This window comes from Mobilicoccus caccae (assembly GCF_030161635.1).
GTDB lineage: Bacteria > Actinomycetota > Actinomycetes > Actinomycetales > Dermatophilaceae > Mobilicoccus > Mobilicoccus caccae.
Window position 1 is genome coordinate 1,941,184 of sequence record NZ_BSUO01000001.1, and the last position, 57,049, is coordinate 1,998,232.

54 protein-coding genes and 3 pseudogenes (2 of these 57 running past the window's edge) are annotated in these 57,049 nt (G+C 71.3%); 24 read left to right on the forward strand and 33 right to left on the reverse strand.

The window, feature by feature from the left end:
* The 6 genes from QQK49_RS09430 to QQK49_RS23245 all read right to left on the reverse strand — a co-directional run.
* Positions 1-621, reverse strand: the start of a protein-coding gene (locus QQK49_RS09430; RefSeq protein WP_284303689.1) for a methyl-accepting chemotaxis protein. The gene continues 942 nt to the left of window position 1, outside the view; only the first 621 of its 1,563 coding nucleotides appear in the window; the start codon lies at positions 619-621; the stop codon falls past the left edge of the window.
* 116 nt (positions 622-737) lie between these two features.
* On the reverse strand, positions 738-2,375 hold the full coding sequence (locus QQK49_RS09435) for an RsmB/NOP family class I SAM-dependent RNA methyltransferase (protein ID WP_284303690.1): 1,638 nt from the start codon (positions 2,373-2,375) through the stop codon (positions 738-740).
* Positions 2,368-3,300: a methionyl-tRNA formyltransferase gene (gene fmt, locus QQK49_RS09440; protein WP_284303691.1), complete on the reverse strand. Its 933-nt coding sequence runs from the start codon at positions 3,298-3,300 to the stop codon at positions 2,368-2,370. Before fmt ends, QQK49_RS09435 begins: the two co-directional genes overlap by 8 nt.
* Complete coding sequence (def, locus tag QQK49_RS09445; protein WP_284303692.1) at positions 3,300-3,830, reverse strand: peptide deformylase; 531 nt, start codon at positions 3,828-3,830, stop codon at positions 3,300-3,302. The genes fmt and def overlap by 1 nt, the downstream gene beginning before the upstream one ends.
* A gap of 152 nt (positions 3,831-3,982) precedes the next feature.
* Positions 3,983-5,383: a primosome assembly protein PriA gene (locus QQK49_RS09450; protein ID WP_431310524.1), complete on the reverse strand. Its 1,401-nt coding sequence runs from the start codon at positions 5,381-5,383 to the stop codon at positions 3,983-3,985.
* Entirely contained in the window at positions 5,296-6,150 is an 855-nt protein-coding gene (locus tag QQK49_RS23245) for a primosomal protein N' family DNA-binding protein (RefSeq protein ID WP_431310525.1), read from the reverse strand. Before QQK49_RS23245 ends, QQK49_RS09450 begins: the two co-directional genes overlap by 88 nt.
* Before the next feature lie 157 nt (positions 6,151-6,307).
* On the opposite strand from QQK49_RS23245, the gene QQK49_RS09455 reads away from it, so the two are divergent.
* Both QQK49_RS09455 and QQK49_RS09460 read left to right on the forward strand, forming a co-directional pair.
* Positions 6,308-7,345 (forward strand): glucose-1-phosphate adenylyltransferase family protein, encoded by a 1,038-nt coding sequence (locus QQK49_RS09455; RefSeq protein ID WP_284303693.1) that lies wholly within the window; start codon positions 6,308-6,310, stop codon positions 7,343-7,345.
* On the forward strand, positions 7,291-7,545 hold the full coding sequence (locus tag QQK49_RS09460) for a GlgC family sugar phosphate nucleotidyltransferase (RefSeq protein ID WP_488803210.1): 255 nt from the start codon (positions 7,291-7,293) through the stop codon (positions 7,543-7,545). The genes QQK49_RS09455 and QQK49_RS09460 overlap by 55 nt, the downstream gene beginning before the upstream one ends.
* Before the next feature lie 84 nt (positions 7,546-7,629).
* Here QQK49_RS09460 and metK read toward each other — a convergent pair whose 3' ends face one another.
* The 7 genes from metK to pyrF form a co-directional block, all read right to left on the reverse strand.
* A complete protein-coding gene (metK, locus tag QQK49_RS09465) occupies positions 7,630-8,847 on the reverse strand; it encodes a methionine adenosyltransferase (protein WP_284303695.1) in 1,218 nt (405 codons plus the stop codon).
* 42 nt (positions 8,848-8,889) lie between these two features.
* Positions 8,890-10,248 carry a bifunctional phosphopantothenoylcysteine decarboxylase/phosphopantothenate synthase gene (locus QQK49_RS09470; protein ID WP_284305866.1) on the reverse strand — a complete coding sequence of 453 codons (1,359 nt, stop codon included), beginning with the start codon at positions 10,246-10,248 and terminating at the stop codon, positions 8,890-8,892.
* A gap of 92 nt (positions 10,249-10,340) precedes the next feature.
* Positions 10,341-10,604, reverse strand: a complete 264-nt coding sequence (rpoZ, locus tag QQK49_RS09475; RefSeq protein ID WP_284303696.1) for a DNA-directed RNA polymerase subunit omega — start codon at positions 10,602-10,604, stop codon at positions 10,341-10,343.
* 41 nt (positions 10,605-10,645) lie between these two features.
* Positions 10,646-11,305: a guanylate kinase gene (gmk, locus tag QQK49_RS09480; protein WP_284303697.1), complete on the reverse strand. Its 660-nt coding sequence runs from the start codon at positions 11,303-11,305 to the stop codon at positions 10,646-10,648.
* Entirely contained in the window at positions 11,302-11,619 is a 318-nt protein-coding gene (mihF, locus tag QQK49_RS09485) for an integration host factor, actinobacterial type (protein WP_284303698.1), read from the reverse strand. Before mihF ends, gmk begins: the two co-directional genes overlap by 4 nt.
* Positions 11,620-11,781: 162 nt before the next feature.
* Positions 11,782-12,177 (reverse strand): chorismate mutase, encoded by a 396-nt coding sequence (locus QQK49_RS09490; RefSeq protein ID WP_431310526.1) that lies wholly within the window; start codon positions 12,175-12,177, stop codon positions 11,782-11,784.
* A complete protein-coding gene (gene pyrF / locus QQK49_RS09495) occupies positions 12,174-13,073 on the reverse strand; it encodes an orotidine-5'-phosphate decarboxylase (protein ID WP_284303699.1) in 900 nt (299 codons plus the stop codon). The genes QQK49_RS09490 and pyrF overlap by 4 nt, the downstream gene beginning before the upstream one ends.
* A gap of 173 nt (positions 13,074-13,246) precedes the next feature.
* Between pyrF and QQK49_RS09500 the strand changes: the two are divergent.
* The 4 genes and pseudogenes from QQK49_RS09500 to QQK49_RS09515 form a co-directional block, all read left to right on the forward strand.
* Positions 13,247-13,807, forward strand: a pseudogene (locus QQK49_RS09500) (hypothetical protein); the annotation flags it as partial.
* Between the two features lie 1,079 nt (positions 13,808-14,886).
* Positions 14,887-15,381, forward strand: coding sequence for an MMPL family transporter (locus QQK49_RS09505; protein WP_284305868.1), 495 nt, complete (start codon positions 14,887-14,889; stop codon positions 15,379-15,381).
* A gap of 340 nt (positions 15,382-15,721) precedes the next feature.
* Positions 15,722-16,639, forward strand: a complete 918-nt coding sequence (locus QQK49_RS09510) for a sensor histidine kinase (protein ID WP_284305869.1) — start codon at positions 15,722-15,724, stop codon at positions 16,637-16,639.
* Positions 16,636-17,262 carry a response regulator gene (locus QQK49_RS09515; RefSeq protein ID WP_284303700.1) on the forward strand — a complete coding sequence of 209 codons (627 nt, stop codon included), beginning with the start codon at positions 16,636-16,638 and terminating at the stop codon, positions 17,260-17,262. Before QQK49_RS09510 ends, QQK49_RS09515 begins: the two co-directional genes overlap by 4 nt.
* A 26-nt stretch (positions 17,263-17,288) precedes the next feature.
* On the opposite strand, the gene QQK49_RS09520 is transcribed toward QQK49_RS09515, so the two are convergent.
* From QQK49_RS09520 to pyrR, 7 genes are all read right to left on the reverse strand, one after another.
* Positions 17,289-18,386: a dihydroorotate dehydrogenase gene (locus QQK49_RS09520; RefSeq protein ID WP_284303701.1), complete on the reverse strand. Its 1,098-nt coding sequence runs from the start codon at positions 18,384-18,386 to the stop codon at positions 17,289-17,291.
* Positions 18,386-19,465: a dihydroorotate dehydrogenase electron transfer subunit gene (locus tag QQK49_RS09525; protein ID WP_284303702.1), complete on the reverse strand. Its 1,080-nt coding sequence runs from the start codon at positions 19,463-19,465 to the stop codon at positions 18,386-18,388. Before QQK49_RS09525 ends, QQK49_RS09520 begins: the two co-directional genes overlap by 1 nt.
* Positions 19,462-22,827, reverse strand: a complete 3,366-nt coding sequence (carB, locus tag QQK49_RS09530) for a carbamoyl-phosphate synthase large subunit (protein ID WP_284303703.1) — start codon at positions 22,825-22,827, stop codon at positions 19,462-19,464. Before carB ends, QQK49_RS09525 begins: the two co-directional genes overlap by 4 nt.
* Positions 22,827-23,993, reverse strand: a complete 1,167-nt coding sequence (carA, locus tag QQK49_RS09535) for a glutamine-hydrolyzing carbamoyl-phosphate synthase small subunit (RefSeq protein WP_284303704.1) — start codon at positions 23,991-23,993, stop codon at positions 22,827-22,829. The genes carB and carA overlap by 1 nt, the downstream gene beginning before the upstream one ends.
* Before the next feature lie 4 nt (positions 23,994-23,997).
* On the reverse strand, positions 23,998-25,317 hold the full coding sequence (locus QQK49_RS09540; RefSeq protein ID WP_284303705.1) for a dihydroorotase: 1,320 nt from the start codon (positions 25,315-25,317) through the stop codon (positions 23,998-24,000).
* A 79-nt stretch (positions 25,318-25,396) separates the two neighbouring features.
* The gene (locus QQK49_RS09545) at positions 25,397-26,335 is read right to left on the reverse strand and encodes an aspartate carbamoyltransferase catalytic subunit (RefSeq protein WP_284303706.1); all 939 of its coding nucleotides are present in this window, start codon (positions 26,333-26,335) and stop codon (positions 25,397-25,399) included.
* Positions 26,335-27,030: a bifunctional pyr operon transcriptional regulator/uracil phosphoribosyltransferase PyrR gene (pyrR, locus tag QQK49_RS09550; protein WP_284303707.1), complete on the reverse strand. Its 696-nt coding sequence runs from the start codon at positions 27,028-27,030 to the stop codon at positions 26,335-26,337. Before pyrR ends, QQK49_RS09545 begins: the two co-directional genes overlap by 1 nt.
* 215 nt (positions 27,031-27,245) lie before the next feature.
* On the opposite strand from pyrR, the gene QQK49_RS09555 reads away from it, so the two are divergent.
* Entirely contained in the window at positions 27,246-28,544 is a 1,299-nt protein-coding gene (locus QQK49_RS09555) for an NAD(P)/FAD-dependent oxidoreductase (protein WP_284303708.1), read from the forward strand.
* A 63-nt stretch (positions 28,545-28,607) separates the two neighbouring features.
* Here QQK49_RS09555 and QQK49_RS09560 read toward each other — a convergent pair.
* From QQK49_RS09560 to QQK49_RS09570, 3 genes and pseudogenes are all read right to left on the reverse strand, one after another.
* A pseudogene (locus QQK49_RS09560) lies at positions 28,608-30,294 on the reverse strand (phospho-sugar mutase).
* A 104-nt stretch (positions 30,295-30,398) separates the two neighbouring features.
* The gene (gene deoC, locus QQK49_RS09565) at positions 30,399-31,073 is read right to left on the reverse strand and encodes a deoxyribose-phosphate aldolase (protein WP_284303709.1); all 675 of its coding nucleotides are present in this window, start codon (positions 31,071-31,073) and stop codon (positions 30,399-30,401) included.
* A 90-nt stretch (positions 31,074-31,163) separates the two neighbouring features.
* Positions 31,164-32,465 carry a thymidine phosphorylase gene (locus tag QQK49_RS09570; protein ID WP_284303710.1) on the reverse strand — a complete coding sequence of 434 codons (1,302 nt, stop codon included), beginning with the start codon at positions 32,463-32,465 and terminating at the stop codon, positions 31,164-31,166.
* A 221-nt stretch (positions 32,466-32,686) separates the two neighbouring features.
* Between QQK49_RS09570 and QQK49_RS09575 the strand changes: the two genes are divergently transcribed.
* From QQK49_RS09575 to arcC, 7 genes and pseudogenes are all read left to right on the forward strand, one after another.
* A complete protein-coding gene (locus QQK49_RS09575; protein WP_284303711.1) occupies positions 32,687-33,148 on the forward strand; it encodes a cytidine deaminase in 462 nt (153 codons plus the stop codon).
* A gap of 3 nt (positions 33,149-33,151) precedes the next feature.
* Entirely contained in the window at positions 33,152-34,366 is a 1,215-nt protein-coding gene (locus QQK49_RS09580) for a NupC/NupG family nucleoside CNT transporter (RefSeq protein ID WP_284303712.1), read from the forward strand.
* Between the two features lie 94 nt (positions 34,367-34,460).
* A pseudogene (locus QQK49_RS22740) lies at positions 34,461-34,565 on the forward strand (RNA polymerase subunit sigma-70); the annotation flags it as partial.
* A 158-nt stretch (positions 34,566-34,723) separates the two neighbouring features.
* On the forward strand, positions 34,724-35,398 hold the full coding sequence (locus QQK49_RS09585) for a sugar-binding transcriptional regulator (protein ID WP_348536148.1): 675 nt from the start codon (positions 34,724-34,726) through the stop codon (positions 35,396-35,398).
* Positions 35,399-35,725: 327 nt separating this feature from the next.
* Positions 35,726-36,961, forward strand: a complete 1,236-nt coding sequence (locus tag QQK49_RS09590) for an arginine deiminase (RefSeq protein WP_284303713.1) — start codon at positions 35,726-35,728, stop codon at positions 36,959-36,961.
* Positions 36,962-36,964: 3 nt separating this feature from the next.
* A complete protein-coding gene (gene argF, locus QQK49_RS09595) occupies positions 36,965-37,966 on the forward strand; it encodes an ornithine carbamoyltransferase (RefSeq protein WP_284303714.1) in 1,002 nt (333 codons plus the stop codon).
* Positions 37,967-38,104: 138 nt separating this feature from the next.
* Positions 38,105-39,070: a carbamate kinase gene (arcC, locus tag QQK49_RS09600; RefSeq protein ID WP_284303715.1), complete on the forward strand. Its 966-nt coding sequence runs from the start codon at positions 38,105-38,107 to the stop codon at positions 39,068-39,070.
* A gap of 88 nt (positions 39,071-39,158) precedes the next feature.
* On the opposite strand, the gene QQK49_RS09605 is transcribed toward arcC, so the two are convergent.
* Positions 39,159-39,572 (reverse strand): arginine repressor, encoded by a 414-nt coding sequence (locus QQK49_RS09605; protein WP_284303716.1) that lies wholly within the window; start codon positions 39,570-39,572, stop codon positions 39,159-39,161.
* 274 nt (positions 39,573-39,846) lie between these two features.
* Between QQK49_RS09605 and pgi the strand changes: the two genes are divergently transcribed.
* The 5 genes from pgi to QQK49_RS09630 all read left to right on the forward strand — a co-directional run bounded on the left by pgi (position 39,847) and on the right by QQK49_RS09630 (position 45,449).
* Positions 39,847-41,535: a glucose-6-phosphate isomerase gene (pgi, locus tag QQK49_RS09610; protein WP_284303717.1), complete on the forward strand. Its 1,689-nt coding sequence runs from the start codon at positions 39,847-39,849 to the stop codon at positions 41,533-41,535.
* A gap of 49 nt (positions 41,536-41,584) precedes the next feature.
* A complete protein-coding gene (locus QQK49_RS09615) occupies positions 41,585-42,130 on the forward strand; it encodes a DinB family protein (RefSeq protein WP_284305870.1) in 546 nt (181 codons plus the stop codon).
* Positions 42,131-42,339: 209 nt separating this feature from the next.
* Complete coding sequence (locus QQK49_RS09620) at positions 42,340-43,944, forward strand: FMN-binding glutamate synthase family protein (RefSeq protein WP_284303718.1); 1,605 nt, start codon at positions 42,340-42,342, stop codon at positions 43,942-43,944.
* A gap of 146 nt (positions 43,945-44,090) precedes the next feature.
* Positions 44,091-45,164, forward strand: coding sequence for a YeeE/YedE family protein (locus QQK49_RS09625; protein WP_284303719.1), 1,074 nt, complete (start codon positions 44,091-44,093; stop codon positions 45,162-45,164).
* Between the two features lie 57 nt (positions 45,165-45,221).
* Positions 45,222-45,449: a sulfurtransferase TusA family protein gene (locus QQK49_RS09630; RefSeq protein ID WP_284303720.1), complete on the forward strand. Its 228-nt coding sequence runs from the start codon at positions 45,222-45,224 to the stop codon at positions 45,447-45,449.
* A gap of 71 nt (positions 45,450-45,520) precedes the next feature.
* On the opposite strand, the gene QQK49_RS09635 is transcribed toward QQK49_RS09630, so the two are convergent.
* The 4 genes from QQK49_RS09635 to QQK49_RS09650 form a co-directional block, all read right to left on the reverse strand.
* Positions 45,521-46,159, reverse strand: a complete 639-nt coding sequence (locus QQK49_RS09635) for a response regulator (RefSeq protein WP_284303721.1) — start codon at positions 46,157-46,159, stop codon at positions 45,521-45,523.
* Positions 46,156-46,899, reverse strand: coding sequence for a sensor histidine kinase (locus QQK49_RS09640; RefSeq protein WP_284303722.1), 744 nt, complete (start codon positions 46,897-46,899; stop codon positions 46,156-46,158). The genes QQK49_RS09635 and QQK49_RS09640 overlap by 4 nt, the downstream gene beginning before the upstream one ends.
* 32 nt (positions 46,900-46,931) lie before the next feature.
* Positions 46,932-48,086: an IS110 family RNA-guided transposase gene (locus QQK49_RS09645; protein ID WP_348536256.1), complete on the reverse strand. Its 1,155-nt coding sequence runs from the start codon at positions 48,084-48,086 to the stop codon at positions 46,932-46,934.
* A gap of 93 nt (positions 48,087-48,179) precedes the next feature.
* Positions 48,180-48,743 carry a hypothetical protein gene (locus QQK49_RS09650; RefSeq protein WP_284303723.1) on the reverse strand — a complete coding sequence of 188 codons (564 nt, stop codon included), beginning with the start codon at positions 48,741-48,743 and terminating at the stop codon, positions 48,180-48,182.
* Positions 48,744-48,883: 140 nt separating this feature from the next.
* Here QQK49_RS09650 and QQK49_RS09655 point away from each other — a divergent pair, with 140 nt between their 5' ends.
* Entirely contained in the window at positions 48,884-50,356 is a 1,473-nt protein-coding gene (locus QQK49_RS09655) for a DUF418 domain-containing protein (RefSeq protein ID WP_284303724.1), read from the forward strand.
* Between the two features lie 123 nt (positions 50,357-50,479).
* Here the strand turns inward: QQK49_RS09655 and nusB are convergent, their stop codons facing one another.
* Together nusB and efp are read right to left on the reverse strand one after the other, a co-directional pair.
* The gene (nusB, locus tag QQK49_RS22745; protein WP_348536149.1) at positions 50,480-51,127 is read right to left on the reverse strand and encodes a transcription antitermination factor NusB; all 648 of its coding nucleotides are present in this window, start codon (positions 51,125-51,127) and stop codon (positions 50,480-50,482) included.
* On the reverse strand, positions 51,127-51,687 hold the full coding sequence (efp, locus tag QQK49_RS09665; protein WP_284303725.1) for an elongation factor P: 561 nt from the start codon (positions 51,685-51,687) through the stop codon (positions 51,127-51,129). Before efp ends, nusB begins: the two co-directional genes overlap by 1 nt.
* Before the next feature lie 413 nt (positions 51,688-52,100).
* Here efp and QQK49_RS09670 point away from each other — a divergent pair, with 413 nt between their 5' ends.
* The 4 genes from QQK49_RS09670 (at position 52,101) to QQK49_RS09685 (ending at position 55,794) form a co-directional block, all read left to right on the forward strand.
* Complete coding sequence (locus QQK49_RS09670) at positions 52,101-53,696, forward strand: peptide ABC transporter substrate-binding protein (protein WP_284303726.1); 1,596 nt, start codon at positions 52,101-52,103, stop codon at positions 53,694-53,696.
* 108 nt (positions 53,697-53,804) lie between these two features.
* Positions 53,805-54,038: a hypothetical protein gene (locus QQK49_RS09675; RefSeq protein WP_284303727.1), complete on the forward strand. Its 234-nt coding sequence runs from the start codon at positions 53,805-53,807 to the stop codon at positions 54,036-54,038.
* A complete protein-coding gene (locus QQK49_RS09680) occupies positions 54,029-55,105 on the forward strand; it encodes a sensor histidine kinase (protein ID WP_284303728.1) in 1,077 nt (358 codons plus the stop codon). The genes QQK49_RS09675 and QQK49_RS09680 overlap by 10 nt, the downstream gene beginning before the upstream one ends.
* Positions 55,102-55,794 carry a response regulator gene (locus QQK49_RS09685; protein ID WP_284303729.1) on the forward strand — a complete coding sequence of 231 codons (693 nt, stop codon included), beginning with the start codon at positions 55,102-55,104 and terminating at the stop codon, positions 55,792-55,794. The genes QQK49_RS09680 and QQK49_RS09685 overlap by 4 nt, the downstream gene beginning before the upstream one ends.
* Before the next feature lie 40 nt (positions 55,795-55,834).
* On the opposite strand, the gene aroB is transcribed toward QQK49_RS09685, so the two are convergent.
* The 3 genes in view from aroB to QQK49_RS09695 are tightly spaced (each overlapping or abutting the next) and all read right to left on the reverse strand, a layout consistent with a single transcriptional unit that may run on beyond the window.
* A complete protein-coding gene (aroB, locus tag QQK49_RS09690; RefSeq protein ID WP_348536150.1) occupies positions 55,835-56,788 on the reverse strand; it encodes a 3-dehydroquinate synthase in 954 nt (317 codons plus the stop codon).
* Positions 56,737-56,958: a hypothetical protein gene (locus QQK49_RS22750; RefSeq protein WP_348536151.1), complete on the reverse strand. Its 222-nt coding sequence runs from the start codon at positions 56,956-56,958 to the stop codon at positions 56,737-56,739. The genes aroB and QQK49_RS22750 overlap by 52 nt, the downstream gene beginning before the upstream one ends.
* Positions 56,951-57,049, reverse strand: the 3' end of a protein-coding gene (locus tag QQK49_RS09695) for a shikimate kinase (RefSeq protein WP_284303730.1). The gene runs 432 nt beyond the window's last position; only the last 99 of its 531 coding nucleotides appear in the window; the start codon falls outside the window, past its right edge; its stop codon occupies positions 56,951-56,953. Before QQK49_RS09695 ends, QQK49_RS22750 begins: the two co-directional genes overlap by 8 nt.

The following is a 57,049-nucleotide window of genomic DNA, read 5'->3' on the forward strand; positions in this document are numbered from 1 at the left end:
GACCTTGACGACGACCTCGTTGATCGCGTGCATGTCCTTGTCGGTCTCGGCGCGACGTTCGACGGTGAGCACCCGCTCCAGCGACTGCGACACGAGCTTGCCCACGGTGGAGAGCACGGTGATGCGGATCGGGCCCGGCGTGTGCTCGGGGTCGGCCATGAAGTCCATGGTGCCGACGACCTCGCCCTCCTGGAACAGCGGGAAGGAGACGGCGGCGAGGATGCCGCTGCGCGCGGCGACAGGGGCGCGCACACAGTCGGTCACCTGCGACAGATCGGGCGCGAAGACGAGCTTCTTCTCCGCCCAGGAGCGGCCGGCCAGACCGACACCGCGGGGGAAGGACGCCGACATCGTCACGCGGCGGAACTCCTCACCGACGTTGCCCGACTCCGTCCGGAACGTCAGGGCGTTGGATCCTGGTTGGATCCACCACACCGACGCGTAGTTCATGTGGAAGGCGTCGCGAACGACGTCCATCGCGGTCTGGAGGACCTGATCGGGCGTCGTCGCCTTGGACAGACGGTCCGCCACGGTGTCGAGGGCCTCGACGTAGTGGACGAGCTCGTCCTGCGAAGTGGTGGTGGCACTCGCCCCGTTCTCTCGAGGGCGCAAGATTCTCATGGTTTCTCCGATGTCTCAGCCTAAGACCCGCGCATCGCCAGACGCGATCGACAAGGGTCGGCGGATCTACCGCGTCGCCCCCTCATCGGCACCCGTTGTGAACGATCAAGCATTCGTCAGAGGTCGCCTGCCGGGGCCTCTCGACGCCTCATGACCGCGAAGAACATCGCATCGGTGCCCTCGACGTGCGGCCACAACTGAACGAAGGACCCACGACCTGCAGTGACATGACCCGATCGGCTGATCGAGTCGAGCAGCCGCCCGGCGTCGAGGAGTTCGACATCCGCGCGTCCCCGCGTGACGCGGTTCACGACCTGGATCGTCTCGGCCTCGTGCGGACTGCAGGTGGCGTACCCGAGGACGCCGCCGGGCCGGAGCGCGTCCAGACCGGAGGAGAGCAGGTCCTCCTGCAGGGCGGTGAGGTCGCCCACGTCGGCGGGGGTGCGCCGCCAGCGGGCGTCGGGGCGACGGCGCAGGGCCCCCAGGCCGGTGCACGGGGCGTCGATGAGCACGAGGTCGAAGGAGTTCGGCTCCTCCGCCCCGATCCGTCGCCCGTCGCCCACACCGACGAACACCTCGGCGCCGGCGTCCATGGCCGCACCGACCGCGGACTCCACGAGCTCGGCGCGGTGCTCGCTGGTCTCGTTGGCGAACAGCGTCGCCCCGCGCGGGATGGACAGCGCGGCCAGCAGACCGGCCTTGCCGCCGGGGCCGGCGCACAGGTCCAACCAGCGCGGCTCGGAGGCGCCCGGCGCCACGAGCCGGTCGTAGGCCTCCACCAGGGCCAGGACCAGCACCTGCGACCCCTCGTCCTGCACCGCGGCCCGCCCGTCACGCACGGCCGGGAACCCGCCGGGGTCTCCGCCCTCGGTGAGGATCGCCGCGTACGGCGACAGGGTGCCCGGCGACGCCCCCGCCTCCAGCAGGTCCTCGACCTCGAGGAGTCCGGGCCGGGCGATGAGGGTGACGTCGGCCGGCACGTTGTGGGCGTGCAACAGATCGAGCAGGTCGGCGTCGACGGTCTCGGGGGTGCTCGCCCCGTGCGCGAGCAGGGCCGCCCGCAGGGCCCGCACGATCCACCCCGGGTGGCTGTGGGCGACGCCGACGTCCTCCAGGCTCGTCGGTGCCTCGAACGCGCCGTCGTCGGTGCCCTCGGCCCGCCGCCCCGCGCCGGGGGCCACGAGGCCCATCCAGTCCTCGGCGGGTGTCTCGCTGACCCGGCGCAGGACGGCGTTGACGAAGGAGGCGGCACCGGCCCCGATCTCACCCCGGGTCAGGCCCACGGTGGCGTCGACGGCCGCGTGCGCGGGCACCCGCATGCCGAGCAACTGGTGCACGCCGAGCCGGAGCACGTCGAGCACGGGCGGGTCCATGTCGACCGGAGCCCGGTCCGAGCAGCGCGCGAGCACGGCGTCGTAGAAACCGCGCATGCGGGTCACGCCGTAGACGAGTTCGGTGGCGAAGGCCGCATCACGCCCGCCCAGGTGGGCCCGCCGCAGCCGCCCCGGCAGCTCGAGGTTGGCGTAGGCGCCGTCGCTCACGGCCCGCAGGGTCTCGTACGCGACGGATCGGGCCGGGTCCGCGTGCCGGCGACGCTCCGAGGGTCGCTGGGAGGAGCGTTTGCCCGGATCGGTGCGTCGCGCCTGGCCGCCGTACCCGACCCGCCCGGTGCCGGGCCGCTCCCGGCGTTCGGGACGGCCACCGCCGCGACGGTCGTGGCGGCGGTCCGGACGGTCCGGTTCGTTCTCAGACATCGAACGTCTCCTGATCCACCCGGACGCCCCGGGCCCAGTCGGCTGCGGCCATCGGCTTCTTGCCCTGCGGTTGCACCGTCGTCAGCTCGATCGGCCCGTCACCGGTGCCGACGAGCACGTGGGCCCGACCCGCCTCGATCTCTCCGGGCGCGAGGGTCGCGCCCGCGCGCTCCGGCCCGGCCTCCGACGTCGCGAGCACCTTGAGCGGGGCGCCGCGGAACATCGTCCACGCGCCCGGGGCGGGGGTGCATCCGCGCACCCGGTTGCGCACCGCGCGCGCCGGGTCGGCCCAGTGGATGCGGGCGTCCTCCCGGGTGAGCTTGGGGGCGTAGCTGGGCTCGCCCTCCTGCGCCTGCGGCGTCGCCGTCCCGTCCTCGAGGGCGTCCAGGGTGGAGACGAGCAGCCGGGCCCCGGCCACGGCGAGCCGGGAGAGCACCTCGCCCGCGGTCTCGTCCGGGTCGACGTCGACGCGCAGGTGATCGAGGATCGGCCCGGTGTCGAGGCCCTCTTCCAGCAGGAACGTGCACGCCCCGGTCTCGGCCTCGCCGGCGATGAGCGAGTGCTGGACGGGAGCGGCGCCGCGCCACGCGGGCAGCAGCGAGAAGTGCAGGTTGATCCAGCCGTGCGCGGGGATGTCGAGCGCGGCCGGGGGGACGATGTTGCCGTACGCGACGACGGGGGCGGCGTCCGGGGCCAGGTCGGTCAACCGTGCGAGGAACTCCGGGTCACGCACCGTGGTGGGGGTGAGCACCTCGATCCCCGCCTCCTGCGCGCACACCCGCACCGGGCTGGGCCGCAGGCCCCGACCGCGACCGGCCCGGGCGTCCGGGCGGGTGACGACGGCGAGGACCTCGTGGCCCGAGGCGATGAGGGCCTCCAGGGACGGGACGGCCACCTCGGGGGTGCCGGCGAACACGACGCGCATCAGGCCCTCCTGCCGTGCGGGTTCTCCTTGACGACGACCTCGCCCGCCCACGACGCCGACCGGATGACCTTGAGCGCGCGACGTCGCGCCACCGGGTCGAGCCGGTCGATGAACAGCACCCCGTCGAGGTGGTCGGTCTCGTGCTGGAAGCACTGCGCGAGCAGGGCGGTCCCCTCGATCCGGACGGGCTCGCCGTGCTGGTCGAACCCCGTGGCGACGGCCCGGGGGGCACGCGGGGGCATCGCCTGCAGTCCGGGGATGGACAGGCATCCCTCCTCGGTCTCCTCGAGATCGCCCTCGAGGCTGAGCACGGGGTTGACGACGTGGCCGAGGACGCCGTCGACGTGGTAGGTGAACACCCGCAACCCCACCCCGATCTGCGGGGCCGCGAGTCCCGCGCCGGGAGCCTCGAGCATCGAGTCGGTGAGGTCCTGCACGAGGCCGCGCAGTTCGGCGTCGAAGTCGGTGACCTCGCTCGCCCGGGTACGCAGCACCGGATCGCCCAGGCGGCGGATGTCGAGGGTCGTCACGCGGGTCCTTCGCGGGTGGGAACGGGTGGGGTGGTGCCGGGATGGCGATTCGGGCCGCAGGCGAGCCGATTCCCGCATCGATCGTGGCGCGGTCGGCCGGGAGGCCGGGCGGCGCGCACGCGCCAGTCTAGGAGACGGCCGGACGAGCCTGATCATCCGACGTCGGTCACGCCGAGGCGGACGGCGACCTGGTCACGCTCCTTGCGGGCACTGCGCGTGCGTCGGATGGCCGCCAGCGCCGCGGTGGCCGCCGCCGCGTGGGCGAGCGGGACCCGGAGCAGCAGGTGGACCTCCTCCCCCACCGGGATCGGCCCGAGGCGATCGACCTCGACGACGTCGCGCAGGTCGGCCACGAACTCGTCGGCGATGGCGCGCACGCCGGCCTGGCTGCCCGACAGGCGGGCCATCCACACCGTGGGCGGCAGCGACAGCTCCTCGCGTTCGGCCAGCTCCCGGCGGGCGAACCACTCCGGATTCCACCGGATCAGGGCCTCGACCACCGGCAGCGGGGTGTGGGTGGGTGCACCGGCGAGCACGACGACGCCACCGGCCGCCGCGTCGCGTGTGAGGGCCGCGGCCGTCAGCCACCGGCGCAGCGCCTCCTCCCCCGCGTCCAGCCTCGGGCGGTCGATGTTGGCCCAGGCGTCGAGCAGCAGCGTGGCCGCGTAGCCGCCCTCGGCGTAGGGCTCGGCGCCCGGGGTGGCGATGACGAGGGCCGGGCGGTTCTCGACCCGCTCGAGGACCTCGGGCGACCCGGAGGTGCGGATCGGGACTCCCGGAAAGGCCCGACCCAGCTCTTCGGCCGTGCGGTGGGCACCGACGACGCTGCTGCGCCAGCGGTGCGATCCGCAGTGGACACAGGTGAAGGCGACCGGTGATCGCCCGCACCACCGGCATTCGGGGGGCACGTTCGGGCCGGGGAGCGCGAGGGGGCCGTGGCAGTGCGGGCACCGCGCCGGCGTCCGGCACTCCTGGCACGAGAGGGAGGGCAGGTACCCACGCCGCGGCACCTGGACGAGCACCGGCCCCGACTCCAACGCGGCGTGGGCGGCGCGCCACGCGGCCGAGGGCAGGTGGGCGTGCGCCCCCGGACCGTCGCGCTCCTGGTCGTGTCCCTCACCGACGACGTGCACCCGCGCGAGGCGACGACGGTCGGCCGGCTCGGGCACGATCTCGCGGACCAGGCCGGAGACGACCCACTGCTCGACGGCGACCGACCGCGCGAACCCTCCGACGAGCAGGGCGGCCCCGGTCTGCTCGGCGCGGGCGCGCAGGACCTCCCGCATGTGCGCGTACGGGGCGCGGGGCTCGGCGTGCAGGTCGTCGCCGTCGTCCCACCAGGCGACCAGACCGAGGTCGGCCACCGGTGCGTACGCGGCGGCCCGGGTGCCGACCACGCAGGACACGTGGCCACGCAGCACCGACAGCCAGGCGGTGTACCGGGCCTGGGGACCCTGATCCGCGGTCAGACGCACGTGGCGTCCCTTGCCGAGCACGGCGAGCAGGGCCGCGTCCACGCGGGCGACGTCGCGGTGATCCGGCACGACCAGCACCACTCCTCGACCGCCTGCGAGCGTCGCCGCCGCGGCCGCGGCCAGCGCCGCGGGCCAGTCGAGGTCGGGATCGGTCGTCGGCAACGCCGACCACGCCGCCCACGGCCCCTCACCCGCGGTGATGCGCCGCAGAAAGCTCTCCCCAGCGGGATAGCGACCCCACGGGCCCGGCGTCGGCGCGGGGACGACCTCCGCGTCGGGCGGTGAGCCGGCACCCCCGGTCCCGGCGGATCGACCACCGGTCCCGGCGGATCACCCACCGACGGAGCCGCGTCGCCCGCGGGCACCTGCGGATCGACCGGCGCCTGCGGGGGCCGAGCCGTCAGCGCCTTCTCGGCCTGGGCGTGCCGGGGTGGCACCGCCAGGCGCAGGACGTCGGCGAAGGTGCCGGCGTGCCGGTCGGCGACCGTGCGGGCCAGCGTCGCGATCTCGGGGGTGAGCACCGGCTCGGGACTGACGACCCGCCGCAGGTCGGCGAGCCTGCCCGCGTGCTCGGGACGTGCCCGCCGTTCGAGGACGACACCGTCGACCTCCCGCCCGGCGAACCGCACCTTGACCCGGGCACCCGGGACCGCACCGTCGTCGAACTCGGCCGGCACGCGGTACTCGAAACCCCGGTCGAGGTGCGGCAGGGGCACCTGAACCGCCACGAGGGCCACGGGCGACTCGGGTGTCGGTGCCTCCGCTGCCCCCTGCGCGTGTCCGGACCGTTCGGGCGTCGCGGGCACGGCGACCAGGGCCTGCTGCGCGCCTGCGTCCGATGCCATACCCCGTTTCTACCCCTTCCCGCCGACAACCCTTCGTCGCGCCCCGCGCGGCCACGGCGTGTCCACCCGGGCTCCCGTGCCGCCCAGGGGTCCCCGCGCCGCCGAAGTCCGGCCCCCTCGACACGCGGCGGAACTCGGGAGGCGGTAGAAACGACCCATGCGATCTCCCCACGTTCTCGCGATGATCCTCGCCGGCGGCCGCGGTAGCCGGATGGACGTGCTCACCCGAGAGCGGCCCAAACCCGTCCTGCCCTTCGGGGGGACCCACCGCCTCATCGACTTCCCCCTGTCCAACCTGCGGCACAGCGGGATCGACGACATCCTCATGTGCGTCCAGTACCACGCGTCCTCGCTCGAACGTGCCGTCGGCGGCGGCCGGCCGTGGGACCTCGACCGCACCCGCGGTGGGTTGCTCGTCATCGGCCCCGAGGAGGGCCGCGGACCCGAACGCAGCGGGTTCGCCACGGGTAACGCCGATCTCCTGCGCCGGTTCCGGCACGAGATCCGCCACCACGAGCCCGACGTCGTGCTCGTCCTCTCGGCCGATCACGTCTACGCGGCCGACTACGGCGACCTCGTCGACACCCACCTCGAGGCCGGCGCCGACGTCACGATCCTCACCTACGACCTCTCCAAGACCGAGGCCGTCAATCACGCCGTCGTCGAGGTGGACGGCGACCCGAGCGTGCCGGGCACGCGCGTCTCGGGGCTGCAGTACAAGCCCACCCGCCCGGCGTCCTCGATCGTCGCGACCGAGGTCTTCGCCTACGACCCGGACACCCTCATGCGGGCGCTGGGTGAGCTGCACGACCGTGACGACGAGTCCGAGGCCGGCGACACCGGGCTCGGCGACTTCGGCGACAAGCTCCTGCCCCACCTCATCGAGCAGGGCACGGTCGTCGTGCACCCGCACACCGGCTACTGGCGCGACGTCGGCCGTCCGGAGTCGTTCCTGCGCGCCCACCGCGATCTGCTCGCCGGTCGCATCGACGTGTTCGACGACCCGCGACGCCCCCTGCTCGGAGCGACCACCAACCGGCCCGCGGCCCTCGTCAGCGAGGGTGCCGACCTCGTCGACTCGATGGTCTCCCCGGATGCGACGTCGCCGGCCGCGTCGTGCGCAGCGTGCTGGGTCCGGGTGTGGTCGTCGAGGCCGGGGCCGAGGTGGTCGACAGCGTCGTCTTCGAGGACGTGACGATCCGCGCCGGGGCCTTCGTCGGCACAGCGATCGTCGACCACCAGGTCGAGATCGAGCGGGACGCCCGCATCGGCGTGGAGACCGGCGACCGCCTGCCCGCCGAGGAGGACGTCTCCCTCGTGGGCCGGCAGAGCCGTGTCGGCCGCGGCGTCGTCATCGACTCCGGAGCGCGCCTCGAGCCCGGCACCACAGCCTGATTCCACCCGCATCCGCGACGACCCGGTAGGCCAGGCCTACCGGGTCGTCGCGAGTGCGTGAGGGAACCGCGTGGTGGGGAGACCTCAGCCGTTGATCGCGCGCTGCAGCTCCTCGACGCGGTTCGTCTTCTCCCAGGTGAAGGGGTTGACGACACCGTCGGCGGTGGTGCGGCCGAAGTGGCCGTACGCGGCGGTGGCCTTGTAGATCGGACGCAGCAGGTCGAGCTGGTCGACGATGGCGGCCGGGCGCAGGTCGAACACCGTGGTGATGGCCTTCTGGATCTCCTCCAACGGCTTGGTCTCGGTGCCGAAGCACTCGACGTACAGGCCGACCGGCTGGGCCTTGCCGATGGCGTAGGCGGTCTGGACCTCGCAGCGCTTGGCCAGACCGGCGGCGACGACGTTCTTGGCGACCCAGCGGGTGGCGTAGGCGGCCGAGCGGTCGACCTTCGAGGGGTCCTTGCCCGAGAACGCGCCACCACCGTGGCGGGCCATGCCGCCGTAGGTGTCGACGATGATCTTGCGGCCGGTCAGGCCCGCGTCGCCCATCGGGCCACCGACGACGAACTTGCCGGTCGGGTTGACGAGCAGGCGGTAGTCCTCGACGTTCATGCCGACACCGGAGTCGGCGAGCTCCTCCAGGACGGGCTTGATGATGAGCTTCTCGACGTCGGGCTGCAGCAGCGCCTCGAGGCTCACGTCCTCGGCGTGCTGGGTCGACAGGACGAGGGTGTCGAGCGAGACGGCCTGGTCGCCGTTGTAGGCGATCGTGACCTGGGTCTTGCCGTCGGGACGCAGGTAGGCCATCTGGCCCGACTTGCGCACGGCGGTGAGCCGCTCGGCGAGCCGGTGCGCGAGGAAGATCGGCAGCGGCATGTACTCGGGGGTCTCGTCGGTGGCGTACCCGAACATCAGGCCCTGGTCGCCGGCGCCCTGCTTGTCGAGGGGGTCGACGCCACCGGTGCGGTTCTCGTACGCGGTGTCGACACCCTGGGCGATGTCGCGGCTCTGCTCGCCGATGGAGATCTCGACGCCGCAGGTGCGGCCGTCGAATCCCTTGACGGAGCTGTCGTACCCGATACCGATGATGGTCTTGCGCACCAGGCTGGGGATGTCGACGTATCCGGTGGTCGCGACCTCCCCGGCGACGTGGACGAGTCCGGTCGTCACCATCGTCTCGACGGCGACACGCGCGTGGGGGTCCTGCTCGAGCATCGCGTCGAGGATGGAGTCACTGATCTGGTCGCAGATCTTGTCGGGGTGACCCTCGGTGACGGACTCGGAGGTGAACAGTCGGGACACGGGTGGGAACTCCTCACTGGTGGGGACGACCCGGCGGGTGGCTCAGCGGTCGAGGGTCGAGTCTACAAAGCGTCGGGGACGGTCGCGCAGCGCGTCTTCCACGGCGTCCAGCACGGCGGCCGAGGCGGCCGCCTTGGTGGTCGGGCCGGCCTGCGCGAGCAGGGTGCCGCCCGGTCCGAGCACGTGGACGGTGGTGTCGTCCTGGCCGAAGGTGACCCCGACGCCGACCTCGTTGGCCACGAGCAGGTCACAGCCCTTGCGTGCCAGCTTGGCCCGCGCGTGGTGCAGGACGTCGCCCTCGGCGTCACCGGTCTCGGCGGCGAACCCGACGATGAGCGGGCCGGGCTCACCGGAGCGTTCGCGCCGGGAGTCCCGCTCGCGCACGAGGCCGGCGAGGATGTCGGGGTTGCGGACGAGTTCGACGACGGGTGCGTCCTCCGGCTCGGCCTCGCCGGGTGCCGCCTGGGTCTTCTTGATCTTGGCCTCGGCGTAGGTCGCGGGCCGGAAGTCGGCCACGGCCGCGGCCATGACGACGACGTCGGCCGTCCTCGCGGCCTCGCTCATGGCCGCCTCGAGGTCCCGCGCGGTCTCGACCGCGACCAGTCGCACCCCGGCGGGTGTCGGCAGGGAGGCGCTGGAGACGAGGGTGACCTGCGCGCCACGGGCTGCGGCGACGGTCGCGAGGGCGTATCCCTGCTTGCCCGAGCTGCGGTTGCCCAGATAGCGCACGGGGTCCAGCGGTTCGCGGGTGCCGCCTGCGCTGATGACGACGTCGAGTCCGGCCAGCGAGGATCCTTGCGCCCTGGGCGACTCCGGCATCTCGGAGACGCCGGACGGCTCGGCCGTGTCCGACGTCGAGATCTCGGGGAGGGCGAGGGGCGCATCGGCCTGGAGGATGGCGAGGCACGCCTCGTAGATCTCCTGCGGCTCGGGCAGGCGACCCGGCCCGGTGTCGACGCCGGTCAGACGCCCCGAGGCGGGGTCGATGACGTGGACACCGCGCTCGCGCAGGGTCGAGCAGTTGGCGACCGTCGCGGGGTGCTCCCACATCTCGGTGTGCATGGCAGGGGCGAGCACCACCGGGCAGCGCGCGGTGAGCAGGACGTTGGTGAGCAGGTCGTCGGCCAGGCCGTGCGCGGCACGGGCCAGGAGGTCGGCGGTGGCCGGGGCCACGACGACCAGATCGGCCTGCTTGCCGAGGCGCACGTGCGGCACCTCCTCGACGCGGTCCCACACCTGATCCGAGACCGGCTTGCCCGAGAGGGCCTCCCAGGTGGGCGCCCCGACGAACTTCAGCGCCGCGGCCGTGGGCACGACCGTGACGTCGGCCCCCGCCTCGGCGAACAGACGCAGCAGCAGGCACGCCTTGTAGGCGGCGATGCCACCGGCGACACCGAGCACGACGCGGCGCCCCCGGACGGAGAACTCGCCGGCCCCGGGGGTGTGGCCCGGGTCGGGCGTGTTGTCCGGCGGGGGCGCCGTCGCCACGGGTCTCAGCCTTCGGTGGGCGTGGAGGTGAGCAGGCCGTCGTTGATCTCGCGCAGGGACACCGACAGCGGCTTCTCGTGGATCTCGGTCTCGACCAGCGGCCCCACGTACTCCAGCAGTCCTTCGGAGAGCTGGCTGTAGTACGCGTTGATCTGGCGCGCGCGCTTGGCGGCGTAGATCACGAGGGCGTACTTGGAGTCGGCGATCGCGAGCAGGTCGTCGATCGGCGGGTTGGTGATGCCTTCGGGGTTCGGGATGGTGCCGGACACAGGCAGGGTCTCGTTTCGTCGGAGTCGGTGGTGCGTGGCCGTCAGCGCGGGCCGGCGGCCTCGGTGGGAACGGTGGTCGTCCCGATGGTCGTGTCAGCGGCCCCCGCGTCGGGCACGGTGCCGCTACTCATCAATGATACGAGTTCGCGGGCCGCACGCCGAACCTCGTCGTTGACGACGGTGACGTCGAACTCGTCCGCGGCGGCCAGTTCGACCTTGGCGGTGGCGAGCCGGCGGGTGCGTTCCTCCTCGCCCTCGGTGCCCCGGCCGACCAACCGGCGCTCGAGTTCCTCCCAGCTCGGCGGGGCGAGGAAGACGAACAGCGCGTCGGGCATCGACTGGCGGACCTGACGGGCGCCGGAGAGGTCGATCTCGAGCAGGACCGGCGATCCGGCGGCGAGCCGCTTCGTGACCGCGGCCCGTGGAGTGCCGTACCAGTGCCGCCCGTGGACGACGGCGTACTCGAGGAACTCACCGCGCGAGACCATCGCGGAGAAGGTGTCGGCGTCGAGGAAGTGGTAGTGCTCGCCGTCGACCTCGCCGGGGCGCGGTGGCCGCGTGGTCGCCGAGACCGAGAGCCACACCTCGGGGTGGTGCTCACGGATGTACGAACTCACCGCGCCCTTGCCGACCGCCGTGGGACCGGCGAGGACGACGAGGCGACGCGGTGAGGCCGTCGGGTGCTGCGGCTGCGGTCTCACTCGGTGCCGAAGCGCTCCAGCAGTGCGGCGATCTGGTTCGCGCCCAGGCCACGCACGCGGCGGGTCTCGGAGATACCGACCTCGTCCATGATCTGACGTGCGCGGACCCGGCCGACGCCGGGCATGGACTCCAGCAGGGAGGAGACCTTCATCTTGCCGACGACGTCGTCCTTCTTGCCGTCGGCGATGACCTTCTTGAGGCTCGTGTCGCCGGTCTTGAGGGCGTTCTTGATCGAGGCCCGCTGGCGACGAGCCACAGCAGCCTTCTCGAGAGCCTCGGCGCGCTGCTCGGGTGTCAGCTGGGGAAGTGCCACGTTGTCTCCTCGGCGCGAAAAGTGAATCGATCGGTGTGATGGGCTTCAGTTCCCGGTCATGCGTCGGTCTGAGTCCAGTCAGGGTCGAACCTAGCCAAATGTGGCCGGAAAGTGCAACGAAACGCCCGTACGACCTGCCGAGATCCGCGGACGGTCGTGATCTCAGTCGGTGACCGTGCCTGCGTCCGAGCCTCGGCCCGAGGCCTCTTCGCGGGCGATGGCCCGGTGATGCCGGATGACCTCCTCGACGAGGAATCCGAGGAACTTCTCGGCGAAGTCCGGGTCGAGGTCGGCATGACCGGCGAGGGTGCGTAGGCGGGCGATCTGGAGGGCCTCACGCTCGGGATCGGCGGGCGGGAGGCCGTGTCGCGCCTTGAGCCGCCCGACCCGTTGGGTGTGGTTGAACCGCTCGGCCAGCAGGTGGATGAGGGCCGCGTCGATGTTGTCGATGCTGCGCCGGATCTCCAGGAGTTCCTCCGGCACCGAGGCGGCGGGGGACTCGCCGGGGTTGTTCGGGGCGGCCGGGGAGGACTGCGGCTGCTCGGGGCGCTCGGTCACGGCGCGTCTCCTCCGGTCGACAGGGTCGTGCGCAGGTCTGCGGCCACGTCCCGGGCCCGCTCACGCAGACTCGCGACGTCGGGGCCGGCCCCGAGCACGTCGCGGCTGCTCGAGGCGAGCACGTTGCCCAGGGCCGCGCCGAAGACCTCGCGCAGGTCCTCGGCGGTGGCCCCCTGAGCCCCGATGCCGGGCGCCAGCAACGGCGCGTCGGCGGCGGCGAGGTCGAGACCGAGGTCGGCGACCGCCGACCCGATGGTGGCGCCGACGACCATGCCGACGCTGCCCAACCGGCCGGCCCGCGCGGCCTCCGCGTTGTCGGCGGTGACGCCCGCGACCACCGATCCGGCCACCGATTCGGCGCCGAGCCGGGCGTGTTGCACGCTCGCGCCCTCCGGGTTGGACGTGAGCGCGAGCACGAAGACGCCCCGCCCCTGTTCAGCCGCGAGGTCGAGCACCGGGCGCAGCGAGCCGTAACCGAGGTAGGGGCTGACGGTGATCGCGTCGGCCCGCAGCGGGGCGGTGGCGCCCAGGTAGGCCTGGGCGTAGCCGCCCATCGTCGAGCCGATGTCGCCGCGCTTGACGTCGAGGAGGGTGAGCGTGCCGACCTCACGCAGGTCGGCCAGGGTGCGTTCGAGGATCGCGACGCCCGCGGAGCCGAACCGCTCGAAGAACGCCGACTGCGGCTTGACACAGGCGACCTCACCGGCGAACGCCTCGACGCAAATCCTCGAGAACGCGTCCAGTCCTTCGATGTCGTCGGGCAGTCCCCAGGCGCTCAGGAGGGCGGCGTGGGGGTCGATGCCCGCGCAGAGCGGGCCGTGGGCGTCCATCGCCTCCCTCAGGCGCTCACCGAAGGGGCGGTCGGGCGGGGAGGGCAGCTGATCGGAGGTGCTCACGGCCACAGACCTTACCGTCGCCCACCGACCGCGGACACGCCTCGCCGGGCCGGTCTCCATCCTTCGATGGACGCCGGACCCATCGTCCGCGCGATGTGCCGGTGGCGCCCCGGCCGGTCCACTGGAGGTCATGGTCGCGCGACCCGCGGCCACCACTGCCGGAAGGACCCCCGATGAGCTCGAGTTCGACACTGCCGCGCCACATCTCGCGATCGGCTGAGGCACACCCCGATCCCCGGCCCGGGGCGCCGGACCCTCGCGTCCCGCGTCTGCCGGCCGCCATCACCGGCCGCCGTGGCGCGTGGGTCACCGCGCTGCTCGCCCTCGCCGTCCTCGGCGCTCTCATCGGGGCGTTCCGTTCCGCGGAGAGTCCCGCGGCGCTCTCCTCGGTGCCGACCGACAGCGAGTCGGCCGTCGTCGCAGGGTTGCTCGCCGACCACTTCCCCGCGGCCGACGAGGCGCCCGCGCTCGTGCTCGCGCTCCGGCACGACGGGGCCGTGCTCACCGACGCCGACCGCACCGCTGTCGAGGGTGCCACGCGCCAGGCCGCGGCGGCGCTCGGCGTCGAGCCCGGTCGCGCGTTCGTCTCGGAGGACGGGCGTGCCGCGATGACCCCGCTGCCGATCTCGCCGGGCGCGACCGAGGAGCTGCGCCCTCAGATCGAGGCCGTCCGTGCGGCGCTCGGCACCGCCCCGCTGCCCGGTCTGGACACCTACGTCACCGGCGGCCCCGCGTTCGGTGTCGACATCGCCGCCGCGTTCGACGGTGCCGACCTGCGGCTGCTCGCGACGACGATCGCCATCGTCGCCGTGCTCCTGCTGCTCACCTACCGCTCCCCCGTGCTGTGGATGGTGCCGCTCATCGTCATCGGCCTCGCCGACCGCGCCGTGGCCGCCCTCACCGCGCAGATGAGTGCGACGTGGGGTTTCGCCTTCGACGCGGGCATCGTCAGCGTCCTGGTCTTCGGCGCCGGCACCAACTACGCGCTGCTGCTCGTCTCCCGCTACCGCGAGGAGCTGCGCCGCCACGACGACCATCGGCGGGCCCTCGCCCTCGCCTGGCGCAAGGCCGCGCCGGCCATCGTCGCGAGCAACCTCACCGTCGTCCTCGCGCTGCTCACCCTGCTGCTCGCCACGTCGCCGGGCACCTTCGGTCTGGCGCTGCCGACCGCGGTGGGCCTGCTCATCGCCCTGGCCGCCTCCCTCACGCTGCTCCCGGCGCTGCTCGCGATCGCCGGGCGGGGGATCTTCTGGCCGTTCGTGCCACGCCCCGGACAGGAGGTCACCCGTACGTCGCTGCTCGCGCGCCTGGCCACCGGCGTCACGGCCCGCCCAGTCGTCGTCGTGGCCGTCTCGGTCGTCGTCCTCGGCATCCTCGCGGCCGGCATGATCGGCACCCGCGTCGGCCTGACCCAGACCGAGCGCTTCACGGTCGCCTCGGAGTCCGCCGAGGGTCTGGAGGTGCTCTCGGCCCACTTCCCACCCGGTGAGGTGTCGCCGTTGACGATCCTCGCGAACGCCGGTGCCGCCGAGGCGGTCAGGGAGGCGGCCGCCGCGGTTCCGGGAGTCACCCGCGTCACCCCGGTGGGTGAGCAGGACGCGCTCGTGCGCCTCCGGGTCCCCCTCGATGCCCTTCCGGGCAGCCCGGCGGCCCTCGAGACCGTCCGGAACCTCCGGGCCGCCGTGCACGCCGTGCCCGGATCGGACGCCCGCGTCGGCGGCGCCGTCGCCGAGGACGTCGACGCCCTGGACGCCTCGTGGCGGGACTTCGGCGTCATCGCCCCCTCATCCTCGGGGTCGTGTTCCTCGTCCTCGTGGCCCTGCTGCGTGCCCTCGTCGCCCCGGCCGTGCTGCTGTCGGCGACCGTCGCGAGTTCGGCGGCCGCGATCGGCGCGGGCATCCGGGTCGGCGAGTGGTTCTTCGGGTTCCCCGCCATCGACGCCCTCGTGCCGCTGCTGGCCTTCCTCTTCCTCGTCGCGCTCGGCGTCGACTACACGATGTTCCTCGCCCACCGCACCCTGGAGGAGTCCCGCGCGAGGGGGACGCGGCGGGCGGTCGTCGCGGCGATCTCTTCGACGGGGGTCGTCATCACCAGCGCGGGTCTCGTGCTGGCGGCCGTGTTCGCGGCGCTCGGGGTGCTGCCGCTCGTCGTCCTCGGTCAGCTCGGCCTCATCGTCGGTCTCGGCGTGCTCATCGACACGTTCTTCGTGCGCACCGTGGTCGTGCCCGCCCTGTTCGCGCTCCTCGGCGACCGCATGTGGGCCGGTCTCGGCCGCGCGGGGCACGGGCAGGTGCGGCGCGAGGCGTGAGCGAGGCCGACAATGGGGGATGTCGACCCCCACCGTGCCCGCCCTGGAGGTGAGCGCCGCGCGGTACCTCGAGATCGGGCAACACCTGCTGTTCGGCGTGTTGCTCACGCTCGGGGCGGTGCGCACAGTGCACGTGGGATCGCTGGACGCCGGGCAACAGACGGCCGTCTTCGTGGCGGCGGCGCTCACCGCCGCCTGGTACGTGGCGGGCGCGCTGGTCGGCCGACTGCGCGCGCCCGGTGCGGCCCGGCTCGGGTGGTTCGCCGTCCTGCTCGCCTGCTGGATCGGGCTGCTCATGCTCTCCCCCGACTTCTCGTGGGTCGCGTTCGCGCTGTTCCTCATGAGCATCCACCTGCTGCCCGGTCGGTCGGCCCTGGTCCTCATCACCGCGCTGTCCTGCGTGGTCGTCGGCGTTCACGTGCACGCGGGAGTCGGCAACCTCTTCGGTCAGGTGGCCGGGCCGGTCGTCGGCGCGATCGTCGCGGCCGGTACCGGTCTGCTCTACCGCCGCATCCTCGCCGAGAGCGAACAGCGCCGGCGTCTGGTCGCCGAACTCCTCGCCGCCCAGGACGATCTCGTCGTCGTCCACGACGAACTCGCCTCCACCCAGCGGGAGGCGGGCGTCCACGCCGAGCGCGCACGTCTGGCCCGTGACATCCACGACACCCTCGCCCAGGGGTTCTCGGCCATCGTGCTCCTCTCCCGCGCCGGTCTCGCGGCCGAGAAGGACAGCGCCGAGAAGGACAGCCCCGTGCTCACTCAGATCGAGAGCACGGCGCTCGAACACCTCGAGGAGGCGCGACGCGTCGTGCACGCGCTCACCCCGGCGAGTCTGGAGTCCGCGCCGTTGCCCGCGGCGCTGGCCCGGCTGGTGGCACGTCTGGAGGAGCAGACGGGCATCTCGGCCTCGCTGGATGCCCTCGACGTCGGCTCGCTGCCCACGGCGCACGAGGTGGCGTTGCTGCGGATCGCGCAGAGTGCGCTCGCCAACGTGCGCCTGCACTCCGGCGCAGCGCGCGTGGGAGTGACGCTGACGCGGTCCGTCGATCGGGTGACGCTCGAGGTGGTCGACGACGGCCGGGGGTTCGACCCCGACGCCCCGCGGACCGCGCCGCTCGGCGGCACCGGGTTCGGGCTGCGCGTGATGCGGGAACGTCTCGCCGGGCTCGGTGGCACCCTGGGTGTGGAGTCCACTCCCGGGGAGGGCACCGTCCTCACCGCGACCATCCCCCTGGCCGACGCGAAGGACCGCCCGTGACCGAGCCGCTGACGGTGCTCATCGTCGACGACCACCCGGTCGTCCGCGCGGGGCTGCGCACCCTCCTGACGGCCTCGGGGCGCATCGAGGTGGCCGGCGAGGCCGAGACCGGGGAGCGCGCGCTGGCGCTGCTGGGCTCGCTGGAGGTCGACGTCGTCCTCATGGACCTACAGATGGGTGCGGGCATGGACGGGGTCGCAGCGACGGAGCGGATCCGCTCGGCGGACGGCCCACCGGTGCTCATCCTCACGACCTACGACACCGACGCCGACATCCTGCGCGCCGTCGAGGCGGGCGCTGCCGGGTACCTGCTCAAGGACGCGCCCCCGGACGACCTGCTCGGCGCCGTCGAGGCCGCCGCCCGCGGTGAGACGGCGCTCGCGCCGCGTGTCGCCCAGCGGCTCATCACCCGGATGCGCAGCCCCCGCCCCCAGCTCACCGACCGGGAGGTCGCCGTGCTCGGTGCCGTGGGCCGCGGCCTGACCAACCGCGCCGTGGCCCGCGAGTTGTGTATCTCCGAGGCCACGGTCAAGACCCACCTCGTCCACGTCTTCGAGAAACTCGGCGTCGACTCACGCACCGGAGCCGTCGCCGCGGCCCGCGAGGCCGGGCTCCTGCGCTGAGACCCGCGTCGGAGGACACGGGCGGGTCAGCCGTGGGCCGCGCCGACGATCTCGCGTGCCGAGTCGATACCCCGCTCGTGCAGGGCGAGGGCCAGCTCGTCGCGCACGCGCAGGGGCGCGCTCGGGTCGTGGAAGGTCACGGTACCCACCTGGACGGCGCTCGCGCCCGCGGCCAGGAACTCCAGGGCGTCCTCACCCGAGCCGATGCCACCGACACCGATGATCGGCGCGGTCGGGATCGCGCCGGCCAGCATCGCCGCGCGCAACTGCCACACGGCGCGGACGGCCACTGGCCGGATCGCCGGGCCGGACAGACCGCCGGTGATGCCGCCCAGATGCGGGCGCATGGCCCGGGTGTCGATGCGGATGCCGAGCAGGGTGTTGATCGCCGTGAGTCCCTGGGCCCCTGAATCCAGCGCGGCTCGGGCGATGCCGACGATGTCGGTGACATCGGCGGTCAGTTTGGCGAAGGCAGGCCACTGCGAGGGCAGTTCGGCGACCACCGCCGAGACGACCTGCGCCGAGGACGCCGGGTCACAACTGAACACCAAGCCGCGGTTGGCCACGTTCGGGCAGGAGATGTTGACCTCCACCCCCGCCACCGCCCCGGCCGCGTCACTATCACGCAGGACGCGCGCCACGTGGGCGAACTCCTCCGCGTCGTGCCCGGCGATGGAGACGATCACCTTCGCCCCGCGTTCGGCCAGCCACGGCAGGTCCTGCGCGCAGAACGCCTCGATCCCGGGCCCCTGCAGGCCGATCGAGTTGAGCATCCCGCTCGCGGTCTCCGCCATCCGCGGGGTGCCGCGGCCCGACCGGGGCTGCGCCATGACTGTCTTGGTCACGAACGCACCCAGCTCGGACACGTCGAAGAACCGGTCCAGCTCACGACCGTTCGCCGCACATCCCGAGGCGGTCATCACCGGGTTGGGCAGCGCCGATCCCGCGAGATCGACTCCGAGGTCGACTGCGGCCCTGGCCTTCTCGAGCAACTCCGCCCGTGAGTGGTCGCCACTGTCCGGCGACGCACCCGGCGAGCTCGCCTCGGCGCTCCCGGCGGACCCCGAGGAGTCCTCAGGCACCCCGGCGTCGCCCTTCTTCTCACCCTTCAACCAGTCGAACATCAGCGCTCACCCTCCACCGTGTCGTCGCCCTCGGCGCCCGCGACCTCGGAGCTCGTCACCCCGGCCGTCTCCGGCGGGCGCCCCACGGCGCTGTCGGCGAGATCCTCCCGACCCGCCGGCTCCATCGCCTCGCGGTCCAGGCCCTCGGCCCCCTCGACCGGGGTGGACGGGACGGCAGGAACGGGCGCGCCCAGGCAGTCGTCGGGGACGACCGAGCGGCCCCCGGCGATCGAGTCCCACCGCAGACGGTCGCCGCGGAACACCGGTCCCTCCACACACGAACGGACCATCCGGGTCACCCCGTCATTGCCCACCACCGGCAGCACACACGTCATGCAGACCCCGACACCGCAGGCCATCGACTCCTCGACGGCGAGCTGACTGACCACACCCGCCTGGCCGCAGATCCCCGCCACCGACTCGAGCATGGCCATCGGTCCGCACGCGTACACGACGCCGGCCTCGGTCCGCGTGAGCAGGTCGGGCAGCACGTCGCTGACCCACCCCTTCGTACCCAGCGAGCCGTCGTCGGTCGTGATGGTGACGCCGTCGGCGTACCGGTCGCCCTTGTAGGCGCCGAACAGCTTGTCCTTCGTCGCCGCACCCAGCACGAGCTCGACGCGGCATCCGCGGTCCCGCAGCGTCATCGCCAGGGAGAACAGCGCCGCGCTGCCGTACCCGCCCCCGACCAGCACGCACGACACCTTCTCGCGCGGGATCGGGAACGCCCGCCCCAGCGGCCCGACGAGGTCGACGACATCGCCCACCTCACGCGACGTCAGCCACTCGGTGCCCGGGGCGTGCGGGGCGATGACGAGGTCGAGGATGTCCTCCTCGCCCTCCTCGGTCGCCGGGCTCGCCGCATGGATGGAGAAGCTGCGGCGCAGGAGCAGCGCCGAGGTCGGGCCGCCGACGGTGAGTGCCACGAACTGACCCGGCTTGGCGAGCGCCGGAACTCCGGGGGCCGCGAAGGTCATGTACCGGTAGGCGCCCTCGGTGCGGGTCGCGACCACACGCGCCTGCACCTGCCGGACTCCCGGCTCGCCCCGCTCACGGACCGCGGTCGGGTTCTCGCTCATGACCTCTCCATTTCACCGGTGGCCCCGTCGCCTCCGGACTCGCTGCCCGCGTGACGCAGTCGCGCGGCGTGCTCCTGCAGCGAGGCGACCCGCAGGTCGCCACGCAGGAGCGATTCGATGCCGTGCACCGCGGCGCCGAGCTGCTGGACCGTCGTGATGATCGGCCTGTCCATGCTCGTCGTCGCCGTGCGGATCGTGTATCCGTCCCGTCGCGCGTCGCCCGTGCCGGGCGTGTTGACGACCATGTCGACCCGGCCGTCGAGGATCTGCTGGACGATGGTGGGATCACCGTCCGGGCCCGGCCCGTCGGAGTGCTTGCGCACGATCGTCGAGGAGATCCCGTTGCGCTGCAAGACTTCTGCCGTTCCCTGCGTGGCGAGGATCTCGAATCCCAACTCCGCCAGACGCATGACGGGAAAGATCATGGCCCGCTTGTCGCGGTTGGCCATCGAGACGAAGATTCGCCCCGAGGTGGGCAACCCCCACAGGCTGCCCATCTGGGTCTTGGCGAACGCCGCGCCGTAGTCGGTGTCGATGCCCATGACCTCACCCGTGGACCGCATCTCGGGCCCGAGGACGGAGTCGACCACCTCACCGGTCGCGGTGCGGAACCGCTTGAACGGCAGGATCGCCTCCTTGACCGACACGGGGGCGTCCACCGGCAGGAGTCCCCCATCGCCGGTGGCGGGCAGCAAGCCCTCCCGGCGCAGGTCGGCGATGGTGGCTCCGAGCATGACCCGGGCCGCGGCCTTGGCCAGCGGAACCCCGGTCGCCTTGGCGACGAACGGCACCGTCCGCGAGGCGCGCGGGTTGGCCTCGAGCACGTAGAGCACGTCACCGGTGAGGGCGAACTGCACGTTCATGAGGCCGTGGACGCCGAGCCCCGCGGCCAGTGCCCGGGAGGACTCGCGCACGCGCTCCAGTTCGCCCCGCCCGAGGGTGACCGGCGGGATGACGCACGCCGAGTCACCGGAATGGATCCCGGCCTCCTCGATGTGCTCCATGATGCCGCCGAGGTACATGTCGTGGCCGTCGAACAACACATCGACGTCGATCTCGACGGCGTCGTCGAGGAACCGGTCGATGAGCACCGGGTGCTGGGTCTCGCCGTGGGTCAGAGTGGTGGCGCCTCGGATGTACCGGGTGAGCGTCTCGTCGTCGTAGACGATCTCCATGCCGCGGCCGCCGAGCACGTAACTCGGACGCACGAGCACGGGATAGCCGATGCCGTGGGCGATCTGCACGGCCTCCTCGACGTCGAAGGCGACGCCGTGGCGCGGTGCGGGCAGCCCGGCCTCGGCGAGGATGCGCCCGAAGTGGCCGCGGTCCTCGGCGAGGTCGATGGCCTCGGGGCTCGTGCCGACGATCGGCACCCCCTCGGCCTTGAGCGCCGCCGCGAGCCCGAGCGGGGTCTGGCCACCGAGCTGCACGATGACGCCCGCCACCGGGCCGGCGGCCTGCTCGGCGTGGACGACCTCGAGCACGTCCTCGAGGGTGAGGGGCTCGAAGTACAGCCGGGAGCTCGTGTCGTAGTCGGTCGAGACGGTCTCGGGGTTGCAGTTGACCATCACGGTGTCGAATCCGGCGTCGCGCAACGCGAAGCTGGCGTGCACGCAGGAGTAGTCGAACTCGACGCCCTGACCGATGCGGTTGGGGCCCGAGCCGAGGATGATGACGGCCGGTTTGGTGCGCGCCCCCACCTCCGTCTCGGAGTCGTAGGAGGAGTAGTGGTAGGGGGTCGTGGCCGCGAACTCCGCCGCGCACGTGTCGACCGTCTTGTAGACCGGCCGGATGCCCAGGGCGTGCCGCACGCCGCGGACCACGGCCTCGGTCATGCCCGTCAGTTCGGCGATCTGCGCGTCGGAGAATCCATGCCGCTTGGCCAGGGCCAGGACCTCGGGGCTGAGGGCGCGGGTGTCGCCGACCACGGTCCGCAGGTGGTCGGCGAGGTCGTTGAGCAACTGGATCTGGTCGAGGAACCACGGGTCGATGCCGGTGGCGCCGTGGACCTCCTCGACGGTGCACCCGCCCCACAGCGCCTGCTGCACGAGCACCAGACGTCCGTCGGTGGGGGTGACGGCCTCCTGGAGCAACGCCCGGGCCTGCTCGGAGTTCGGCCGGGCGTCGGCGCGCCAGTGGAACGAGCTGCCCTTCTTCTCCACCGACCGCAGCGCCTTCTGCAGCGCCTCGGTGAAGTTGCGCCCGATCGCCATGGCCTCACCGACCGACTTCATCGTCGTCGTCAGCGTCGGGTCGGCGGCCGGGAACTTCTCGAACGCGAACCGCGGCACCTTGACCACGACGTAGTCCAGCGTCGGCTCGAAGCTGGCAGGCGTGACCTGGGTTATATCGTTGTCGACCTCGTCCAGCGTGTAGCCGATGGCCATCTTGGCGGCGATCTTGGCGATCGGGAAGCCCGTGGCCTTCGAGGCCAGCGCCGAGGACCGGGAGACGCGCGGGTTCATCTCGATGACGATGACGCGTCCGTCGGTCGGGTTGACGGCGAACTGGATGTTGCAGCCGCCCGTGTCGACGCCGACCTCGCGGATGACCGCGATGCCGATGTCGCGCAGCCGCTGGTACTCGCGGTCGGTGAGGGTGAGCGCCGGTGCGACCGTGATGGAGTCGCCGGTGTGCACGCCCATCGGGTCGAGGTTCTCGATCGAGCACACGACCACGACGTTGTCGGCGTGGTCGCGCATGACCTCGAGCTCGTACTCCTTCCACCCGAGGATCGACTCCTCCAGGAGCACCTCGTTGGTCGGGGAGTCGTGCAGACCCGAACCCGCGTAGCGCTGCAGGTCCTCGGGGGTGTGGGCGAAGCCGGAGCCGAGCCCGCCCATGGTGAAGCTGGGCCGCACCACCATCGGATACCCGAGGTCCTCGGCCCCGGCCCAGACCTCGTCCATCGTGTGGCAGACCACGCTGCGCGCCGACTCGGCACCGCAGCGCTGGACGACGCCCTTGAACGCCTCGCGGTTCTCGCCGAGTTCGATGGCCTCGACGTTGGCACCGATCAACGGGCAGCCGTACTTCTCGAGGATCCCGTTCTCGTGCAACGCGATCGCCGCGTTGAGTGCCGTCTGGCCACCGAGGGTCGCGAGGACCGCGTCGGGACGCTCCTTCGCGATGATCTTCTCGAGCACCCGCGGCTCGATCGGCTCCACATAGGTGGCGTCGGCGATCTCGGGGTCGGTCATGATCGTGGCCGGGTTGGAGTTGACCAGGACGACCCGCAGGCCCTCCTGCTTGAGCACCCGGCACGCCTGGGTGCCGGAGTAGTCGAACTCGGCCGCCTGACCGATGACGATGGGTCCTGATCCGATGACCAGCACCGACCGGAGGTCGTCTCTCTTCGGCATCAGGCGTCCTTCCCTGCCGAGGTCCGGGCCGCGGCGAGCATCTCCACGAACCGGTCGAACAAGTACTCGCTGTCGTGGGGGCCGGCGGCGGCCTCTGGGTGGTACTGCACCGAGAAGGCCGGGCGGTCGAGCAGCCGCAGCCCCTCGACGACGTTGTCGTTGAGACAGATGTGGCTGACCTCGACCCGCCCGAACTCGGTGTCGATCGGGGTCAACTCTTCGTTGGGCCAGTCGACGGCGAACCCGTGGTTCTGGGAGGTGATCTCGACCCGCCCGGTGGCCCGGTCGAGCACCGGCTGGTTGATGCCCCGATGCCCGTACTTGAGCTTGTAGGTGCCGAGTCCGAGGGCCCGGCCGAGGAGCTGGTTGCCGAAGCAGATGCCGAAGAACGGCAGCCCCGCCTCGAGGACCTCCCGCAGCAGGCCCACCTCCGCGTCGGCCGTGGCCGGATCACCGGGGCCGTTGCTGAAGAACACCCCGTCGGCGCCCGTGGCACGGATGTCGGCCAGGGTCGAGGAGATCGGCAGCACGTGCACGTCGATGCCGCGGTGGGCCAGCAGCCGGGGCGTGTTCGCCTTGATGCCGAGGTCGACGGCGGCCACGGTGAACCGCCGATCCCCTTCGGCCGCAACGACGTACGGCTCGCGCGTCGTCACGTCGGCGGCGAGTGCGGCCCCGGCCATGGGCGCCGAGGCCCGCACCCGATCCAGCAGCACGTCCTGCGGCTCGCCCGCCGCGAGCCCGGAGAAGATCCCGACCCGCATCGCGCCGGACTCCCGCAGGTGCCGGGTCAGCGCGCGCGTGTCGATGTCGCTGATACCGACGACGCCCTGCTCGCGCAGGTCGTCCTCCAGGGTGCGGCGGCTGCGCCAGTTCGAGGGACGCAGCGCGGGATCGCGGACGACGTACCCGCTGACCCAGATACGGGCCGACTCCCCGTCCTCGTCGTTGACACCGGTGTTGCCGATGTGCGGGGCCGTCATGACGACGACCTGCCGGTGGAAGCTCGGGTCGGTGAGCGTCTCCTGATAGCCGCTCATACCCGTGGAGAAGACCGCCTCGCCGACGGTCTCACCCACCGCGCCGTACGCGGAGCCGGCGAACACCCGGCCGTCCTCGAGCACGAGGACGGCCGGGGGCCGCGAGAACAGGGAGTTCGGACCCATGCGGTCAGGCCTCCTCGGCCAGGTCGGTGACGCGACCCTCCAGGTACGTCGGACGGCCCCGCAGGACCGTGGCGACGACCCGTCCGGTGAGCTCGCGCCCGTGCCAGGGGTTGTTGCGGGAGAGCGACTCGGTCTGCTCACGGTCGATCACGACCGTGGCGGCCGGGTCGACCAGGGCGATGTTGGCCGGTTCGCCGGCGGCGACGGGACGGCCGTGACCGGCCAACCCGGCCAGCTTCGCCGGGCGGACCGACATCGACTCCGCCACGTCACGCCAGGTCATGCGGCCGGGGGCGACGAGGTGGGTGGACACCACCGACAGGGCCGTCTCCAGCCCCAACATCCCGAACGTCGCGATCTCGAAGTCGTGCTGCTTGTCGTGCAGTCCGTGCGGTGCGTGGTCGGTGCCGATGACGTCGATGGTGCCGTCGGCGACACCCGCGCGCAGGGCTTCGACGTCCTCCATCGCGCGCAGCGGCGGGTTGACCTTGTACACGCTGTCGTAGCTCTCGAGCAGTTCGACGGTGAGCGCGAGGTGGTGAGGCGTGGCCTCGGCCGTCACCTCCACGCCCTGGCTCTTGCCCCAGCGGATCAGCTCGACCGAGCCGGCCGTCGACACGTGGCAGACGTGCAGGCGCGACCTCGCCGCCTTGGCGAGCATGATGTCGCGGGCGATGATCGACTCCTCGGCCGCCGCGGGCCAGGCCGGCAGCCCGAGCAGGCCCGAGTACGGGCCCTCGTGGCAGCAGGCGGTGTGCGGCGCGAGGCGCGGGTCCTGGGCGTGCTGGGCGACGACGCCGCCGAACGCGCTCACGTACTCCAGCGCCCGGCGCATGAGCACCGGGTCGTGGACGCACTTGCCGTCGTCGCTGAACATCGACACCCGGGCGCGGCTGCGGTGCATGAGCCCGAGCTCGGCGAGTTCCTCACCGGCCAGACCCTTGGTGACGGCGCCGACGGGGAAGACGTCGACGTGCGGGGCCCGCCGGCCCTTGTCGTGGATCCATTCCGCGGCAGTGGCGGTGTCGGTCACCGGAGTCGTGTTGGCCATGGCCATGACCGCGGTGTACCCACCGACCGCTGCGGCGCGGGCACCGGAGGCGATGGTCTCGGTGTCCTCACGTCCGGGCTCACGCAGGTGGGTGTGCGGGTCGACGAATCCGGGCAGGGCCACGAGTCCGTCGGCGTCGATGCGGCGGACGTCGTCCGGCGCGGACAGGCCCGTTCCGATCTCGCTGACGACGCCGTCGCGCACGAGGATGTCGGCCCGGCCCTCGCCCAGGATGTCGGCTCCGGTGATCAGCAGGTTCGAGTCGTTGCTCACTTGGTCTCCTCCTCGCGAGTCGCGAGCGCTCGCCGTGCGGCCGTGGATGTCGGGGCGCCGAACAGGCGCAGGCGCGCGCTCACCGCTCCCCCTCACCGGAGAACACGTGGAACAGGACCGACATGCGGATGCTCACACCGGCGTTGACCTGCTCGAGGATGAGGCTGCGGGCGTGGTCAGCGGCCTCGGGGCTGATCTCCAGGCCACGGTTCATCGGGCCGGGGTGGCAGATGACCGCGTGCTCGGGCAGCCGGGCGACACGCTCGCGCGTCAGGCCCCAGCCGGCGACGTAGTCGTTCTCGGAGGGGAAGAACCCGCCGCTCATGCGCTCGCGCTGGACGCGCAGCATCATGAGGGAGTCGACGGTGGGCAGGACCTCGTCGAGGTCGTGGGTGATGCGCACCCCGTCGTCGACGACGGGCCACTCCCGCACGCCCTGCGGCATGAGGGTCGGCGGGGCCACGAGCGTGACGGTCGCACCGAGCGTGCGCAGGCACGTGAGGTTGCTGCGGACCACGCGGGAGTGGAACAGGTCACCGACGATGGCGACGTGCTTGCCCTCGAGGTCACCGAGGCGCTTGCGCATGGCGTAGGCGTCGAGCAGGGCCTGGGTGGGGTGGCCGTGCATCCCGTCGCCGGCGTTGATGACCGGCAGGCCGGTCCACTCCATCGCCCGCTGCGGGGCGCCGGATCCCTTGTGGCGGATGACGAACCCGTCGACGCCCATCGCGGCGATCGTCAGGACCGTGTCGCGCAGGGACTCGCCCTTGGAGGTCGAGGAGCCCTTGCCGGAGAACGCCATCGTGTCGGCCGAGAGGCGCTTGGCCGCGAGGTCGAAGCTCATCTTGGTGCGGGTGGAGTCCTCGAAGAACGCGTTGACGATCGTGATGCCGCGCAGCGCCGGGATCTTCTTGACCTCGCGCTGCCCGACGGCCTCCATCTCGACGGCGGTGTCGAGCAGCGTGGTGATCTGCTCCCGGTCGAGGTGATCGATACCGAGGAGGTGGGGGATCTGCATCAGCGATCCCCTCCGGAGATGTCGACCTGGTCGACGCCGTCGGTCTCGGCAAGGCTCACGTGGACTCGCTCCCGGCTGGAGGTGGGCAGGTTCTTGCCGACGTGGTCGGCGCGGATGGGCAGGTCGCGGTGTCCGCGGTCCACGAGGACCGCCAGGCGCACGGCGCGCGGGCGTCCGATGTCGCCGATGGCGTCGAGGGCGGCGCGGATCGTGCGGCCGGAGTAGAGCACGTCGTCGGCGAGGACGACGACCTTGTCGTCGATGCCCTCGGCCGGGATCGTCGTCGGCTCCATGCGGCGGGTGGGGTTGCGACGCAGGTCGTCGCGGTAGAACGTGACGTCGAGGGTGCCGACGGGGATCTCCCGCCCCTCGACCTCGCCCATGAGGGCCGCCAGGCGGCGGCCGACGTGGACGCCGCGCGTGGGGATGCCCAGGACGACGAGGTCGTCGGCCCCCTTGTTGCCCTCGATGATCTCGTGCGCCATGCGGCGCATGGCCCGGGCGATCTCGTCGCCGCCGAGCACGGTGCGCATGTCGCGCGGGGCTTCGGTGGCGGGCTTCGAGGTGCTCGAGGTGGTGTCGGTGCCCGTGGCGCTCGTGGCGGAGCGGGCTGTCGATTCCGAGGAGGGGGCGTCGCCGATCGACGACTCAGCCCCCTTCTGAGATGGGTTCTGTGCTGAGTCGGGTCGCGTCATGGCGCGCCTGACCTCCTTCCCCGCCTCACAGGACGGTGGTTAAAGGATGTCGAACGCCCGCAGCCTACCGCCTCCTCCGCCATGCTCCCGACCGCCCCTCCCCGGCAGCGCGTCGACGCGGAGGCGCCTAGGCTGGCGGCGACCGCACGAGATTCATGATCCGGCTCACACCACCACCGGCTCTCATCAGCACTGCGACAAGCACAGGAGCAGACATGACCCAGCGCGTCGTCATCGTCGGAGCGGGGTTCGCGGGCCAGCACGCCCACACCGAACTCGCCCGTGCCGGGTACGAGGTGACCCTCGTCGACCGCCACCCCTACGCGACGTTCCAGCCGTTGCTGTACCAGGTCGCCACCGGCGGCCTGAACCCCGGCGACATCGCCTATCCCCTGCGCCGGTTCGTCTCGGCGGGCAAAGGTCACCGCGCCAAGTTCCGCCGGGCGATGGTCACGGGCATCGACACCGAGAACAAGCTGGTCGAGACCAACCGCGGCGCACCGCTGCCGTACGACAAGCTCATCCTCGCCCAGGGCGCCGGGCCCAACTTCTTCGGCATCCCCGGCGCGCAGGAGCACGCCCGCACGATCTACTCCCGCGCCGAGGCCCTGCAGGTGCGCGACCTCATCTTCTCCGGGCTCGAGCAGTTGACGACGGGCGGGCCGGAGCGTCGGTACACGGTCCTCGTCGTCGGTGGCGGCGCGACCGGCGTCGAGATGGCGGGCACGCTGGCCGAGCTCAAGTCCGAGGCGATCCCCGTGGTCTACCCCGAGCTCAGCCAGGACAGCCTGCGGGTGGTCCTCGCCGAGATGGCCGACACTCTGCTCGCCCCGTTCGCGACCCGGCTGCAGCGGTACACCCTGCACGAGCTGCGCAAACGCGGGGTCGACGTGCGGCTCAAGACCGCCGTGGCGGAGGTCCGCGCCGACTCGGTCGACTTCGCCGACGGCTCCTCCCTCGACGTGGATCTCGTCATCTGGGCCTCCGGTGTGGGCGCCCACCCCGAGGTGTCGGAGTGGGGCATGCCGCTGGGACGCGGTGGGCGTGTCGAGGTCGAGCCGAACCTGCAGGTCAAGGGCCTGCCGGATGTGTTCGCGGTCGGTGACTGCGCGATCGAGCCCGACAGCCCGCTGCCGCAGCTCGCCCAGCCCGCCATGCAGATGGGCACCCACGCCGCCCGCGAGATCGTCGCGGCGGACTCCGGGCTCGGGCCGACGGCGTTCGCCTACGACGACAAGGGGACGATGGCCACGATCGGGCGCAACTCCGCCGTCGTGCAGTTCCCGGGCGGACGCACCGTGACGGGCTTCCCCGCCTGGGCCCTGTGGGTCGGGGTGCACCTGGCCACGCTCCTCGGCGGACGCAACCGGATCCAGGCCATGGTCAACACGGCGGCTCGCTACTTCGCGTGGCCCAGGTCGGCCACCACGATCGTCGGCGACGTCGTCACCGACGAACCGACCCGGCCCGACCCCGACAGCGGTCGCCCGACTCCCCCGGTCCAGAACGAGTGACGCGGTGAGGCGGGGGCACCGTCCGTGGCGCCCCCGCCTCACCTGCGCATCCGCGGCCCGTCCTCAGAGACCGACAGCGCTGCGCACGTCGGCCTTGAGCCGATCGAGGCGCTCGGCGGCCTCGTCGTGCGGCACGGCTGCGTCGGCGTCGACCGGCAGGACGACCTCGAGGTAGCACTTGAGCTTGGGCTCGGTGCCGGAGGGGCGCACGATGACCCGGTCGTCGGCCTGTGTGCGGAACAGCATCCCCTCCGTGGGGGCGAGACCGGCGTACCCCGCCGACAGGTCCGCGGTCTCGACGACCTCCGACCCGGCCAGCAACGACGGGGGCGCGTCACGCAGCCGCTGCATCGCGTCGCTGATGAGGGTGAGGTCGGCCACCCGGAACGACAGCGGCGCCGTGGCGTGCAGACCGTGGCGACGTGCGAGATCGTCGAGGGCGTCCACCAGGGTCCGCCCGGCCGCCTTGAGGTCGGCCACGAGCCGGGCCGAGCGCACGGCGGCGGTGATGCCGTCCTTGTCGCGCACCGCGACCGGATCGGTGCAGTAGCCGATGGCCTCCTCATACCCGAACCGCAGGTCGGGGGTCCGGGCGATCCACTTGAAGCCGGTCAGGGTCTGGGCGCTGCGCAGACCGTGCGCCTCCGCGATGCGCCCGAGCAGACGACCCGAGACGATCGAGCACGCCAGCGTGTCGCCCTCGCGGGTGGGGTCGGCTGCGGCCTGCTCACCGAGGAGGGCGCCGATCTCGTCGCCGCTGAGCTGCCGCCAGGTTCCGTCCCGCCCCGGGGTGCCCAGCGAGCAGCGGTCGGCGTCGGGGTCGAGCGCGATGACGACGTCGGCCTCCACCTCACGGGCGAGATCGAGGGCCAGGTCGATGGCCCCGGGCTCCTCGGGGTTGGGAAAGCTGACGGTCGGGAAGTCGGGGTCGGGCTCGGCCTGCTGGGCCACCACGTGCACGTCGGTGAAACCCGCCCGGCGCAGCGCCTCGACGGCGACCTCTCCCCCGACGCCGTGCATCGGGGTGAGGACGATCCGCACATCACGCGGCCCCTGGCCGGCGAGTGCGGCGGCCCGGCCGAGGTAGGACTCGAGCACCTCGGGGCCGAGGTGCTGAACGCGCACGTCGTCGCGGGCCACCTCGTCGGCCGGCGCCGCCGCGGCGATGCGCCCGGCGATCCCGGAGTCGGCCGGGGGCACGATCTGCACGCCGCACCCCTCGCCGGACGCCGCCCGACCACCGAGGTAGACCTTGTAGCCGTTGTCGGCCGGCGGGTTGTGCGAGGCGGTGACCTGCACACCGGCGTCCGCGTCGAGCGAGCGCACGGCGTAGGCGGTCACCGGGGTGGGCAGGCGCTCGGGGAGCACCATCGCGACACCGCCCGCGGCGGAGATCACCTGCGCCGCGTCACGCAGGAAGTCCGAGGAGCCGTGTCGGGCATCACATCCCAGCACCACCCGCGGCGCCTCGCCGACCGTGTCGGTCAGGTATCGGGCGAGCCCGGCGGTCGCGCGGATGACCACGGCGCGGTTCATGCGGGACTCCCCGCCCCCACCTCGCCACGCAGGCCGGCCGTGCCGAAGGCCAACGGCCCGACGAAGCGCGACGCGAGGTCGGCCTGCGCTCCTCATCGCCGCCCTCGGCGAGGTCGGTCAGCGTCGACAGTTCGGCGCGGGTCGTCTCGTCCGGGTCGTGCGCGGCCCACTCCCGGGCGGTGACGACGAGATCGGCGGACGTGGTGGTGGACATCGGAACTCCCTGCTGTCGTGGCTGACTCGGCTGCCCATGCGGTCGACGCTGTGGAGCTGCCGACGCCGGTCGGGCCGATGGACGGATCGAAGGGTGAGCGCCGCTCAGTCGGACAGGCCGTCGAGGACCGCACGCGACCCGGACAGGCCCAAGCGCGTGGCGCCGGCCTCGATCATCGCGAGGGCGGCCTCGGTCGTGCGGATGCCGCCGGAGGCCTTGACCCCGAGGCGGCCACCGACCGTCCTGGCCATCAACGCGACGGCCTCGACGCTCGCGCCACCGGCGGGGTGGAAGCCGGTGGAGGTCTTGACGAAGTCCGCCCCGGCGCGCTCGGCCGCCTCGCAGCAGGCGACGATCTCCTCCTCGGTCAGCGCGGCCGACTCGATGATGACCTTGAGCAGCACGGGACGCTCGACGCCCGCGCCGGACGGGCAGGCCTCGCGCACGGCCCGGATCTCGGCCTCGACCTCGTCGAACCGGCCCGTCTTGACGAGCGCCAGGTTGACGACCATGTCGACCTCGTCGACGCCGTCGCGCACCGAGCGGGCGGCCTCCGCGGCCTTGATCTCGGCGTGGTGGGCCCCCGAGGGGAAGCCGCACACCGTGGCCACCGCGACACCGGCCGGCACCTCCACCGGCAACTCGTTCGGCGACACACAGATCGAGAAAACGCCCAGTTCGCCTGCCTCACGGGCCAGTTCGGCGACCTGCTCGGGAGTCGACTCGGGCTTGAGCAGGGTGTGGTCGATGAGAGCGGCGACCTCGGAACGGGTGGGCACGATAGGACTCCTGTCGGTGGGGGAAGCGAGATCGGAAACCGGCCGGGGCGAGGAGAGGGGGTCGACCCCGGCCGGGGCAGGACGTGGGTGTCAGCCGATGCGGTCGAGTACGACGTCACCGCGGGCGCCGGTGCCCTCGGCCGCGTCGGGGCTGACGGTGTAGCCACCCTCGAGGAATTCCAGCGCGCGCTCGAACCGGTCGGGGGTGTCGGTGTGCAGGGTCATGAGCTTCTGCCCGGCGGTGACCCGCTCGCCGGGGTCGACGTGGATCTCGATGCCCGCGCCGGCCTGCACCGGGTCCTCCTTGCGGGCGCGGCCCGCCCCGAGGCGCCAGCTCGCCACGCCGACCGACAGCGCGTCGAGCTCGGTGAGCACGCCGTCGGACTCGGCGACGACGTCGTGACGCTCGCTCGCGGTCGGCAGCTCCGCGTCCGGGTCGCCGCCCTGGGCCGAGATCATGCGCTTCCACGCGTCCATGGCCCGACCGTCGGCGAGCGCGCCGTGCAGGTCGTCGTCGGTGACGTCCACCCCGGCGAGCGTCAGCATCTCCCTGGCGAGCGCCACGGTGAGGTCGACCACGTCGCGCGGGCCCCCACCGGCGAGGACCTCGACGGACTCGGCCACCTCCAAGGCGTTGCCGATCTTGCGACCCAGCGGCCGCGACATGTCGGTGAGGAGCGCGACCGTCTTCACGCCGGCGTCCTTGCCGAGATCGACCATCGTGCTCGCCAGCTCGCGGGCGGACTCCTCGGTCTTCATGAACGCCCCGGAGCCGACCTTGACGTCGAGGACGAGCGCGCCCGTGCCCTCGGCGATCTTCTTGCTCATGATCGAGCTGGCGATGAGGGGGATGCAGTCGACGGTGCTGGTGATGTCGCGCAGGGCGTAGAGCTTCTTGTCGGCGGGCGCGAGGCCCGAGCCTGCCGCGCAGATGACGGCTCCGACGTCCTCGAGGATCCGCATCATCTGCTCGTTGGAGATCGAGGCCTGCCACCCGGGGATGGCCTCCAGCTTGTCGAGCGTGCCGCCGGTGTGGCCCAGGCCCCGCCCGGACAACTGCGGCACGGCCACGCCGAAGCTCGCGACCAGCGGGGCGAGCGGCAGCGTGATCTTGTCGCCGACGCCGCCGGTGGAGTGCTTGTCGGTGGTGCGCTTGGACAGGGAGTCGAAGCTCATCCGCTCCCCGGAGGCGATCATCGCGGCGGTCCAGCGCGCGATCTCCTCGCGGTCCATGCCGTTGAGGAAGATGGCCATGGCCAGGGCCGACATCTGCTCGTCGGCCACGACGCCACGCGTGTAGGCGTCGATGACCCAGTCGATCTGGCCCTCGGACAGGCGCTCACGGTCGCGCTTGGTGCGAATCACGTCGACGGCATCGAAACTCTCGGCCACGGTCTGCTCCCTTGCGTTCGAGGTGGAGGCGCCTGGCGTCGACGGTCGCCCGTGGACCCGGCGCATGGCGCCCATCCTTGGATGGGCAAGAACTTTTGTCAAGGGTCTTGATGACAGATGTTCGGCAGTGGCATGCTGCCCGTCGTGGGGTCACGATTCCGTGCCCCTGAGCTTTCGACAAGGCCGTCGAGGAGATCGACGGGTCGAGGAGGACGACGACGATGACGACCCCACCCCCGGCATCCACGGCATCGCCGGCACCGCCGGACGACGCGCAGTTGCTGAGGCTCGCCCACGAGGCGGCAGACCGCGCGTACGTGCCCTACAGCCGGTTCCCCGTCGGCGCGGCGCTGCTCACCCGCAGCGGTCGGATCGTGCTCGGGTGCAACGTCGAGAACGCCAGCTACGGGTTGACGATCTGCGCCGAGCGCACCGGCGCCACCCGCATGATCGCCGAGTCCGGCGACGCGGACGACCGGCGCATCGTCAAGGTCGCGGTCGTCGGCACCAAGGCCTCCCCGTGCTTCCCGTGCGGGGCGTGCCGGCAGGTGCTGCACGAGTTCGGCTGCGAGGAGGTCGTCGTCGAGATCGACGGCGCGCCCCGCTCCTACCCCTTCGCCGAGATCCTCCCCCACGGCTTCGGGCCCGCGGACCTCGAGCCCACCACCGGATCGGAGGCCTGAGTCGTGGACCGCTTCCAGGGACTCCTCGGCATCGTCCTCATCCTCGGCCTGGCCGTCGCGCTCTCCAAGCACCGCAAGCACATCAAGTGGCGCACCCTGGCCGTCGGCCTCGCCCTGCAGGTCGCCTTCGCCCTCGTCGTCCTCAAGTGGGAGCCCGGGTTCAAGGCCCTGCAGGCGGTCGCGACCGCGTTCACCGACGCGATCAAGTTCACCGACCGCGGCACGGCGTTCGTCTTCGGTGACCTGCTGCCGCAGAACAACGGCTTCGTCTTCGCGCTCAACGTGCTGCCGGTCATCATCTTCCTCGGCGCGATCATCGGGGCCCTGTACTACCTGCGCGTCATCCAGTACGTCGTCGACATCGTCGGCACCGGCCTGCAGAAGCTCCTCGGCACGAGCAAGGTCGAGGGCGTCTGGGCCTCCACCGTCATCTTCCTCGGCCAGTCCGAGGCGCCGCTGATGATCGCCCCCTACATCCGCACGCTGACCACCGCGGAGCTGTTCACCTGCATGACCGGCGGATTCGCCGCGGTCGCCGGGTCGACGCTCATCGGGTACTCCCTCCTGGGCGCCCCGCTGCCCTACCTGCTGGCCGCCGCCGTCATGAACGCGCCGGGGTCGATCCTCATGGCCAAGGCGTTCTACCCCGAGACCGAGACCCCGACCAACGACGCGAGCGTGCGCGACGTGCGCGACGAGGAGTCCCGCAACCTCATCGACGCGCTCGGCCGCGGCGCCATGAACGGCGGCAAGATCGCCGTCATCGTCGCCTGCCTGCTCATCGCGTTCGTCGCGCTCATCGCCCTGATCTCCTCCTTCCTCGGCTGGTTCGGTGGCCTGTTCGGTCAGGAGGGCTGGTCGCTCGAGGCGCTGTTCGGCCGGATCTTCGCGCCCGTGGCATGGCTCATCGGCACGCCCTGGAACGAGGCGATGACGGTCGGCAACTTCATCGGCCAGAAGACCGTCCTCAACGAGTTCGTCGGGTTCACCGCGTTCAGTCAGGAGGTCGGCAACCTCTCCCCCAAGGCCGTCCTCATCTCGACCTTCGCCCTGGCGGGCTTCGCCAACCTCAGCTCGATCGCGATCCAGATCGGCGCGTTCGGCGGGTTGTGCCCCGAGCGGCGCGGCGACGTGGCCAAACTCGGCATGCTCGCCCTGCTGGCCGGCACGCTCACCAACCTGCTCAACGCCGCCATCGTCGGCGTCGTCGCGACCTGATCGGCGTATCAGCGCAGCTCACTTACCATCGGAACTCCCCGGCCGAGTGCTCGGCCGGGGAGTTCTCCACGACCGACGCGCCCAGGAGGGCCGCATGCACCAACGCGACGAGCAGGCCCTCGACGCGGTCAAGCTCTACTACCGCGACGGCCTGTCCCAGGGTGAGGTGGCCGAACGCATCGGCGTGTCCCGCCCCACCGTGAGCAAGCTCGTCCAGCACGCCAAGGACCGCGGGTTCGTGACGATCGAGATCCACGACCCGCGCGAGACCGGCTCGCGTCTGGCCGACGAGCTGCGCGAACGGTTCGGGCTGGTCGACGTGCGTCTGGCGCACACTCCCCGACCAGCTCGGGCCTGGTGCGCGAACTCGGCCGTCTCGGGGCGATGGTGCTCGAGGAGGAGGTCACCGACGGCGAGCTCGTCGGCGTCACCTGGGGCGAGACCATGTACGCGGTCGCGCGGGCCCTCACCCCGCAGCCGCGCCACGGGGTCGAGATCGTGCAGCTCAAGGGCGGGCTCTCGCTCACCTCCAGGTCGACCAACGACTTCGAGACGATCACGTTGTTCTGCAAGGCCTTCGACGCCTACGCGCGGACCCTGCCGTTGCCGGTGATCTTCGACGACGCCGACGTCAAGCGCATCGTCGAGGGCGAACGCCACATCCGCCACATCCTCGACCTCGGCCGGGAGGCGCAGACCGCGATCTTCACCGTCGGGGCGATCACGCCCGACGCGATGCTTTTCAACCTCGGCCACCTCTCCGAGAGCGAACGGGACACGCTGCTCGAGCGGGCGGCCGGTGACGTCTGCTCGCGGTTCTACGACGACGAGGGGCGGATCTGCCTGCCCGACCTCGACGCCCGCACCGTCGGCATCGCCCTGTCCGACCTGCGCCTCAAGCGCACCCGCATCCTCGTGGCCGGCGGCCACGCCAAGGCCCGCGCCCTCGGCGTCGCCCTGCGGGCCGGGTACGCCACCCACCTGGTCACCGACGTGGAGACCGCCCGCGAGGTGCTGGCGCAGGAGGCCTGAGGCTCCTCGCCCGGCACCCTCCGACGACCTCGGACGCGGCGATCGCGGGTCGACTCCCGACCGTGACGCACTTCACAGACCACAAGGATGCCCGGCGGTGCATATCCATAACCGGGATGCTGCGTCGTGACCACGGCGGATGAATCGTTACGCGCCGCCGGATCATCAACCCTGCAAACCGCCTGACCTGCGCGCACGCGCGGTCTACGGTCGAATCACGAACCAGGATCCTGGGGATCGCCCCCACGGATCACCGGGCCTCGGCGAAGGCGACGAGGAGAGTGCGTCCTCGCGCAGCCGGGGTCGTCGACGGAAAGGGTGCTCTACATGGCCAGGACCTATGTCGGCTCCGAGGTGGGCCAACTGCGACGCGTCATCCTGCATCGTCCGGGGAGGGAGCTCGCGCGACTCACCCCGTCCAACATGGAAGAACTCCTGTTCGACGAACTCCCCTGGGTTCCCCAGGCGCAGGAGGAGCACGACGAGTTCGCCTCCATCCTGCGCAGCCTGGACGTCGAGGTGCTCTACCTCGACACGCTGCTGACCGAGACCCTCGAGGTCCCCGAGGCCCGCAAGTACCTGTTGTCCAAGCTGCTGGACTCCGAGGTGTTCGGTCCGGCGGCCATCGACCCGCTCATGAGCATCCTCGACGCGATGTCGGCGGCCGAACTGGCCGAGACCCTCATCGGCGGGTTGTCCAAGAAGGAGGCCTTCGAGCGGGCCGACCGCGACCCGCGGTCGCTGGTGCTGCAGACGCACGCCGCCAGCGACTTCCTCCTCGCGCCGCTGCCCAACCACCTCTTCACGCGCGACACCTCCTGCTGGGTGTACGGCGGCGTGTCGGTCAACTCGATGCGCATGGTGGCCCGCATGCGGGAGTCGATGAACTACGAGACCATCTACCGCTTCCACCCCGAGTTGTCCGCCACCGACGGCGGATTCGAGTACTGGGGCGGTGGCCTGGGCACCGGGCTGGCGACGATGGAGGGTGGCGACGTCCACGTCCTCGGCCGCGGCTCGGTCCTCGTGGGCATGAGCGAGCGCACCACCCCGCAGGCCGTCGAGCGTCTGGCCCAGCAGTTGTTCCGCAAGGGCGCCGCCAAGAAGATCGTCGGCATCCAGATGCCCAAGTACCGCGCGGTCATGCACCTCGACACGGTCATGTCGATGGTCGACGAGTACTCCTTCACCAAGTTCGCGGGCCTCGGAATGCTGCCCACGTACACCCTGGAGCCGGACGACAGTGAGTCGGGATTCCGGTTCACGGCGCACGCGCCCGAGGACATGCACACGGCAATCGCGAACGCCCTGGACCGCGACGAGATCCGTACTCTCACCGCCGATCAGGATCTGGGCGACGCCGAGCGCGAGCAGTGGGACGACGGCTGCAACGTCCTCACCGTGCGCCCCGGCGTGGTCATCGCCTACGAACGCAACACCGTCAGCAACCAGCACCTGCGTGACAACGGCATCGAGGTGCACACCATCAAGGGCGCCGAGCTCGGTCGTGGGCGTGGTGGCCCCCGATGCATGAGCTGCCCCATCGAACGAGAGGACATCTGAGTCATGGCGTTCAACCTGCGCAACCGCAACTTCCTCAAGGAGTTGGACTTCACCCCCGCGGAGTGGCGGTTCCTGCTCCAGTTGTCGGCGGATCTCAAGCGCGCCAAGTACGCCCGCACCGAGACCAAGCACCTCGTCGGCAAGAACATCGCGCTGATCTTCGAGAAGACCTCGACCCGTACGCGCTGCGCGTTCGAGGTGGCGGCCTACGACCAGGGCGCGGGTGTCACCTACCTCGACCCCAGCGGCAGCCAGATCGGCCACAAGGAGTCGATGAAGGACACCGCTCGGGTGCTGGGCCGGATGTACGACGGCATCGAGTACCGCGGTTCCAAGCAGGAGTACGTGGAGACCCTGGGCGAGTTCGCGGGCGTGCCGGTGTGGAACGGCCTGACCGACGAGTGGCACCCCACGCAGATGCTGGCCGATCACCTGACGATGACCGAGCACACCGACAAGCCGTTGTCGCAGATCGCGTACGCCTACCTGGGCGATGCCCGCAACAACGTGGGCAACTCGCTGCTCATCTCGGGTGCGTTGGCGGGGATGGACGTGCGCATGGTGGCGCCGCGCAGTCTGCAGAACTCGGAGGAGATCGTGGCGGAGGCCCGTCGGATCGCGGAGTCGACGGGTGCGCGGATCACGGTGACCGACGATGTCGCCGAGGGTGTGAAGGGTGCGGACTTCCTCTACACGGACGTGTGGGTGTCGATGGGTGAGCCCAAGGAGGTCTGGGACGAGCGCATCGCTCTGTTGAAGGACTACCAGGTGAATGCGGCGGCCATGGCGGCGACGGGTAACCCTGCCACGAAGTTCATGCACTGCTTGCCGGCGTTCCACGACCGGAACACGAAGGTCGGGGAGGACATCTTCACGGCGACGGGTATGGAGGCGTTGGAGGTGACCGACGAGGTGTTCGAGTCGGAGGCGTCGATCGTGTTCGATCAGGCGGAGAACAGGATGCACACGATCAAGGCCGTCATGGTCGCGACCTTGGGTGACTGACGAAGGCGAGCGGTTGGGTAGGAACCCCGGATGTAGTCAGGGTTCCCACCCATCTCGCCGAGACCGCCGTTTATAGGCGGCGGTTTCGGCGTTCATAGGTTCGAGAGTTTGCCCTGTCGATTCGTGGAGGAGAATGTCGTGAGGATCGTGGTGGCCCTGGGTGGGAACGCCTTGTTGGAGCGTGGGCAGAAGCCGGATGCGGAGACGCAGCGGGCGAATGCGGAGCGGGCGATGGCGTCGTTGGCGCCGTTGGCGGAGGAGCATGAGCTGGTCATCACCCATGGCAATGGGCCGCAGGTGGGGGTGTTGGCGTTGGAGTCGGCGAAGGATCCGTCGTTGACGCATGCGTATCCGTTGGACACGATCGGTGCGGAGACGCAGGGGATGATCGGGTATTGGTTGTTGCAGTCGTTGCAGAACAATCTGCCGGGTCGTCAGGTCGCGGCGTTGGTGAATCAGACGTTGGTGATGGCGCACGACCCGGCGTTCGACAATCCGACGAAGTTCGTGGGTGAGGTGTACGACGAGGCGACCGCCAAGGCGAAGGCGTCCGAGATGGGGTGGGCGATCAAGCAGGACGGTGAGAAGTGGCGCCGGGTGGTGGCCTCGCCGGAGCCTCAGCGTGTGGTGGAGACCCGCATCATCCGTCTGTTGTTGAGTTCGGGGGCGGTCGTCGTCTGTTCGGGTGGTGGCGGTATCCCGGTGGTGCGTGACGAGCGGGGCAAGCTCAAGGGTGTCGAGGCGGTCATCGACAAGGACCTGTCGGCGGGGCGACTCGCGGAGGCGTTGGAGGCGGACGCGTTGCTCATCCTCACCGACGTGCCCAACGTGATGAAGGACTTCGGCACCGATCACGCGGAGCCGATCACGACGGCGACTCCGGGGTACCTGCGCAGCCTGGGCGCGCCGGCGGGGTCGATGGGGCCGAAGATCGAGGCCGCGTGCCGGTTCGTCGAGCTCACCGGTGATCTTGCGGCGATCGGCAAGTTGGACGACGCGGTGGGGATGCTCGACGGCACGGCGGGCACGATCATCACTCCCGGCGGCAACTACGGCGGACCGGGCGACCTCAACCCCCGCCACGAGCTGACGCTCGAGGTCTGAGCACGCACCCATCTCTCCGAAGCCGGAGGGTGGCGTCGAGAGACCGGAGGGCATCCGGTCTCGACGCCACCCTCCGTTTTTCAGGTGGTCAGTCGTGGTGGCCCAGGGCCAGGAGCCGCTCGACGAGGCAGGTGGCGCTCTCGTCGTCCGGCATGATCAGCAGCACGGTGTCGTCGCCGGCGATCGTGCCGAGGATGTTCAGGCCGGGCGTGGTGTCGAGAGAGGACGCCAGGTACTGCGCGGCGCCCGGCGGGGTGCGCAGGATGACCTGGTTGCCGACCATCACCGCCGAGACCAGCAGGTCGGCGCACACCTTGCGGATGCGGCCCTCGAGGAACTCCGGATCCGGGGCCGGACGTGGCGTCGGGTCGCCGCCGAGACCCGGCAGCGCGTAGACGAGCGTGCGCCCCTGCCGCACCTTGACCGCACCGAGCTCCATGAGGTCGCGGGACAGCGTCGCCTGGGTCACCTCGACGCCCTCGCTCGAGAGGTGGTCGAGCAACTCCCCTGCGACCTGATGGCGTACCGGCCGAGGATCTCGGTGATGAGGGCGTGTCTGGCGCCGCGGCTCCGGGGGATCACGCGATCAACTCCTGTGCACTCATCCCGTTCATCCCGTCCATCGTCCTCCTGACCTGCAGATCCCCAGACTACCCGGGCCGGTGAGCCCCGCGGAGGCCCGCGCGCCCGATCGTCCCTGCGTCTCCCCCGTCTCTTAGGCTGGGCGGCGAGGCGCCCGGCACCCGGGCGCGCGCCCAAGGGAAGGGAACCCGGCCATGCCTACCCCGATCGACCCGACCGAGACCACCGCCTGGGAACGTCTGAGCGAACTCGAGGCCTGGATGGACCCGGATCTGCGCCGCTGGTTCGAGGAGGACCCGCAGCGGGCGAGCAGACTGACCTTCGACGCCGCAGACCTGCACGTCGACCTCAGCAAGAACCTCATCACCCACGACATCGTCGCGGGTCTGCTGCGCCTGGCCGAGGAGATCGGACTCACCGCACGCCGGGACGCCATGTTCGCCGGTGAGCGCATCAACGTCACCGAGAACCGGGCCGTCCTGCACACGGCGCTGCGCCGCCCCGCGGGCGCGACCCCGCCGCTCACGGTCGACGGGCAGGACGTCGACGCCGACGTTCACGCGACGCTCGACAAGGTGTACGCGTTCGCCGAGCAGGTGCGCTCCGGTGCCTGGACCGGCGTCACCGGCAAGCGCATCGAGACCGTGGTCAACATCGGCATCGGCGGCTCCGACCTCGGCCCGGTGATGATCTACGAGGCCCTGCGCCCCTACGTCCAGGACGGCCTCTCCTGCCGGTTCGTCAGCAACATCGACCCCACCGACATCGCCGAGAAGACCTCCGGTCTCGACCCCGAGACGACGCTGTTCATCGTCGCCAGCAAGACCTTCACGACGCTGGAGACCCTCACCAACGCCCGGCTCGCCAAGGCGTGGTTGCTCGACTCGTTGGCCGCCGCAGGCGCGGTCGACGGATCCGACGAGGCGAACGCCGGCGCCGTCGCCAAGCACTTCGTCGCCGTGTCCACGGCCCTGGACAAGGTCGCCGAGTTCGGCATCGACCCCGACAACGCGTTCGGCTTCTGGGACTGGGTCGGCGGCCGGTACTCCGTGGACTCGGCCATCGGCACCGTGGTGGCCATCGCGATCGGGCCGGCGCACTTCGCCGAGCTCCTGGCGGGCTTCCACGCCATCGACGAGCACTTCCGCACCGCCGAGCTCGACCGCAACGTCCCCGTCCTCATGGGGCTGCTCAACATCTGGAACGTCAACTTCCTCGACGCCGAGACGCACGCCGTGCTGCCGTATTCGCAGTACCTGCACCGGTTCCCGGCCTACCTGCAGCAGCTGACGATGGAGAGCAACGGCAAGTCGGTGCGGTGGGACGGCGCGCCCGTGACCTGCCACACCGGTGAGGTGTTCTGGGGTGAGCCCGGCACCAACGGCCAGCACGCCTTCTACCAGCTCATCCACCAGGGCACCCGCATCGTGCCGGCCGACTTCATCGCCTTCGCCGAGCCGGCCCACCCCCTGGTCGACACCGAGGCCGGCGGCGCCGACGTGCACGAGCTGTTCCTCGCCAACTTCTTCGCGCAGACGGCGGCGCTGGCGTTCGGCAAGACCGCCGACGAGGTCCGCGAGGAGGGCACGGACGAGGCCGTCGTGCCGGCCCGCGTGTTCGAGGGCAACAAGCCGACGACCTCGATCATGGCGTCCGCCCTCACGCCGAGCGTGCTCGGCCAGCTCATCGCCCTGTACGAGCACATCACGTTCGTGCAGGGGATCGTCTGGGGCATCGACTCCTTCGACCAGTGGGGGGTCGAGCTCGGCAAGCAACTCGCCAAGCAGATCACCCCGGCCGTCGGCGGCGACGACGACGCGCTCGCGGCGCAGGACTCCTCCACCCAGGAGCTCATCCGGTACTACCGCCGCCACCGCTCATGAGCAGTGGCGACGTGGTGGCAGACCCCGCACGGAGCACCTCCGCGTCGCCCTGACCGCCGCCCGCGACGCGTTGCGCTGGAAGCTCGAGGGCCTCTCGGAGTACGACGCGCGGCGGCCGCTGACGTCGACGGGCAGCAACGCCCTCGGGGTGATCAAGCACGTCGCGAGCGTCGAGCTCGGCTATCTCGGCGACGTGTTCGGCCGGCCGAGCGGCGTTCCGCTGCCGTGGCTCGCGCCCGACGCCGAGCCCAACGCCGACATGTGGGTGCCGCCGCAGGAGTCGCGGGAGTCGGTGCTGCGCCTGCTCGACGCGGCCGAAGCGACGACGGACGGCACCCTCGCCGCTCTCGACCTCGACGCGCCGGGCGAGGTCCCCTGGTGGAGACCGGAACGTCGGCGGGTCACCCTGCACCAGATCGCGGTCCACATGATCGCCGAGTCCCACCGCCACGCCGGCCACGTCGACGTGCTCCGCGAGCTCGTCGACGGGCAGGCCGGGTACCGCCCCGACAACGACAACCTCGCGCCCGGCGATGCGGCATGGTGGGCCGACTACGTCGCCCGGGTCCAGGCGGGCGCCGATCAGTGCCGCTGACGCACGTCGGCGCCGATCCCCCGTGATCGGCGTGCGGAATGGTCCTGAAGGGTGTGAACAACCGCTGGTGCCGAGGGCGTCGCCCCCTCGATCGTGGCGCCGGCACCGATCGCGACGGTGGACGTACGGACGGGAGCATCGGTCATGCCCTCACCCTCGCACCGGCGCCCGGCGGGCGCGAGCTCTCCGACGGGTGCACACTGCTCCCCATGAGCGCGAAGAAGAGTCTGTTGTGGAGCGCGAGCGCCGGCCTGGCCGGAATCACGGGACTGGCTGCGCACGACGTCCTGCAGAAGAAGCACTCACTGCTGCGTGCCTTTCCCGTCGTCGGCCACGGCCGGTATTTCGTCGAGACGATCGGCCCCGAGCTGCGGCAGTACATCGTGGCGAGCAACGACGAGGAGCGTCCGTTCAGCCGTGACCAGCGCTCCTACATCTACAGCGCGGCCAAGGGCGTCAACACCTATTTCGGCTTCGGCACCGACAACGACATCGAACACCTCGAGGGCTACCCGGTCATCAAGCACCGCACCTTCACCGGCGACGCGCCCGACACCGCCGCCGCGCACGGCTCGCACGACGATGCGACCCTGCCGTGCGCGAAGGTCCTCGGCGCGGCTCGGGGGCGTCGCAAGGCGTTTCGTCCGCACTCGATCGTCAACGTCTCGGCGATGAGCTACGGCAGCCTGTCTGCGCAGGCCATCCGGGCCCTCAATGGTGGCGCGGCCGCCGCGGGATGTCTGCACAACACCGGCGAGGGCGGCCTGTCCGACCACCACCGGCAGGGCGGCGACCTCATCCTGCAGATCGGGACGGCCTACTTCGGGTGCCGCGACTCCGACGGTCGTTTCGACCTCGACAAGCTCGTCGCCCTCACCGAGTCGGCGCCGGTGCGCGCCATCGAGGTCAAGCTCAGCCAGGGCGCCAAACCCGGCCTCGGCGGTGTGCTCCCGGCAGCGAAGGTCACCCCCGAGATCGCCCGCATCCGCGGCATCCCCGAGGGCGAGGACTGCATCAGTCCCTCCCGGCACACCGCGTTCCACGACGTCGACAGCATGCTCGACTGGGTCGAGCTCGTCGCCGACGCCACCGGCCTGCCCGTGGGAATCAAGTCGGCGGTCGGCGACATGACCTTCTGGGAGCACCTGGCCGAGCAGATGACCGGCGGGGACCGAGGGGTGGACTTCGTCACCGTCGACGGCGGTGAGGGTGGAACGGGCGCCGCGCCGTTGGTGTTCAGCGACAGCGTGTCCATGCCGTTCCGTGCCGGGTTCACCCGCGTCTACTCGGTGTTCGCCCGCGCCGGGCTCACCGACCGGATCGTCTTCGTCGGCTCGGGCAAGCTGGGACTGCCCGACAACGCGATGGTGGCCTTCGCCCTGGGCGCGGACATGCTCAACGTGGCCAGGGAGGCGATGCTCGCCATCGGCTGCCTGCAGACGCAGAAGTGCCACACCGGCCACTGCCCGACCGGGGTGGCGACCCAGAACCGGTGGCTGGCCCGCAGTCTCGACCCGGAACTCAAAGCGGGCCGCACCGCCTCCTACATCTCCACCCTGCGACGAGACCTGCTCAAGGTGGCCGAGGCCACCGGTGTCCTCCATCCGGCGTTGATCGACTGCGACGACATCGAGATCTTCTTCGGGCAGTCCAGTTCGCGCAGCCTGCGCGACGTGGCCGGCTACGAGGCGGGCTGGGGTCAGCCGTCGCGGGCCGACCGCGACGAACTCGCGCGGATCATGGCCGAACTCGGCGACGAGAGCCCGGCTCCGGCGCAGATCCCGACCGGTGAGGACGCCCAGCAGGAGGCCTGACTCCGCATCGAGGGGAATAATCCCGCGTTATGGGCTGCCGTTTGCGCTGTTATGCAGTCGCCTCCTACAGTGAACCCCGGCCCGCGACTCCCGTATGCCCGGATCGCTCATGGCGCCGTCCTCCCCGCCGTCCCCCTGGAGTTCCCATGATCCTCACCGGCCTCGCGCTCGGTGCCGTCCTCGGCTTCGTCCTCCAACGCGGTCGCTTCTGCGTCACCGGCGCGTTCCGTGACGTCTTCGTCACGAAGAACACCAAGTGGCTCACCGCGTTCCTCATCGTCATCGCCGTGCACAGCGTCGGGTTCTTCGCCCTGAGCTCCCTCGGCCTGATCTCGGCGCGCACCTCCGAACTCCCGCTGCTCGGCGTGATCCTCGGCGGGTTCATCTTCGGCTTCGCCATCGTCATGGCCGGCGGCTGCGCCACCGGCACGTACTACCGCGCCGGTGAGGGCCTGGTGGGCAGCTGGCTCGCGCTCATCACCTACGCCGGGTTCGCCGCCATCATGAAGACCGGCGTCCTCAAGCCGTTCAACGAGGGCGTGCGCGACCAGACCGTGCCCTTGACCGACATCCAGTCCACCTTCGGCATCAGCCCGTGGATCCTCGTGGCGCTGCTCGTCCTCGCGGTCGGCGCCGCGGCCCGCTACCACCTCAACAAGCCCAAGCGGGTCGTCGCCGGCCTGCCCCCGCGCCGCAGCGGCCTGTCCCACGTGCTGCTGGAGAAGACGTGGCACCCGTTCGCCACGGCCATCGTCGTCGGACTCATCGCCATCGTCGCGTGGCCGCTGTCGGCCGCCGCGGGGCGCAACGCGGGCCTGGGCATCACGACCCCCTCCTCCAACCTCGTCAACCTGCTCGTCAGCGGCGACACGACCGAGTACCTCGACTGGGGCGTCATGCTCGTCGTCGGCATCCTCGTGGGGTCCTACATCGCCGCCAAGGCCAGCGGGGAGTTCCGCGTCCGCGTCCCCTCCGCGCAGATCGCCGTCCGCTCCATCACCGGTGGCGCCCTCATGGGCGTCGGCGCGGCCCTGGCCGGAGGCTGCACCATCGGCAACGCCATGGTCGAGACCGCCCAGTTCAGCTACCAGGGTTGGTTGAGCTTCGCCTTCATGCTGCTCGGCACCGGCGCCGCCGCCAAGGTCTTCATCATCGGCCACAAGCGCGCCGAGGAGTCCGCCCCGGCACCCCGCGCGCCGAGGCCGCCGCCACCTCGATGACCGCGGGCGTCTGAGCCCGCACCCGAACCCCCGACATCTGCAACGAAAGGATCCGTCATGGCCACCCACATCCTGGAGACCGAGGGTCAGGTCTGCCCGTTCCCGCTGGTCGAGGCCAAGCAGGCGATGGCCGACATGGACCTCGGCGACGAGCTCGTCATCGGCTTCGACTGCACCCAGGCCACCGAGGCGATCCCCAACTGGGCCGCCGACAACGGCTACCCGGTCACGCACTTCGACCGCACCGGTAACGCCAGCTGGACCATCACCGTCCAGAAGGCCTGAACCACACACTCGCCCGGCGTCCGCTCATCGTTCGATGAGCGGACGCCGGCGTGTTCGACAGACGCGGCGCGTCACTCCACCGCGCCGCGGCGCCACGTGACCGCGGCGATCTCGACCCGGTTACGGACCTCGAGCCGCTGCTGGATCCGCGCGAGGTGGGTCTTGACCGTCGACAACGCCACATAGAGCTCGCCGGCGATCTCCGCGTTCGTGCGTCCCTGGGCGACGAGTCGCGCGACGTCGAGTTCGCGATCGCTGAGCCGGGCCAGGAGGTCGGGTCCGACGACGGGGGCCGACGCCGCGGCACGGCGCCGCAGCAGAGGCAGGGTGAGTTCGGGACTGATGAGAGCGTCGCCGCGAGCCGCCGCGCGCACCGCCGAGACGAGCAGTTGCGGCCCGGAGTCCTTGACGATGAACCCGACGGCCCCCGCGGCCAGCGCCGTGTCGACGTAGGTGTCGTCGCCGAACGTCGTCACGACGACCACCGCGGTCGAGCCGGCCACCCGAGCCGTCACCTCGAGCCCGTCGAGCAGCGGCATACGGATGTCGAGCAGTGCGACGTCGGGCCGCAGACGGCCGATCCCCTCGATGGCGGCGGCGCCGTCGGCCGCTTCGCCCACGACCTCGATGTCCTTCTCGGCGGCGAGGATCAGGCCGAACCCGACGCGCACCATCTCCTGGTCGTCGGCGATGAACACCCGGATGCTCATGCGTCGTCCTCGTTCCGATCGACGACGTGGACCGGTTCGGCCGGTCCCTGCGAGCCGGCCGACACGGGCGGCACCGCAGGCACGGCCGGCACGCCGACGGCCGGCAAGATCAGCCGCACCTGCCAGCCGCCCTGGGAGACCGGGTGGGCGGTCAGCTCGCCGCCCAGGGCCTTGGCCTTGCGGCCGAGTCCACGCAGACCCGACCCGCCGCCCGTGCCCAGGCCGCCGCCGTCACCGTCATCGGTGATCCAGAGGGTGGCGTTGCGGTCATCGGCGGCCAGGTGCACGCGCACGTGCCGGGCCGAGGCGGCGTGACGTCGCACATTGGTGAGGGACTCCGCGGTGACGCGGTGCATGAGCTCCCACGCCTGCGGTGACAGCGCGCAGTCGACCTGCGCCGGAGGGGTGACGGCCGCCGGGGTGGTCTCGGCGAAGTCGCGGACGATCACGCCGAGCCGCTCGGACACGTCGGTCACCGAGGCGACCGCGGACGCGCGTGAGCCACCTCGCCCGTGGCCGGGACGGTCGGGGGTGGGCGGTCCGGATCGTCCGACGATCCCCCGGATGTGCTCCATGGCGCGCAGGCCGGCCTCCTCGATGAGTTCCAGCGGCCGCTCCACGGGGCCGCCGCGTGCCAGAGCCGAACTCCCTTGTGCGAGGACGACGATCCCCGTGACCTCGTGGGCGATCCGGTCGTGCAGCTCATCGGCGAACCGCGCACGTTCCTCAGCGATCGCCACCTTGCGCTCCGCCTGGATCCGAAGCTCTCTTGTCAAGCGGCGACGGTTGAGGGGGCGGTTGGGGCTCGCTTGGCGTCGTTCCACATGTGTCTGATGATGACGTTGGCGAGTTGACGCTTGTGGGCGCGGCGGGCACCGCGGGCTGTCTTGCCAGTTGCGCTGCTCTTGGCGAGGTAGGTCTTGGCTGGCTCGTGCATGCGTGCCTGGGTGACGTGGACGATGTGCAGGACGCTGTTGACTTGACGGTTGCCGGCCAGGTCGAGGCGATGTCGTCGGGGCTGGCCGTGGCCCTCTCCGGAGGACACGGCCACGGGTGCGGCGCCGCACCACCGGGCGAACTGGGCTTCGGTCTCGAACCGGGTCGGGTCGCCGATTTCGGTGAGCAGCGTCATGGCGGTGACCACGCCGACACCGACGATCTCGGTGAGGGTGCAGCCCAGTTCGCTCAGGAGTGCGGGGACTTCAGCGTCGAGCTTTTTGAGGCCGATGGTGATGGCGTCGACCGCTGACAGGGTTGATTGCAGCCACCGGATCCGGGCCGAGTCGGCACGGGACAGGGCGCCGGTGTCGAGGGTGCGGATCGTCTTCAGTGCGGCCATGACGCGGCTGGTCGCGGGCAGTTGGTCGCGGATCTCGACGGGCAGGGCGCACAGGACGGGCTCGGCCTCGGTCAGCAGCCGAACCCGCTGCAGGACAAGAGATTCCCGTTGCGATCTCAGGACGCGCAGCGTGTCCCATGCCGGTGACGGGGTCTCGACGTGCTTGCGGGCGGGCGGCAGCGCGGGATCGGCGAGGGTCTCGGCTGCGATCGCGTGGGCGTCGGTGATGTCGGTCTTGGCCCGGTGCCGACGGCGGCGTCGGTCGTTGGTGCGGGAGGCTTGAACCTCTCGAACGTCATACCCGCTGGCTCGCAGAGCGGCCACCACGGGCGCCCCGAGGCTGGCGGAGCCTTCGACCCCGACCCGGTCTATGACCGCGCCGGTGCCCGTGAGGATCTCCAGCAGGCGCGCCAGGCCTTCGAAGCTGATCTCGAAGGACTCGCAGGTGATGAGCTCGCCCGTGGCGGACAGGACGGCGACGGTGCCCGAGTGTTTGTGCGGGTCGATCCCCGCGACGGCTGACGTGGTGATGAGGTGCTCCTCCTGCGACGCGTTACGGTGCGGGCAGCGGGTCCGGGTCGCCGGCAGATCTGGGTTGAGTCGTGCAGGCTCTCTTCAAGCCAGGCACCCGGGCCCGCGCCCAGACGGCCGGCCCGGCAGTTCGAATCAAGGACACCAAGGTCAATAGCGTTCAGAGCCAGGGCCGACCGATCGCCACTGCTCGCGAGGCCGAGGCGACGTGCATAGCCAAACACCCAGATGGCGTTGGGCGATGGCCACGCCCGCGACGGTTCCGCAGGCGACGAGCACCGCGGACGTGTCGAGAAGGGCGAAGGACCGCAGGACCGGGTCGGCCATCGCCGCCAGGAGCGTGGCCCCCATGATGAGCACGACGGGCACACGCTCGAGCCACGAGCCGGCGAGGAACAACAGCCGACCGGCCACCGCACCGGCGCCGATGGTGGCCGCACCGGGCCACGTGTAGGTGGGCACCTCCTCCGGCGTCGGCGGAAACTGCTGGACGAGCCACCAGGACAACGCCGCGCACGCGAGCGCCGCCGCCGCGAAGACCCACCCGAGGCGGCGGGCCGAGGGGAGCCAGGACGACACGAGATAGGCGAGGACCCACCCCACGCACAGCCAGAGCATCCACGTCTGCCCGGCTCCCGGCAGGACGCTCGTCAGGTCACCGGTGGCATAGGCGATCGCGAACAGCACGACGAGCGCCCGCACGAGGTGACCCACCCTCGACCTCCTTCGTCGTCGTCCCGGACCGCTCTGCGACCGGCGCATGATGCCCGGTCGTCCTTTCGGCCGATTCAGGAACCGACGAAACGGTCCCGTGGCCGATGCCGGACACACGTGCCCGTTCGGAGACTGACTCTATGACGGCTCCCCCACTGATCCCCGCAGGCTCCACCAAGGCCCCCGGATCTCGACGACTCCCCGCCCTCGACGTGTTGCGGGGTCTGGCGATCCTCGGAACGCTCCTGACGAACATCTGGATCTTCACCTCCCCCACCAGCCCCGTCCAGGCCGCGATCAGTGGCAAGCCGGTCGGGGAGGTGATGGGGATCGCCGGGCTACGCGCCGGGGACGCCGGAAGCTACCTCCAGACCGGCCTCAATCTGGTGACGGACGGCAAGTTCATCGGTCTGCTGACGATCATGTTCGGTATCGGCCTGGAGATCCAGCGTCAGGCCGCCATCCGGCGCGGTGAGGAATGGCCCGGCGGATACCCCTGGCGGGCCGGGCTGCTCATCCTCGACGGCCTGCTCAACTACATCTTCATCTTCGAGTACGACGTGCTCATGGGTTACGGGCTCACCGGTCTGGCGGTCTGTTTCATCCTCGGCACGAGCAAGAAGGCGCAGAAGATCTGGATGGTCGTGGGAATCACGCTCCACCTGCTCTTCGTCGGGTTCATGTCCGCGGCCATGATGCCGGTGCTGGAGAAGCTGTACCCGGGCGGCGGATCCGTGGAGGGAGACGAGGCCATGGCCGTCCTCGTGGAGCGCGCCCACACGCAGGGATGGTCGGAGGCCCAGACCCTCGCCGAGGCCGGCCGCCAGGGCATGGACCCCAACACCGTGCGTGAACAGATGTCCGCGCTGAACGAGGCCCTCGCGGCCGGCGCACCGGGTGCCGCGATGCAGACCGAGGTGTACTGGGATCAGGTGCTGGAGCGCCTGCAGGGGTTCTGGGGCGGCCGCAGTGAGATCCCGATCATGTTCTTCATGGGACTCGGGCTGTTCCTCGTGGGCGCCCACCTCTACCGAGCGGGCCTGTTCCTCCCCCACGGCGACACGCTGCGCAAGCGCGTCATGCTGCTGTCGTTCGGCATCGGCCTGCCCATCGACTGGGCCTGTCGCCTGTTCTTCGCCGAGGTCAGTGGCGGGTTCCCGCGCTACGTCACCTCGACGCTCGTCTCGTTCGGCCTGCTGTCCCTCGTCGCCCACATCTACGCCCGGCGGGAGAGCGTCGGACCGATCGGGCGCCCCTTCGAGCTCGTCGGCAAGATGGCGCTGACCTGCTACATCGGTCAGAACCTGCTGTGTTCGATCCTCTTCTACGACTGGGGATTCGGCCTGGCCAACAAGATGCCGCAGGAGAACTCCGGCTACTGGGTCCTGCTCGTGTACGTCGGGCTGTGCGCGTTCCTCGTGGCGTTCAGTGCGGTGTGGCTGCGGATGTTCTCCCGCGGCCCGGTCGAGCTGGTCTGGCACGCCTCCTACGAGGCGATCATGAAGCGTCGCGGGCCGGCCATCGCCCGTCGCGCCGAGAAGCGTGCGGAGAGGCGGCGGGCCAAGGCCGAGAAGACCGGGGAGACCGACAAGGTCATGTCCTCGGCGCTCTGAGTCCGACCCGGCGAGTCCGACCCGGCCGACGCGGGGTCACCGACCACCGCCGGCATGACGACGGGGCACCACCGACGACCGGTGGTGCCCCGTCTTCGCATGAGCGTGACGCGAGCGGCGAGGTCAGTGCATCTCGGCGATGCGCGAGAGGAGTCCGTTGACGAAGCTCGGGGAGTCGTCGGTCGAGAGCACCGTCGCGAGGACGACCGCCTCGGAGACCGCGACGCCGGCGGGCACGTCGGCGTTGTAACGGATCTCCCACGTGCCGACCCGCAGGACGGCCCGGTCGACCGCCGGCATGCGTTCCAGACGCCACCCCCGGCTGTAGGTCGCGATCGTCTCGTCGATCTCGGCCCAGTGGTCGACCACCCCACGCACCGCGTCGACGGTGTACCCACGCAGGGGCACCTGCGTCGTCGGGTGCGCCACGCGATCGTCCAACAGCGTGCCGGCGTTCATGCCGCGCTGTTCGGCCTCGAACAACAACTCGACAGCGGCCTTGCGGGCCTTGCTCCGGGCCGACGTCAGACGACCACGGTCACCCTTGGGCGCCGGACGATCCACCTGAACCGCGCCCTCGGGCAGCGAGGACGGCACGGGCAGCGGCGCCGAACTCCAGCCGTCGTCGGAGGCGTCGGGCTCATCCGGCTCATCGACGTCGGAGACGTCCTCGACCGACTCGACCTGCCCGGGCGACCGGACGCCGATGTCGGAGTCGGTCGGGTCGCCCGCCTCTGCCGGCTCGACCTGGTGCTCGGGACGATCGGTCATCAGTTGACGCGGCCGAGGTAGCTGCCGTCGCGGGTGTCGACCTTGACCTTGGTGCCGGTCTCGAGGAACAGCGGGACCGCGATCTCGGCGCCGGTCTCGAGCGTGGCCGGCTTGGTGCCGCCGGTGGAGCGGTCGCCCTGCAGACCCGGCTCGGTGTAGGTGATCTCGAGCTCGACGGAGGCCGGGAGCTCGACGTACAGCGGCGCACCCTCGTGCGTGGCGACGACGGCGTCCTGGTTCTCGAGCATGAACTTCTCGGCGTCGCCGACCACGGTGGAGGACACGTGGATCTGGTCGTAGGTCTTGCCGTCCATGAAGACGAAGTCCTCGCCGTCCTTGTACAGGTACTGCATCGTGCGCTTGTCGACGTTGCTCGTCTCGACCTTCGTGCCCGCGTTGAACGTCTTGTCGACGATCTTGCCGGACATGACGTTCTTCATCTTGGTGCGGACGAAGGCGGGGCCCTTGCCGGGCTTGACGTGCTGGAACTCGATGACGGTCCACAGCTGGCCCTCGATCTTGAGCACCATGCCGTTCTTCAGGTCGTTCGTGGTGGCCACGGGTTGATCTCTCTTCGTCGGGGATGATCAGAGCGGCGCAGCCCCGACTCGGCAGGGCGTGGGCGCCGGTGCCGCGACGTGATCACGGCAGGAACTCGCCGATTCTACCGAGCCGAAGCACGCCCCTCCGCCACGTGTCCGGTTCGGGCGGTGCTGACACAATCGCCGACACGGGCTCCACCCATCCGCGGGCGGGCCGGTGGGCCGACAGGCAGAATCGAGGCGAGCGACCTCCGGCGGGTCTCACGGGCGCCGCCGTCGCGGGCCGACGCCCGCGCAGGGTCGAGACTGGAAGGGAGGCAGGTGCGGTGACAGCGGCACGGGCGGGATCTCGGGCACGACGACGTCGCCCCCTCGCGCTGACCGCCGCGACCCTTCTCCTGCTCGCCGGATGTTCGGCCCCGGACGTTCCGGTGACCGATCCCACTCCCACCCACACGCCGGCCACGGGCGACCCGATCGTCGTCAACTCCCTGGATCTGCCCACCGAGTTCGACCCCACCGACACGACCGATCCGTACACGACGCGCATCGCCTCGCTCCTGCAACGCGGACTGTTCCGCTACGACGCCAAGGGCAAGAGCGTCCCCGAGGTCGCACAGACGGTCGAGACCACCGACGACCGGGTCTACCGCGTCACGCTCGCCGAGGGGTGGCGCTTCTCGAACGGCGAGCCCGTCACCGCGGACTCCTTCGTCGACGCCTGGAGCCTCGCGGCCGACCCGGCCCACCCCCGGCTGCGACGCGACCTCTTCGCTCCGATCGAGGGATTCGTCCCGTCGGCCGACCTGCAGCCCACCACCTCACCGGCCACCGCACCCGCCACGCCCCCACCGGGGTCGAAGGACCGCCCGACCGGGCGCTCGCCCCGGCTCGCCGGGCTCACGGTGCTCGACGGCCGCACGTTCACGATCACGCTCTCGCGCCCGCATCCGAAGTTCGACCAACGCCTCGGACACGCCGTCTTCGCCCCGCTGCCCGACGTCGCGTTCACCGACCCCGCGGGATTCCGGCGCGCCCCGGTCGGCAACGGGCCGTACCAGATCGAGGGCGCCTGGACCGCCGACGGCGATCTGCGCCTACGCCCCAACGCCGCCTACACCGCGGCCGACCCCGCGCAGAACGCCGGCCTGGTGTTCCGCCCCTACTCCGACCCCGCCGCCGCCTGGCGTGACGTCGAGGCCGGACGTCTCGACGTGCTCGACGTCGTCCCCACCCACGAACTGGCCGACTACCAGGGCCGGTTCGGCGAGCGCGCCGTCAACCAGCCGGTCGGCGTCACCCTGGGACTCGTCGTCCCCGCCGGCGCGCCGCACTGGTCAGGTGAGGCCGGTACCGCGCGCCGCGCCGCGCTCTCCCTGGCCATCGACCGCGAGGCCCTCGCCCGGGAGGTCTTCGCCGGCACGCGCACCGTCGCGACCGACCTCGCCGCACCGGTCGTCGAAGGGCACTCACGCGACCTCTGCGCCGAACTCTGCCGCCTCGACCGCGACGAGGCCCTCTCGCTCCTGGCCGGCGCGGGCCCGCCTCCGGGCGGGGTGAGCATCGCCTACGCGGACGACCTCGACGAAGGCCCCTTCGCACGTGCTCTCTGCGCCGACCTCACCTCGACGCTCCAGGTGACGTGCACCCCGCGGGAGTACCTCACCGCCCAGGCGCTGGCCGAGGCCGTGGACGCGGGCCGGGAGTCCGGGCCCTACCTGGCTCGTCATCAGATGGACTACCCGCAACTCGAGAGCTTCCTCGTGCCCCGGTTCGCCCTCGGCGCCCTCACCAACGACTCCGGCTACGCCGACCCCGCCACCGACGCGGCGCTGACGCGGGCCGCGACCGCCACGCCACCCGAGCGCATCCCCCGGTTCCAGGCCGTGCAGAAGGACATCCTCGAGACGCTCCCGGTCATCCCCTTGGTGAACGTCCACGCGACCGCGGTGTCCTCGGCCTCGGTCAGCGGTGTGCGGATCGACGTGTTCGGCTCCCCGGGGTACACCCAGATCCGACGGCCCTGACCCGCCCGCCCCGACCGCCTCCGGACGTGCACGGGTCCGACTTTCGTCGGATCGAACGTGGACTCCCGGACGGTGCCGCTGTGACCGGCGCCTGCCTAGGCTGGAGTCATGTCCTCCCCCGTCGCGACCGAGCGAGCGTCCTGCCTGGTGCAGGGCGCGAAGTACCTCGTCGCGACCTTCATCTGCCTCACCACGTTCGTCATCAGCGTCTCCGCCGTGACCGACCCCGACGGCGGCGCCACCGCCGTGGTCAACGCCAAGTTGTTCCTCGACCTCGGACTCGGACTGGGCGCGTTGCTGCTCCTCCCCTGCGTCGCCGGTTCCCCCTGGCCGTGGCCCTGACCATCTCGGTCGCGATGGTGTTCTCGGGCTCCGCGTCCGGCGCCTGGTGCTTCGCGGCGATCTCCCTGGCCAAGGAGCGCCGGATCTGGCCCTCGGTACTCGTCCTGCTGGTGGCCTCGGCGGCGTCATCGGTGGGGTCGGAATGGTGGCTTCCGTCCCCGAGTTCCCCGGAGGACCCGCCGCTGTGGCTCCTGTTCCTCCTCGTGGTGCTGATGAGCAGCCTCGTCATGGCCGTGGGGTTCAACCTCGGGATCCGCCGTGACCTGGTGCGTTCCCTCCAGGAACGCGCGGAGACCGCCGAACGCGAGCAGGCCTCGCGCGCGGCCTCGGCCCGCGTCGCCGAACGCTCCCGCATCGCCCGCGAGATGCACGACGTGCTCGCCCACCGCATCTCGACCGTGGCGATGCACTCCGGCGCCCTCGCCTACCGCACCGACCTCTCACCGCAGGACGTGCAGGGCACCGCCCGGCTCATCCAGGAGAACGCGCACAGCGCCCTCATCGAGTTGCGCGACATCCTCGGGGTGCTGCGCGACGACGCCCGTATCCCGACAGGCCAGCACGCCCCCGAGCCGCCGCAGCCGACGATCGCCGACATCGCCGACCTGGTGACCGACGCCCGGGCCACCGGCCAGGAGGTCGACCTCGACCTGTCCGTGGACCCCGAGGACATCCCCGCCGGTGTGGGCCGTCACCTGTACCGCTCGGCCCAGGAGTGCCTGACCAACGCCCGCAAGCACGCCCCCGGCGCCCCGGTGGCCATCCGCATCACCCGCGACGGCGAGAACGGCCGGGCCAGACTGGCACTCGAGGTCAGCAACCCCCTGACCCGCCCGATCGGCCCGAGCGACACCTCACCCACGGCGCGCCCCGAGCCCACGTCCTGGGACCGGGCCGTGGACGGTACCGTCGGGGAGTCCGTGCTGCGGGCGCCGACGAGTGGACTGGGCCTGTTGGGACTGGCCGAACGCGCCGACCTCGCCGGTGGCCGCCTCGATCACGGCCCCGTGGGTGACCGGTACGTCACCCGGATCACCGTCCCCTGGCCCGAACGGAGTTCAGCATGAGCACGCCGACCGACGAATCCTCGCGGACGCCGAACGCGCCGGTCCGTGTGGTGATCGTCGACGACGACGCCCTCGTCCGGCAGGGGCTCGGCCTGATCCTCGGCGGCGACGGCCCGATCGAGGTCGTGGGTGAGGCGGCCGACGGCATCGAGGCCGAACAGGTCGTCGAGGACGCCCGCCCCGACGTGGTCCTCATGGACATCCGGATGCCCCGGCGTGACGGCATCGCCACGACCCGCGTCCTGCGCGCCCGGCCCGGCGCGCCGCGCATCCTCGTGCTGACGACCTTCGACGCCGACGACAACGTCCTCGACGCCCTCCGCGCCGGCGCGAGCGGGTTTCTGCTCAAGGCCACCAAGCCCGAGCGGATGGTCGAGTCCATCCTCGCGGTGGCGGCCGGGGAGCCCGCGTTCTCGCCCACCGTCATCGGTCAGGTGGTCGCGGCCGCGACCCGTGGTGACGCCGGCGACCGCCGCCGGGACGCCCTGACGTCCCTGGACGCCCTGACCGACCGCGAACGCGAGGTCGCCATCGCCGTGGCCCGCGGCTGGTCCAACGCCCAGGTCTCGGCCGAACTCTTCATGAGCGTGGCCACGGTCAAGGCCCACATCTCCAAGATCTTCGAAAAGCTCGGGCTAGAGAACCGGGTCCAGATCGCCGTGCGCGTCCACGACGCCCAACTGCTCTGAGCACGACGCCCAATTGCTCTGAGCCGACAGGCGACCCGTGTCAGGCCGGCGTCTGCGTCACCGCGTCGTAGGCCTGCCGGAGCTGGTCGAGCTCGGGACCGACCAGGCGGGACGGGCTGCCGACGGCGTCGAGGACGACGAACCGCAGCGTGCTCCCCCGGGTCTTCTTGTCCCGGCCCATGACGGCGAGGAGCTCGTCGAACCGGCCGGGCTCGTAGCTCGTCGGCAGGCCGAGCGAACGCAGGATCGCGCGGTGCCGTTCGACGGTCTCGGCGTCGAGTCGGCCTGTGATCCGTGCCAGTTCGGCCACGTAGACCATGCCCAGGGCGACGGCGTCGCCGTGCCGCCACCGATACCCCTCGACCTGCTCGACGGCGTGGGCGAAGGTGTGGCCGTAGTTGAGGATCTCCCGCAGGGAAGACTCGTGCAGATCGGTCGTGACGACTGCCGCCTTGACCGCGATCTTGCGTTCGACGAGTTCGCGCACGACCTCACCGTGGGGGTCGAGCGCCGCCGCCGGGTCGGCCTCGACGAGGTCGAGGATGACCGGGTCGCCGATGAACCCGCCCTTGACCACCTCGGCCAGGCCGGCCGCGAGGTCGGCGCGCGGGAGCGTGGCCAGGACGTCGAGGTCGCACAACACCCCGGCCGGCGGGTGGAAGGAGCCGACGAGGTTCTTGCCCTCGGCCGTGTTGATGCCCGTCTTGCCGCCCACGGCCGCGTCGACCATGCCCAGCAGGGTCGTGGGGACGTTGATGAGCGGCACCCCACGCAGCCACGTGGCGGCCACGAATCCGCCCAGGTCGGTGACGGCTCCCCCGCCGACGGCCACCACGACATCACCCCGGGTGAAACCGGCGCGGCCGAGCATCCCCCACAGGTGCGCCGCGACGTCGATGGTCTTGGCCGCCTCGGCGTCGGGGAGCACCTCGACCAGCGTGGTCACCCCGTGCGCCTCCAGCGCGGTCGCCAGTCGCCGGGCCAGGTCGGCCACGGGCTCGGCGTGGACCACGAGGGCCCGGTGGCCGATGCGGGGACCAATCGGGTGATGCGGTCGGCCACACCGCGGCCCACGAGGACTTCGTAGGCCTCCGCGCCCGAGCCCACCCCGATCGTGGTCACCTCTGCCGAGGTCGCCCCCGCGCCGACGCGCACCTCATCCATCCTGGCTCCTCTGGTTCGCGTCGCTCTCGATCGCCGCGGCGATCTCGGCGACGATGTCGGCCACCTCGCGCTCGTCGGTGTTCACCCGCAG

Coding starts and splice junctions, on each gene's coding strand:
- QQK49_RS09435 (WP_284303690.1), bottom strand. CDS start 2,375: ATGTCTGAGAACGAACCGGACCGTCCGGACCGCCGCCACGACCGTCGC.
- fmt (WP_284303691.1), bottom strand. CDS start 3,300: ATGCGCGTCGTGTTCGCCGGCACCCCCGAGGTGGCCGTCCCGTCCCTG.
- QQK49_RS23245 (WP_431310525.1), bottom strand. CDS start 6,150: ATGGCATCGGACGCAGGCGCGCAGCAGGCCCTGGTCGCCGTGCCCGCG.
- QQK49_RS09455 (WP_284303693.1), top strand. CDS start 6,308: ATGCGATCTCCCCACGTTCTCGCGATGATCCTCGCCGGCGGCCGCGGT.
- QQK49_RS09510 (WP_284305869.1), top strand. CDS start 15,722: ATGAGCATCCACCTGCTGCCCGGTCGGTCGGCCCTGGTCCTCATCACC.
- QQK49_RS09520 (WP_284303701.1), bottom strand. CDS start 18,386: ATGTTCGACTGGTTGAAGGGTGAGAAGAAGGGCGACGCCGGGGTGCCT.
- QQK49_RS09525 (WP_284303702.1), bottom strand. CDS start 19,465: ATGAGCGAGAACCCGACCGCGGTCCGTGAGCGGGGCGAGCCGGGAGTC.
- carB (WP_284303703.1), bottom strand. CDS start 22,827: ATGCCGAAGAGAGACGACCTCCGGTCGGTGCTGGTCATCGGATCAGGA.
- carA (WP_284303704.1), bottom strand. CDS start 23,993: ATGGGTCCGAACTCCCTGTTCTCGCGGCCCCCGGCCGTCCTCGTGCTC.
- QQK49_RS09545 (WP_284303706.1), bottom strand. CDS start 26,335: ATGCAGATCCCCCACCTCCTCGGTATCGATCACCTCGACCGGGAGCAG.
- pyrR (WP_284303707.1), bottom strand. CDS start 27,030: ATGACGCGACCCGACTCAGCACAGAACCCATCTCAGAAGGGGGCTGAG.
- QQK49_RS09555 (WP_284303708.1), top strand. CDS start 27,246: ATGACCCAGCGCGTCGTCATCGTCGGAGCGGGGTTCGCGGGCCAGCAC.
- QQK49_RS09575 (WP_284303711.1), top strand. CDS start 32,687: ATGACGACCCCACCCCCGGCATCCACGGCATCGCCGGCACCGCCGGAC.
- QQK49_RS09590 (WP_284303713.1), top strand. CDS start 35,726: ATGGCCAGGACCTATGTCGGCTCCGAGGTGGGCCAACTGCGACGCGTC.
- argF (WP_284303714.1), top strand. CDS start 36,965: ATGGCGTTCAACCTGCGCAACCGCAACTTCCTCAAGGAGTTGGACTTC.
- pgi (WP_284303717.1), top strand. CDS start 39,847: ATGCCTACCCCGATCGACCCGACCGAGACCACCGCCTGGGAACGTCTG.
- QQK49_RS09620 (WP_284303718.1), top strand. CDS start 42,340: ATGAGCGCGAAGAAGAGTCTGTTGTGGAGCGCGAGCGCCGGCCTGGCC.
- QQK49_RS09625 (WP_284303719.1), top strand. CDS start 44,091: ATGATCCTCACCGGCCTCGCGCTCGGTGCCGTCCTCGGCTTCGTCCTC.
- QQK49_RS09630 (WP_284303720.1), top strand. CDS start 45,222: ATGGCCACCCACATCCTGGAGACCGAGGGTCAGGTCTGCCCGTTCCCG.
- QQK49_RS09635 (WP_284303721.1), bottom strand. CDS start 46,159: ATGAGCATCCGGGTGTTCATCGCCGACGACCAGGAGATGGTGCGCGTC.
- QQK49_RS09655 (WP_284303724.1), top strand. CDS start 48,884: ATGACGGCTCCCCCACTGATCCCCGCAGGCTCCACCAAGGCCCCCGGA.
- nusB (WP_348536149.1), bottom strand. CDS start 51,127: ATGACCGATCGTCCCGAGCACCAGGTCGAGCCGGCAGAGGCGGGCGAC.
- QQK49_RS09675 (WP_284303727.1), top strand. CDS start 53,805: ATGTCCTCCCCCGTCGCGACCGAGCGAGCGTCCTGCCTGGTGCAGGGC.
- QQK49_RS09685 (WP_284303729.1), top strand. CDS start 55,102: ATGAGCACGCCGACCGACGAATCCTCGCGGACGCCGAACGCGCCGGTC.
- QQK49_RS22750 (WP_348536151.1), bottom strand. CDS start 56,958: ATGGATGAGGTGCGCGTCGGCGCGGGGGCGACCTCGGCAGAGGTGACC.